This is a genomic window from Streptomyces sp. CNS606 (assembly GCF_000426325.1).
Genome location: NZ_KE384521.1, coordinates 172,134 through 227,707, shown reverse-complemented (window position 1 = coordinate 227,707; position 55,574 = coordinate 172,134). Strand labels below are relative to the sequence as shown.

Annotated in this window: 55 protein-coding genes and 2 pseudogenes (1 of these 57 only partly in view); 28 read left to right on the top strand and 29 right to left on the bottom strand. The window is 73.4% G+C overall.

All coding sequences use genetic code 11. The features are described from left to right. The 4 genes and pseudogenes from K304_RS30590 to K304_RS0121695 all read right to left on the bottom strand — a co-directional run. Positions 1 to 243, bottom strand: a pseudogene (locus K304_RS30590) (branched-chain amino acid ABC transporter permease); its annotated part reaches 1,671 nt to the left of the window's first position; the annotation flags it as partial. A gap of 2 nt (positions 244 to 245) precedes the next feature. After that, positions 246 to 1,478 (bottom strand): ABC transporter substrate-binding protein, encoded by a 1,233-nt coding sequence (locus tag K304_RS0121705; protein WP_027765427.1) that lies wholly within the window; start codon positions 1,476 to 1,478, stop codon positions 246 to 248. A gap of 34 nt (positions 1,479 to 1,512) precedes the next feature. After that, entirely contained in the window at positions 1,513 to 1,923 is a 411-nt protein-coding gene (locus K304_RS0121700; RefSeq protein ID WP_027765426.1) for a roadblock/LC7 domain-containing protein, read from the bottom strand. Between the two features lie 23 nt (positions 1,924 to 1,946). After that, positions 1,947 to 4,295, bottom strand: coding sequence for a sensor histidine kinase (locus K304_RS0121695; RefSeq protein WP_027765425.1), 2,349 nt, complete (start codon positions 4,293 to 4,295; stop codon positions 1,947 to 1,949). A 491-nt stretch (positions 4,296 to 4,786) separates the two neighbouring features. On the opposite strand from K304_RS0121695, the gene K304_RS0121690 reads away from it, so the two are divergent. The 3 genes from K304_RS0121690 to K304_RS0121680 all read left to right on the top strand — a co-directional run bounded on the left by K304_RS0121690 (position 4,787) and on the right by K304_RS0121680 (position 7,206). Continuing rightward, positions 4,787 to 5,053: a DUF1876 domain-containing protein gene (locus K304_RS0121690; protein WP_027765424.1), complete on the top strand. Its 267-nt coding sequence runs from the start codon at positions 4,787 to 4,789 to the stop codon at positions 5,051 to 5,053. A gap of 168 nt (positions 5,054 to 5,221) precedes the next feature. After that, entirely contained in the window at positions 5,222 to 5,896 is a 675-nt protein-coding gene (locus K304_RS0121685) for a GntR family transcriptional regulator (protein ID WP_037791673.1), read from the top strand. Between the two features lie 71 nt (positions 5,897 to 5,967). Then, on the top strand, positions 5,968 to 7,206 hold the full coding sequence (locus tag K304_RS0121680; RefSeq protein WP_078529651.1) for an MFS transporter: 1,239 nt from the start codon (positions 5,968 to 5,970) through the stop codon (positions 7,204 to 7,206). A 108-nt stretch (positions 7,207 to 7,314) separates the two neighbouring features. On the opposite strand, the gene K304_RS0121675 is transcribed toward K304_RS0121680, so the two are convergent. Beyond that, positions 7,315 to 8,142: a maleylpyruvate isomerase family mycothiol-dependent enzyme gene (locus K304_RS0121675; protein ID WP_027765421.1), complete on the bottom strand. Its 828-nt coding sequence runs from the start codon at positions 8,140 to 8,142 to the stop codon at positions 7,315 to 7,317. Between the two features lie 91 nt (positions 8,143 to 8,233). On the opposite strand from K304_RS0121675, the gene K304_RS0121670 reads away from it, so the two are divergent. After that, a complete protein-coding gene (locus K304_RS0121670; protein ID WP_051308703.1) occupies positions 8,234 to 9,070 on the top strand; it encodes a carbon-nitrogen family hydrolase in 837 nt (278 codons plus the stop codon). A 15-nt stretch (positions 9,071 to 9,085) separates the two neighbouring features. Here K304_RS0121670 and K304_RS0121665 read toward each other — a convergent pair whose 3' ends face one another. The 6 genes and pseudogenes from K304_RS0121665 to K304_RS30585 all read right to left on the bottom strand — a co-directional run. After that, positions 9,086 to 9,586, bottom strand: coding sequence for an LURP-one-related/scramblase family protein (locus tag K304_RS0121665; RefSeq protein ID WP_027765419.1), 501 nt, complete (start codon positions 9,584 to 9,586; stop codon positions 9,086 to 9,088). Between the two features lie 499 nt (positions 9,587 to 10,085). After that, the gene (locus K304_RS0121660) at positions 10,086 to 10,601 is read right to left on the bottom strand and encodes a hypothetical protein (RefSeq protein ID WP_158687406.1); all 516 of its coding nucleotides are present in this window, start codon (positions 10,599 to 10,601) and stop codon (positions 10,086 to 10,088) included. 68 nt (positions 10,602 to 10,669) lie between these two features. After that, positions 10,670 to 11,956: a DUF7224 domain-containing protein gene (locus K304_RS0121655; RefSeq protein ID WP_158687405.1), complete on the bottom strand. Its 1,287-nt coding sequence runs from the start codon at positions 11,954 to 11,956 to the stop codon at positions 10,670 to 10,672. Positions 11,957 to 12,009: 53 nt separating this feature from the next. Beyond that, entirely contained in the window at positions 12,010 to 12,768 is a 759-nt protein-coding gene (locus tag K304_RS0121650) for an ATP-binding cassette domain-containing protein (RefSeq protein ID WP_027765416.1), read from the bottom strand. A gap of 106 nt (positions 12,769 to 12,874) precedes the next feature. After that, positions 12,875 to 13,306, bottom strand: coding sequence for a hypothetical protein (locus tag K304_RS33500; protein ID WP_158687404.1), 432 nt, complete (start codon positions 13,304 to 13,306; stop codon positions 12,875 to 12,877). Positions 13,307 to 13,440: 134 nt separating this feature from the next. Further along, a pseudogene (locus tag K304_RS30585) lies at positions 13,441 to 13,728 on the bottom strand (transposase family protein); the annotation flags it as partial. A gap of 103 nt (positions 13,729 to 13,831) precedes the next feature. On the opposite strand from K304_RS30585, the gene K304_RS0121635 reads away from it, so the two are divergent. Further along, entirely contained in the window at positions 13,832 to 15,688 is a 1,857-nt protein-coding gene (locus K304_RS0121635; protein ID WP_027765414.1) for an NHL domain-containing thioredoxin family protein, read from the top strand. Positions 15,689 to 15,691: 3 nt separating this feature from the next. Here K304_RS0121635 and K304_RS0121630 read toward each other — a convergent pair whose 3' ends face one another. The 3 genes from K304_RS0121630 to K304_RS0121620 all read right to left on the bottom strand — a co-directional run bounded on the left by K304_RS0121630 (position 15,692) and on the right by K304_RS0121620 (position 19,303). Then, complete coding sequence (locus tag K304_RS0121630) at positions 15,692 to 15,919, bottom strand: membrane protein (RefSeq protein WP_027765413.1); 228 nt, start codon at positions 15,917 to 15,919, stop codon at positions 15,692 to 15,694. Between the two features lie 134 nt (positions 15,920 to 16,053). Further along, entirely contained in the window at positions 16,054 to 17,364 is a 1,311-nt protein-coding gene (locus K304_RS0121625; RefSeq protein WP_027765412.1) for a M18 family aminopeptidase, read from the bottom strand. 112 nt (positions 17,365 to 17,476) lie between these two features. Then, positions 17,477 to 19,303, bottom strand: coding sequence for an acyl-CoA dehydrogenase (locus K304_RS0121620; protein WP_027765411.1), 1,827 nt, complete (start codon positions 19,301 to 19,303; stop codon positions 17,477 to 17,479). Between the two features lie 193 nt (positions 19,304 to 19,496). On the opposite strand from K304_RS0121620, the gene K304_RS0121615 reads away from it, so the two are divergent. Next, positions 19,497 to 20,036 (top strand): SseB family protein, encoded by a 540-nt coding sequence (locus K304_RS0121615; protein ID WP_027765410.1) that lies wholly within the window; start codon positions 19,497 to 19,499, stop codon positions 20,034 to 20,036. 146 nt (positions 20,037 to 20,182) lie between these two features. Then, positions 20,183 to 21,142, top strand: a complete 960-nt coding sequence (locus K304_RS0121610; RefSeq protein ID WP_027765409.1) for a pirin family protein — start codon at positions 20,183 to 20,185, stop codon at positions 21,140 to 21,142. 29 nt (positions 21,143 to 21,171) lie between these two features. Here the strand turns inward: K304_RS0121610 and K304_RS0121605 are convergent, their stop codons facing one another. Beyond that, the gene (locus K304_RS0121605; RefSeq protein WP_027765408.1) at positions 21,172 to 23,391 is read right to left on the bottom strand and encodes a SpoIIE family protein phosphatase; all 2,220 of its coding nucleotides are present in this window, start codon (positions 23,389 to 23,391) and stop codon (positions 21,172 to 21,174) included. Positions 23,392 to 23,552: 161 nt separating this feature from the next. On the opposite strand from K304_RS0121605, the gene aspS reads away from it, so the two are divergent. Then, complete coding sequence (gene aspS, locus K304_RS0121600; protein WP_027765407.1) at positions 23,553 to 25,331, top strand: aspartate--tRNA ligase; 1,779 nt, start codon at positions 23,553 to 23,555, stop codon at positions 25,329 to 25,331. 226 nt (positions 25,332 to 25,557) lie between these two features. After that, the gene (locus K304_RS0121595) at positions 25,558 to 26,733 is read left to right on the top strand and encodes a hypothetical protein (protein ID WP_486591767.1); all 1,176 of its coding nucleotides are present in this window, start codon (positions 25,558 to 25,560) and stop codon (positions 26,731 to 26,733) included. A 157-nt stretch (positions 26,734 to 26,890) separates the two neighbouring features. Here the strand turns inward: K304_RS0121595 and metG are convergent, their stop codons facing one another. Then, a complete protein-coding gene (gene metG, locus K304_RS0121590) occupies positions 26,891 to 28,492 on the bottom strand; it encodes a methionine--tRNA ligase (RefSeq protein WP_027765405.1) in 1,602 nt (533 codons plus the stop codon). A gap of 42 nt (positions 28,493 to 28,534) precedes the next feature. Beyond that, entirely contained in the window at positions 28,535 to 30,604 is a 2,070-nt protein-coding gene (locus tag K304_RS30580) for an elongation factor G (RefSeq protein ID WP_051308702.1), read from the bottom strand. Positions 30,605 to 30,797: 193 nt separating this feature from the next. Here K304_RS30580 and K304_RS0121580 point away from each other — a divergent pair, with 193 nt between their 5' ends. After that, a complete protein-coding gene (locus K304_RS0121580) occupies positions 30,798 to 31,016 on the top strand; it encodes an EF-hand domain-containing protein (RefSeq protein ID WP_027765404.1) in 219 nt (72 codons plus the stop codon). 132 nt (positions 31,017 to 31,148) lie between these two features. Here the strand turns inward: K304_RS0121580 and K304_RS0121575 are convergent, their stop codons facing one another. From K304_RS0121575 to K304_RS30570, 3 genes are read right to left on the bottom strand one after another with little or no spacing between them, the layout of a single operon-like run. After that, positions 31,149 to 31,523: a hypothetical protein gene (locus K304_RS0121575; RefSeq protein ID WP_027765403.1), complete on the bottom strand. Its 375-nt coding sequence runs from the start codon at positions 31,521 to 31,523 to the stop codon at positions 31,149 to 31,151. Next, a complete protein-coding gene (locus tag K304_RS30575; protein WP_051308701.1) occupies positions 31,520 to 32,206 on the bottom strand; it encodes a hypothetical protein in 687 nt (228 codons plus the stop codon). Before K304_RS30575 ends, K304_RS0121575 begins: the two co-directional genes overlap by 4 nt. Continuing rightward, on the bottom strand, positions 32,197 to 32,871 hold the full coding sequence (locus tag K304_RS30570; RefSeq protein WP_078529503.1) for an RNA polymerase sigma factor: 675 nt from the start codon (positions 32,869 to 32,871) through the stop codon (positions 32,197 to 32,199). Before K304_RS30570 ends, K304_RS30575 begins: the two co-directional genes overlap by 10 nt. Positions 32,872 to 33,119: 248 nt before the next feature. On the opposite strand from K304_RS30570, the gene K304_RS0121560 reads away from it, so the two are divergent. The 4 genes from K304_RS0121560 (at position 33,120) to K304_RS31855 (ending at position 35,699) form a co-directional block, all read left to right on the top strand. Continuing rightward, positions 33,120 to 33,662, top strand: a complete 543-nt coding sequence (locus tag K304_RS0121560; protein ID WP_027765402.1) for an Asp23/Gls24 family envelope stress response protein — start codon at positions 33,120 to 33,122, stop codon at positions 33,660 to 33,662. Between the two features lie 152 nt (positions 33,663 to 33,814). Beyond that, on the top strand, positions 33,815 to 33,997 hold the full coding sequence (locus K304_RS0121555; protein ID WP_027765401.1) for a hypothetical protein: 183 nt from the start codon (positions 33,815 to 33,817) through the stop codon (positions 33,995 to 33,997). Continuing rightward, positions 33,994 to 35,097, top strand: coding sequence for a DUF6286 domain-containing protein (locus K304_RS30565; protein WP_051308700.1), 1,104 nt, complete (start codon positions 33,994 to 33,996; stop codon positions 35,095 to 35,097). Before K304_RS0121555 ends, K304_RS30565 begins: the two co-directional genes overlap by 4 nt. Further along, a complete protein-coding gene (locus tag K304_RS31855; protein ID WP_158687403.1) occupies positions 35,094 to 35,699 on the top strand; it encodes a hypothetical protein in 606 nt (201 codons plus the stop codon). Before K304_RS30565 ends, K304_RS31855 begins: the two co-directional genes overlap by 4 nt. A 123-nt stretch (positions 35,700 to 35,822) precedes the next feature. On the opposite strand, the gene K304_RS30555 is transcribed toward K304_RS31855, so the two are convergent. Further along, positions 35,823 to 36,287 (bottom strand): ATP-binding protein, encoded by a 465-nt coding sequence (locus K304_RS30555; RefSeq protein ID WP_051308796.1) that lies wholly within the window; start codon positions 36,285 to 36,287, stop codon positions 35,823 to 35,825. A gap of 242 nt (positions 36,288 to 36,529) precedes the next feature. Here K304_RS30555 and K304_RS0121535 point away from each other — a divergent pair, with 242 nt between their 5' ends. After that, a complete protein-coding gene (locus K304_RS0121535) occupies positions 36,530 to 36,865 on the top strand; it encodes a YnfA family protein (protein ID WP_027765400.1) in 336 nt (111 codons plus the stop codon). A gap of 2 nt (positions 36,866 to 36,867) precedes the next feature. Here the strand turns inward: K304_RS0121535 and K304_RS0121530 are convergent, their stop codons facing one another. From K304_RS0121530 to K304_RS0121520, 3 genes are read right to left on the bottom strand one after another with little or no spacing between them, the layout of a single operon-like run. After that, on the bottom strand, positions 36,868 to 37,776 hold the full coding sequence (locus tag K304_RS0121530) for a 5-oxoprolinase subunit C family protein (protein WP_078529501.1): 909 nt from the start codon (positions 37,774 to 37,776) through the stop codon (positions 36,868 to 36,870). Further along, on the bottom strand, positions 37,773 to 38,501 hold the full coding sequence (locus K304_RS30550) for a 5-oxoprolinase subunit B family protein (protein ID WP_051308698.1): 729 nt from the start codon (positions 38,499 to 38,501) through the stop codon (positions 37,773 to 37,775). The genes K304_RS0121530 and K304_RS30550 overlap by 4 nt, the downstream gene beginning before the upstream one ends. Further along, positions 38,498 to 39,310 carry a 5-oxoprolinase subunit PxpA gene (locus tag K304_RS0121520; RefSeq protein WP_027765398.1) on the bottom strand — a complete coding sequence of 271 codons (813 nt, stop codon included), beginning with the start codon at positions 39,308 to 39,310 and terminating at the stop codon, positions 38,498 to 38,500. The genes K304_RS30550 and K304_RS0121520 overlap by 4 nt, the downstream gene beginning before the upstream one ends. An 80-nt stretch (positions 39,311 to 39,390) precedes the next feature. Between K304_RS0121520 and K304_RS0121515 the strand changes: the two genes are divergently transcribed. The 10 genes from K304_RS0121515 (at position 39,391) to K304_RS30540 (ending at position 48,956) form a co-directional block, all read left to right on the top strand. After that, a complete protein-coding gene (locus K304_RS0121515) occupies positions 39,391 to 40,116 on the top strand; it encodes a GntR family transcriptional regulator (protein WP_051308696.1) in 726 nt (241 codons plus the stop codon). Positions 40,117 to 40,316: 200 nt separating this feature from the next. Next, on the top strand, positions 40,317 to 41,054 hold the full coding sequence (locus tag K304_RS0121510; RefSeq protein WP_027765396.1) for a DUF969 domain-containing protein: 738 nt from the start codon (positions 40,317 to 40,319) through the stop codon (positions 41,052 to 41,054). Further along, positions 41,051 to 42,019, top strand: a complete 969-nt coding sequence (locus K304_RS0121505) for a DUF979 domain-containing protein (RefSeq protein ID WP_027765395.1) — start codon at positions 41,051 to 41,053, stop codon at positions 42,017 to 42,019. Before K304_RS0121510 ends, K304_RS0121505 begins: the two co-directional genes overlap by 4 nt. A 61-nt stretch (positions 42,020 to 42,080) precedes the next feature. Continuing rightward, positions 42,081 to 42,743, top strand: a complete 663-nt coding sequence (gene pcp, locus K304_RS0121500; protein ID WP_027765394.1) for a pyroglutamyl-peptidase I — start codon at positions 42,081 to 42,083, stop codon at positions 42,741 to 42,743. Between the two features lie 173 nt (positions 42,744 to 42,916). Beyond that, entirely contained in the window at positions 42,917 to 44,002 is a 1,086-nt protein-coding gene (locus K304_RS0121495; protein ID WP_027765393.1) for an S-(hydroxymethyl)mycothiol dehydrogenase, read from the top strand. After that, positions 43,999 to 44,631: an MBL fold metallo-hydrolase gene (locus K304_RS0121490; RefSeq protein ID WP_037791453.1), complete on the top strand. Its 633-nt coding sequence runs from the start codon at positions 43,999 to 44,001 to the stop codon at positions 44,629 to 44,631. The genes K304_RS0121495 and K304_RS0121490 overlap by 4 nt, the downstream gene beginning before the upstream one ends. A 160-nt stretch (positions 44,632 to 44,791) precedes the next feature. Continuing rightward, positions 44,792 to 46,072 (top strand): DUF6745 domain-containing protein, encoded by a 1,281-nt coding sequence (locus K304_RS33495; protein WP_158687402.1) that lies wholly within the window; start codon positions 44,792 to 44,794, stop codon positions 46,070 to 46,072. 38 nt (positions 46,073 to 46,110) lie between these two features. Then, on the top strand, positions 46,111 to 46,584 hold the full coding sequence (locus K304_RS0121480) for a hypothetical protein (RefSeq protein ID WP_027765391.1): 474 nt from the start codon (positions 46,111 to 46,113) through the stop codon (positions 46,582 to 46,584). 37 nt (positions 46,585 to 46,621) lie between these two features. Beyond that, positions 46,622 to 47,356, top strand: coding sequence for an ATP-binding cassette domain-containing protein (locus tag K304_RS0121475; RefSeq protein ID WP_027765390.1), 735 nt, complete (start codon positions 46,622 to 46,624; stop codon positions 47,354 to 47,356). Continuing rightward, entirely contained in the window at positions 47,337 to 48,956 is a 1,620-nt protein-coding gene (locus K304_RS30540; RefSeq protein WP_051308695.1) for a DUF6297 family protein, read from the top strand. Before K304_RS0121475 ends, K304_RS30540 begins: the two co-directional genes overlap by 20 nt. 50 nt (positions 48,957 to 49,006) lie before the next feature. Here K304_RS30540 and K304_RS30535 read toward each other — a convergent pair whose 3' ends face one another. Next, positions 49,007 to 50,257, bottom strand: a complete 1,251-nt coding sequence (locus K304_RS30535) for a calcium-binding protein (RefSeq protein ID WP_158687401.1) — start codon at positions 50,255 to 50,257, stop codon at positions 49,007 to 49,009. A gap of 236 nt (positions 50,258 to 50,493) precedes the next feature. Here K304_RS30535 and K304_RS0121460 point away from each other — a divergent pair, with 236 nt between their 5' ends. Next, on the top strand, positions 50,494 to 51,021 hold the full coding sequence (locus K304_RS0121460; RefSeq protein WP_158687400.1) for a hypothetical protein: 528 nt from the start codon (positions 50,494 to 50,496) through the stop codon (positions 51,019 to 51,021). 22 nt (positions 51,022 to 51,043) lie between these two features. On the opposite strand, the gene sigK is transcribed toward K304_RS0121460, so the two are convergent. Beyond that, on the bottom strand, positions 51,044 to 51,643 hold the full coding sequence (gene sigK / locus K304_RS0121455) for an ECF RNA polymerase sigma factor SigK (protein ID WP_078529499.1): 600 nt from the start codon (positions 51,641 to 51,643) through the stop codon (positions 51,044 to 51,046). A 299-nt stretch (positions 51,644 to 51,942) separates the two neighbouring features. Here sigK and K304_RS0121450 point away from each other — a divergent pair, with 299 nt between their 5' ends. Beyond that, positions 51,943 to 52,173: a hypothetical protein gene (locus K304_RS0121450; RefSeq protein WP_158687399.1), complete on the top strand. Its 231-nt coding sequence runs from the start codon at positions 51,943 to 51,945 to the stop codon at positions 52,171 to 52,173. A 109-nt stretch (positions 52,174 to 52,282) separates the two neighbouring features. Here the strand turns inward: K304_RS0121450 and K304_RS0121445 are convergent, their stop codons facing one another. Together K304_RS0121445 and K304_RS0121440 are read right to left on the bottom strand one after the other, a co-directional pair. Next, on the bottom strand, positions 52,283 to 52,576 hold the full coding sequence (locus K304_RS0121445) for a hypothetical protein (protein WP_027765386.1): 294 nt from the start codon (positions 52,574 to 52,576) through the stop codon (positions 52,283 to 52,285). A gap of 95 nt (positions 52,577 to 52,671) precedes the next feature. Next, the gene (locus K304_RS0121440; RefSeq protein WP_037791450.1) at positions 52,672 to 53,664 is read right to left on the bottom strand and encodes an esterase family protein; all 993 of its coding nucleotides are present in this window, start codon (positions 53,662 to 53,664) and stop codon (positions 52,672 to 52,674) included. A gap of 292 nt (positions 53,665 to 53,956) precedes the next feature. On the opposite strand from K304_RS0121440, the gene K304_RS0121435 reads away from it, so the two are divergent. Then, complete coding sequence (locus K304_RS0121435) at positions 53,957 to 54,943, top strand: helix-turn-helix domain-containing protein (RefSeq protein ID WP_027765384.1); 987 nt, start codon at positions 53,957 to 53,959, stop codon at positions 54,941 to 54,943. 40 nt (positions 54,944 to 54,983) lie between these two features. On the opposite strand, the gene K304_RS0121430 is transcribed toward K304_RS0121435, so the two are convergent. Then, entirely contained in the window at positions 54,984 to 55,430 is a 447-nt protein-coding gene (locus tag K304_RS0121430; protein WP_027765383.1) for an SRPBCC family protein, read from the bottom strand. Between the last annotated feature and the right edge of the window lie 144 nt (positions 55,431 to 55,574).

Below are 55,574 nucleotides of genomic sequence, written 5' to 3'. Positions count from 1 at the left end.
CAGCGCCCCCGCGGCGCAGGCGATCGCGGTGCCGGCCGCGAGTCCCGCGGCGAGGCCCGCCCAACTCCCGTCGCTCAGCGCCGCGCCCGCGTACGCGCCGATGGCGTAGAGCCAGCCGTGCGCGAGGTTGAGCACGCCCGCGGTGCCGAACGCGAGACTCAGGCCGGCCGCGACCACGAACAGCAGCAGGCCGTAGGCGACGCCGTCGAACGCCGGTACCAGGTGGGCGTCGAGCACTCCCAACGTCAGCTGCCCAGCGTGGCCAGGTCCTGGACCACCACGTTGGCGAGCTGGTCGCCGTCCTTGCGGACCTGGCGCAGGTACCAGGTCTGCACCGGGGCGTGGCTCTTCTCGCCGAACTGCCAGGTGCCCCGGGGGCTTTCGATCTGCCCCAGGTTCCCGATCGCCTTGTTGATGTTCTCCGGGGTCACCTCGTCGCCGTCCTTGGTCAGCTGGGTGATCGCCTTGTCCAGCACCGACGCGGCGTCGTAGGAGGCCATGGCGTAGGTGGTGGGCGCGGCGTCGTGGTCGGCCATCCAGTCGGCGACGAAGGTGCGGTTGGCCTCGTTGTCGAGGTCGGCGGCGTAGTTGAGCACGGAGTGGATGCCGTCGGCGGCGTCGCCCTCGGCGGGCAGCGTGCTGCCCTCGGTCAGGAAGCCGGCGGCGTAGAGCGGCAGGTCGGCGATGTCCGACTGGGCGTACTGCTTGACGAAGTCGACGGCCGCCTTGCCCGCGTAGAAGCAGTACACGGCCTCGGCGTCGGACTGCGCGATGTCGGCGAAGTACGGCATGAAGTTCGTCGTCTTCGGGAACGGCGTCCAGGTCGTCTCGCCGTCCGGGTTGACGAGTTCGCCGCCGGCCTCGTCGTAGGCGTCGGTGAAGCCGCGCAGTTCGTCGTGGCCGCCCTGGTAGTCCGGGCCGATGGCGTAGACCGGGCCGTCGACCTCGTCGGCTATGTAGCCCGCGATGGCCTCGCCCGGCTGGTCGGACAGGAAGCTGGTGTGCCAGACGTGGTCGAGGTTCTCGATCCCGGGCCGGGCGTTGGAGCCGATGAACGGGATCTTGTTCCGTTCGACGAGGGGCAGCACGGCGTTCACGGATCCGCCGCCCACCACGCCCGTGAGCACGTCGACGCCGTCCTTCTCGATCATCTTGGTGGCGGCCGGCAGCGCGGTGGGCGGGCCGTCCCCCTCGTCGGCGACGACGAGGTCGACCTTCTGCCCGCCGAGTTCGCCGTCGTGGGTGTCCAGGTAGAGCTCGAAGCCGTCCCGCATGTCGGTGCCGACGGACTTGTACGTGCCGGACAGGGCGACGAGCAGCCCCACCTTCAGGGTGCCGTCGCCGGAACCGCCGTCGCCGCTGCATCCGGTGACGGCGGCCAGGGCGAGGACGAGGGACGCCGCCCCGGCTCTGCGGGAGGCCGTCCCGGCTCTGCGGGAGGAGGTGTTCCTGCGGGTGGTGCGGAGTGCGAGACGCATGGGAGTCCTTCGTGGAGGAATAAGGGGTGTGCGGTCACGACGGGCGTGGTGCGCTCACCTCCCGCTGCGCCGGAGTCAGCGCGTCGCCGACCTGGTTGATCAGCTCGGCCATCAGGTAGCTGACCTCCCCGATGTCGGCGTCGCGCGTGGTGGTGACCAGGAGCGAGGCGCCGCTGGAGACGGCCATGGAGAAGAGGTAGCCGCCCTCCATCGCGGTGAGGCTGTGCTCCACGGGGTCGGTGCCGGTGAGCTGCGCGGCGCCGGACAGCAGGCTGACCAGGCCGGAGCCGACGGCCGCCAGCCGGTCCGCGTCGTCCTTCTCCAGGCCGGTGTACGCGAGTGCCAGGCCGTCCACGGAGACCGCTATGGCCCGCGTGACCTCGGGGATTCTGCGGGCGAAGTCGCTGAGCAGCCAGCTCAGGTCGGCGGGGGACACGGCGTTCATGTGCGTGGGGTCTCCGTAACGGGTCAGGTGGGTCGGTGGGGCCGTCGGTGGGTCCGGGGTGCCGTCGTGTCGTCGCCGCGGCGGCCGGTCGTGCTCCGGTCGATGCCCTGGGCGTACGCCGTGAGGACGTCGGCGATCTGCCGGGAGTCGCGCCGGCGGGGTGCGGGCCTGCCGCCCGCGGGCGGGGCGGCGGCCGCGGTGCGCTCGGGGGAGGCGTCCGCCCCGGCGTGGTCCTGGTGCCGTCGCGGTCTGCGCACCGGCAGGCCGGCGGCGCTGACGCCGGCGACCGTGTCGGCGGGCCGGCGCGGGGCGGGAGCCGTGTGCGGCGAGGGGGCGGACGCGGGGCCGGGCCTGGCGCCGTGCGCGGGCGGGGCCGAGGGGCGATCGTGCCGGGGCGCGGGTTCCTCGCCCTGCGGGTTGCCCAGTGTTCCCCGGCCGCGGGGGGCCGGGCGGGCGGTGGGGGCGAAGACCTCGTCGCTCCCGTTCGGGGGCCCGGTCGTGACCACGGCGGCGGGCAGGGTGACCTCGGCGATGGTGCCGGAACCCGAGGAGTCCCGGAGTTCGACGACGATGCCGTGTCGTGCCGCCAGTTTGGCCACGACGTGCAGCCCCATGGAACGGACGCCGCCCACGTCGGTCCTCGGGTTGGCGAGTTCGGCGTTCAGCACGGCGCGGCGTTCGGCCGGGATGCCGACGCCCTCGTCGACGACGGCCACCACGGCCCGGTCGTACATCCGCCACACCGCGACCCCGACCTCGGTGTCCGGGGGCGAGAACCGGGTGGCGTTGTCCAGGAGTTCGGCGAGCAGGTGGGCCAGGTCGTGCACCACGCGGGCGGCGATGTGGATGTCGTCGACGGCGCCCACCGAGACCCGGTGGAACCGTTCGGTCTGCTGCGCGGCGGCCACGATCACGCTGGAGCACGGCACGTCGGAGGCGCGCACACGGCCCTGGCCGTGGCCCGCCAGCACCAGCAGGCTGTTGGTGTTGCGTTCCATCCGGACGGCCAGGTGGTCCAGCGCGAACAGCACCTTCATCCGCTCCGGATCGGATTCGTCGCGCTGCACGGCGTCCAGCTCCGAGACCATCACGCTGGTCAACTGGCCGCCGCGGCGGGCGACTCCGACGAGGGTCTCGGCGAATCGTTCGTGCGAGCGGGTGCGCTGCGCCGCGAGGCGGATGGTCTCGTAGTGCACCGCGTTGAAGGCTTCGCCCAGCTCCGCGATCTCGTCGCCGCCGTCGGCGGGCAGCGGGCTGCCGTTGCGTTCGGCGACCTTCTCCGGGGTCGTGCCGGTGAGGGCGCCGGGCAGGGAGAGCTCCCGCATGGTCTCCGGCAGGCCGTGGTGGGCGACTTCGTGGGCGGCGTTGCGCAGGTCCCGCAGGCGGCGGATCATGACGCGGCCCAGCCGCAGGGCGAAGACCACGGCACCCACCAGCGCCGCGACCACGAGCAGCGCCTCGCCCACGGCCCACCCGGTGAGTCGGTTCCGCTCCGAGGCCACCGAGTCCAGGAGGGCGTCGTCGACCCGGCTCTCCACCGACCGCAGCAGTTCCAGGCGTTCCGACGTCGCCCTGCTCCACTCCTGGCCGGAGACGGTGAGCTCCTCCCCGGTCCCGCTGCGTGCCGCCTGGTCCTCGAGCCGGCGCGCGGCGACGGCGCGGGAGCCGGAGAGCCGGCGTTCCAGGAGGGTGCGCCACTCGGCCGGGCCGAGCGTGTACATGCTGCGGACCGCGTCGTCGTAGTCGAGCCGGGTGGCGTCGAAGGTCCGTTTCGACGCCGGGGTGAAACCACCTCCGGAGAGCGCGCGCAAGACCGTCACCTGCTGCTGCCCCAGGCTCTCGCCGGCGCGCGACAGCGAGGCGACGGCGTGGATCCGGTCGGCGATGTCCGTCCGGACTCCCTCCGCCTGCGCGATGCCGTCCCGGTAGGAGACGAGGTCGGCGATGAGGATGCGGTAGCGGAAGACCAGGGCCGACAGGGAGCTGCTGCCGGAGCGGGCCTGGGCCCTCAGCGACGGCAGGTCGCTGAGGGCACCGGCGACGCGGTCCAGCGCGCCCCGGGCCTTCTCGGGCAGGGTGTCGAGCGCGGCGCGACGGGCGGAGAAGCGCGCCGCACTGTCGTCCGTGGCCTCGGCGCGCTTGCGGAACGAGGCTGCTCCCGAGCCGTCGGCGACCAGGACGGTCGCCGCCGACCGTTCCCGCTGGAGGTCGTGGGCGAGGTCGCTCGCCGCCTGCGCCGCGCGGACCATGTCCGTCAGCCGGTGCGCGTCGACCGCCTGGCTGGTGGCGGGGGCGAGCGCCAGTCCGGAGAACGTGACGGTGACGGCCAGCGGGACGCTGACCAGCAGGACGAGGCGTTGGCTGATTCTCACGTCGGGCCCTCTTCCGCAGGGCCGGAGTGATCACGTATGTGTGTCACGCAGCTACCTAGGTCTGGCGGTGAACCGGTGGGGGGTGGGGTGGTGCGGGGCGGCGCGGTCGTCGTCCGGAAGCGGCGGTGCCGGCCTGCTGTCGTCCGGCCGCGCCGCCGGGCACCGCCGGGGGTGGCCGGAGAGCTGGGAGGAGGCAGGGAATCGCCGTCGTCGGAGCTCCTTCTCGGCGCGCGTGATGGGGGCAGGCCGAACACGGCCGACGTGCCCGGCGGAGTGCCGCGCATCCGTACCGACCGGATGTGCAATCGTTATCGCACATCAAATCCCCCGTCTGCAAGACGAGTTGGAGTGTTCGCGGAATACTGGGAATTCACCCGGGGGATTCTGTGCGTTCGGTTGCGGCCGGGCGTGCGGGAGCGGCTCGCGCGAGGGACCATGGAAGCGACGGGCCGAGTCCCGGAACCGTCCGGAGGGTCCCGCGGAGGTGTGTCATGGGTGCGAACTGGAACGTCGAACTGGCACTCGCCGAGGACGGCCGGGACACGCGCTGCCACGCGCGGCTGAGCGGGCGCAACGGCGTGGCCATGGTCGGCGAGGGCGTCGCGCACGCCAACCCCGCCGACGAGAACGTGCCGGCGATCGGCGACGAACTCGCCGCGGCCCGTGCGCTGTCCGACCTCTCCCACCAGCTGCTGAACGCGGCCGCGCGGGACATCGAGTCCCGCACGCACCAGCCCGTCCAGGGCCTGCGCGCCTGACCGCCCGGCCCGGCCCTCTCGGCTCACCGGCCGCCCCCGGTGGGCCTTGCGTCACGCCGCGGGGGTGAATGGGCCTGTGCTCGTCCCGACGGGCCCGGTCCTCCGTGCGCACGTCCCGCCATGCGGACGGCCCGGTACACGCATCCCTGTTGTATCTAAGATGTGCACATGTCCGCCTCCAGCCCGCCCCGCACCGCCGCGACACCCCGGCAGCCCGCCGCCGAGCGGGTCTACGACCACGTCAAACGTGCCGTCCTGGAGCGTCGCTACGAAGGTGGCATGCTGCTCACCGAGGGCGAGCTGGCCGACGCGGTCGGCGTCTCCCGCACCCCCGTCCGCGAGGCCCTGCTGCGCCTGGAGGTCGAAGGGCTGCTCAAGCTCTACCCGAAGAAGGGCGCCCTGGTCCTGCCGGTCTCCGCGCAGGAGATCACCGACGTCGTCGAGACCCGTCTGCTGGTCGAGGAGCACGCCGTCCGCAAGGCGGCCACCGCCACCCCGGCCGGCCTCGTCGCGCGGCTGGAGGAACTGCTCGCCCGCCAGCACGAGCAGGCCGGCGCCGGGCGGCTCGCCGACGTCGCCGTGAGCGACCGCTGCTTCCACGCGGAGATCGTCCGCGCCACCGGCAACGCGATTCTGGTCCGCCTCTACGACCAGCTTCGCGACCGGCAGCTGCGCATGGGCGTCGCCGTCATGCACGCCCACCCCGACCGCATCGCGAAGAACATCACCGAACACACCGAGATCCTCGAAGCCGTCCGCGCCGGCGACGCGGACGCCGCCGCCGAGGCCGTGCACCGGCACGTGAGCTGGGTCCGCAACCTGGTCCACGGAGACGTCCGGTGAGCCGCTCCGTCCCGCAGCCGCGCGCCGCGCGGCCCGCGCCCGAGCCGCCCGGCGGCCGGCTCGCCGTCGCCATGTGGAGCGTCGGCGTCGCCGTCTACTTCGTCGCCGTCACCTTCCGCACCAGCCTCGGCGTCGCCGCCCTCGACGCCGCCGAACGGTTCGAGGTCAGCGCCTCCGCGCTGTCCACGTTCTCGCTCCTCCAGCTGATGGTCTACGCGGGCATGCAGATACCCGTCGGCCTGCTCGTGGACCGCTGGGGCACCCGCCGCGTGCTGATGCTCGGCGCCGCCCTCTTCACCGCCGGCCAGCTCGGCTTCGCGCTCGCCGAGACCTACCCCGTCGCCCTCGCCTGCCGCGCCCTGCTCGGCTGCGGCGACGCGCTGACGTTCATCAGCGTGCTGCGTCTGGGCACCCGCTGGTTCCCGCCCCGCCGCAGCCCGTTCGTCGGCCAGCTCGCCGGACTCGTCGGCCAGACCGGCAACCTGGTCACCACGCTCGTGCTGGCCCGCGTGCTGAGCGCCTACGGCTGGACCGCCACGTTCGCCGGCAGCGCGGTCGCCGGCGTCGTCGTGCTGGTGCTGGTGCTGCTCCTCCTGCGGGACCACCCCGAAGGCCACGCCCCGGAACCCGTGCCGCACGTCGGTCTCGCCTACGTGCGCCGCCAGACGGCCGCCACCTGGCGCGAACCCGGCACCCGGCTGGGCATGTGGGTGCACTTCACCACGCAGTTCCCCGCCATGGTGTTCCTCCTGCTGTGGGGGATGCCGTTCCTCATCCAGGACCAGGGCCTCGACCGCGCCCACGCCGGGGCGCTGCTCACCCTGGTCGTCTGCAGCAACCTGGTCGTCGGCCTGGCCTACGGCCAGCTCCTCGCACGCCACCACGCCGCCCGCACCCCGCTCGCGCTCGGCACGGTCGCCGCCACCGCCCTGCTCTGGGCCGCCGTACTGCTCTGGTCCGGGCCCGCGCCCGGCTGGCTGCTGATCACGCTGTGCGTCGTGCTCGGCGCCTGCGGGCCCGCGTCCATGATCGGCTTCGACTTCGCGCGGCCCGCCAACCCGCCCGAGCGGCAGGGCACCGCCTCGGGGATCGTCAACATCGGCGGCTTCACCGCCTCCATGACCACCCTGCTGACCGTCGGCGTGCTCCTCGACCTCACCGGGGACGACTTCCGCATCGCCCTGTCCGGGATCTTCGTGCTCCAGGCCTTCGGTCTCAGCCAGATCCTGCGCCTGCGCGGCCGTGCCCACCGCAGGGAACGCGAACGCGTCGTCGCCAGCCGCGTCGAAACCGTCCACGTGCCGGTATGACCCGCCGGGGCGTGCCGGGCCGGGGGCTCTTCGCGGGCCCGGCCTCCCCCACGAGCGCCGTACGGGGCCCGCGGGGAGCCCGTACGGCGGCGGGGCGCGGGCCGGGACCTACGGGGTGACGGTGAAGTGGCGCAGGATGCGCCGCGCCAGCTCGGCGTCGCCCTCGATCTTCACGTCCTCGGCGACCTTCTCCGGCCGGGTGCGCCCGCAGGCGAGCCGTACGTAGGTCTCCCAGTCCAGCGACAGCGTCACCGTCGGGCCCAGTGAGACGCTGCCGTCGACCGTGGCCCGGCCCTCGTCGTCGACCCGCACCGTGCGCATGAACTCCACCGGCCCCGACACGTCGAACACCACCGCCGAACCGGCCGGCGCGCCCGCCGCCTTCACCACGCCCGGCAGTCCGGCGACCAGCACGTCACGGGAGACGTGCGCCGCAGCCGAATCCAGGTCGCCCGGCGTGCGCAGCGCCCGCCGGATGTCCTGCTCGTGCACCCACACGTCGAAGGCCCGTATCCGCAACAGCCGTTCGAGGGTGATCGGGTCCTCGCCCGGCAGCACGTGCCGCACCTCCTCGTCCGGCTGCCGCTTCTCGTTGCGCAGCTGCCGGGAGCGGCGGATGACGGTGTACTCCAGCTCGCTGGTCATCTCCGGCGCCGTGTGGTGCCGGCGGATGTCGACCTGCACCTCCATGTGACGGCTCGTCTCGTCCCGCACGTGGTACAGGTCGCGGGGCAGGGAGTGGATCGGGCGAGGGTCGCCGAGCAGTTCGCACTCGATGCCGATGATGTGGGAGACGACGTCACGGACCGACCACCCGGGGCAGTCGGTCCGGCGGTTCCACTCGCCCTCGGCAAGCGGCTGCACCAGTGCGGATATCGCTTCGATGGACTGCGTCCAGGCGTCGACGTAGGGCTGCAGGCTTGGGTGGTCGGTCACGAGGCCCCTCGGGCGGTACGGATGCGTTCGCGGTACGGGTGCTCTCAAGTTACGCTGCGCTCGGGCACCCCGGCAGTGCTTTTGGATGACGATGCTATGCCCTTCCGCCCCTTCCGAAAGAGACGGTGGTACCGTGCACGGCTCCTCGCTCCGCGCCGCGCTGATCCAGCTCCGCGTCGACCCGGACGAACCGGTCGCCGACCGCCGGGAGCGCGCCGCCCGCATGGTGCGTGAGCAGTCCGCCGCCGATCTGGTCGTCCTTCCGGAGGGCTGGCCCGTCGGGGCCTTCTCCTTCGACCGCTTCGAGGACGAGGCCGAGCCCGCCGCCGACGGGCCCACCGCCGCCGCGATGAGCGCCGCCGCCCGTGACGCGGACGTCTGGCTGCACGCCGGCTCCGTGGTCGAACGGGCCCCCGGCGGCGAACTGTTCAACACCTCGCTGGTCTTCGCCCCCGACGGCTCCCTCGCCGCGACGTACCGGAAGATCCACCGCTTCGGCTTCGACCGCGGCGAGGCCACCCTGATGGCCGCCGGCACCGAAACGGTCACCGTCGACCACCCGGCCGCCGTGATCGGCCTCGCCACCTGCTACGACCTGCGGTTCCCCGAGCAGTTCCGCACCCTGGTCGACGCCGGTTCCCGCGTCTTCGTCGTCCCCGCCGGCTGGCCCAGGGCCAGGGCCGGACACTGGAGCCTGCTGGCCCGCGCCCGCGCCGTGGAGAACCAGGCGTACGTCCTCGCCTGCGGCACCTCCGGCAGCCACGCCGGCGTGCCCATGGCCGGCCGCAGCGCGATCATCGACCCCTGGGGCGACGTGCTCGCCGAGGCCGAGGACGCCGAGGAGCAGGTGCTCACCGCGACCCTCGACCTCGCCGAGGTCGCCCGCATCCGCGACACCTTCCCGGCCCTCAAGGACCGCGTCCTCTGAGCCCGGCCCGTCGCCTCACTCCAGCGTGCCGTCGTCCTCGGACTCCATCAGGCGGTCCACGCACACCGCGATGGCGATGAGCATCACCGGGTCCGCGTCCGGCTGCTCCACGTCGACGGCGTAGGCGTCGCGGACCCGGAACCACTTGCGGGACACCCGGGCCAGCCGTCGCCCGTCGTGCTCGATGTCGTACTCCTTGCCGACGAGGTCGCCGCGGATCTCCAGCTCCTCGCCCGTGGCCAGCTCCGCGCGGTAGACCTTGCGCATCGGCGTGAAGCGCTTCTCCCGCACGGTCACCATGACCTCGCCGTCCCGCTCCACGCGCATCGTGTCGCGCAGGCTGACCGCCTTCTTCCGCACCACCGCGAGGACGTTCCCCGCACGGTCCTTCAGCTCGAAGGTCTCCCGCAGGCGCAGCGCCTTGCCGTCGACGAGGAAGGCGCGCTCGCCGTCCTCGTCCTCCACCCAGAAGTCCTCGCCGATCCCGAACACGCGTTCCCTGACCAGATACCTCATGTCCGGCGTGTACCCCGTACGTGCGAGGAGCGACCGGCGGACCGGTGCGATACGGCCGAATGGCACCCTTGTCCGTACGGACCACGACGGCTCCGCGCCCGCTCCCGCCGCCGCCTGCCGGGCCCGCGTACGTGCCCGCTGCCCGTCCTGCCCCTGGACCCAGGCCGGCACCGGCAGCAGCGGCCGTCCTCACCCTGCACCCGACCTGCCCAAACCAAGGTGGGAAGGAGCTCAGTCGCACGATACGGCGAAGGAGTTGAACTCGGTGGGCGGAGGGCGCGTACAACAACGACGACAGGGCCTCCCGGCATCGCTCGGTCGGATCTCCGAGCTACCGAGAGGCCCTGCCTTCATGCGCACACAGCCGGAAGATCACCCGACCAGGAACCCTGTTCGACCGCACGTTCCACATCCGGTTGAGAAACGGCTTCTTACACCACCTCGGCGGACGTGACCCTCAGTGACGGCCAGTATCCTCGGGCTTCCGCCCAAGGCCATGTCAACCCGGCATCTGTCGGCGGTACGACATCGCGATCAGACCGGCAGTGAAGCTGACCGCCGCTACGACTGCCGCCACAACGCTGGTGGACTCCATCAGGAGAACCGCCCACGGGTACGGCCTCTGGTCTCCCGCCAGGCCGGTGACGATGCTGAACATCACGAACATGGTCGCCGCCGCGCCACCGGCGAACGGGCCGTACCAGATGTTCACGAGGAGAGCGAGGCCCAGCACCATGACGGTGTTGCGTCCGCCCGCCACCGCTGTCGGCATGTCCAGGAACTCCCCGAGTGTGAACCCCAGTCCCGCCGCGCTCACCCCCAGAAGCAGGAGAGCCAGCCGGTCGACGACGGCGACCGCTCGCGCCGCTGTGGTTTCGGTGGCGATGAGGCGCCGACTCATGCAGTACATCGTCGGGATGCACAGGATGAGCGGGACGAAGTTCATCAGCTTGACCGAGAAGGTGCCCCGCGCAGCGATCTGGGGAACCTTCGCCACGTCGTCACGAACGAGCACAAGGAGGAGCGTCCAGGCGCACAGGGCCACAGGCAGCAGCCAGATTCTTCGTGCACGCGCCCAGAGGGTCACCGGTCCACGCCCGGTGCCATGTCCGCCGGATCCTCCAACCGCGGCCCCAGCGCTCGGCCCCGCTCGCTCTCGGCCTTGGCCCCCGCCCTGGCCTTCTCGTGGACCTGCACGTCGCAGGACTCGAGGTACCGCAACTGCTGCTCGTACCAGGCGTACTGCTTCGCATGGGAGAGGCTGCGCACCCAGCGTGCCCGGTACACACCGCCGGGTCCGTAGCTGCGGGCGGCCTCGGCCTCCGACATCCCAACCGTCAGGCCGATCCAGGCGGAAGCGGCTCCGCGCCCCGGATAGACGTAGTCATCAGGAAGTTCCGGGCAGTGGTGGAGCCCTGTCGGAACCAAGGCGCTGACGTAGACGGTCCGGCTGCGGTGGCGGGTCACCGGCTTCTGGAGGAAGATTCGCCAGGTGTCGCGTGCCAGCGGTAGATCCTCCGAGACGAAGGCCAGCTTCCGGGGTGGGGTGAACCCGACCTCTCGCATGCGGGGCAGCGCGTGTTGAGCGGAGCGGTGCAACGCGGGAATGTCGTCGGCGAACTCGCCGGGCACACAGATCACCGGGGCAGTCCGCGCACACGTCGTTGCCCACGTGCGGGGAACTGTGGGGTCGGCGTAGCGCGGGGCGTCACTCACGAGAGGATACGACGCTCCGAAGCCCGCGAGGACGCAGCAGGCCATGGCGGCGGCGCGCAGCGCCGGACGTGAGAGCAGGCTGAGCGTGACAAGACCGAGCAGCAGCCCGAGAGCCAGGATCGCCGGTGCCATGAGGTAGGCGCGGTCCACGACATCCGTGTAGGTCGGAATGCTCATGTCGAATCCGGACATCGCCCGCAGCCATGGGATACCCAGCGTATAGGCGACGAAGACCCACAGCGCCGTGATCACCACCGCAAGGGGGCGGGCGATAACGGGCGGAAGGGAGAGTCCGAGGAAGAAGCCGACGGCTACTGCACTGAAGGGGATCGCAAGACTTCGGACCATGGGAACGGTGTCATGGAGCCCTGGCGCGGGGCCTCCCAGATAGCTGATCGCCAACAGGAAGGACGCCACCCAGCTGATGATCACCAGGGCCAGGGTGGGGGCCATCGCATCGAGAAATACTCGCAGCAGGTGGCGGCTGGATGGGGCGGCTGTGATCCGAGCCTGGCGGAGCCTCCCTGCGTCCCATGCGGCCACCAAGGCGATTCCCAGCGCGGCGACCCTCAGGGCCACCGAGACCACGACGAGGGAACCCTCACCGGTGAACGGCGTGGGCTGGTAGGCGGTGAAGTATATCGCCAGAGCCACCGTCGGGGCTCCGAACCCGATGACGGCCGAGTGTCGAGCGAAGGGGAATCGGTTCACCATGAGATCGCCCCATCGATCTCGGTGAAGGCCTGATAAGCGGAGGTGGCTCGCTGCTCATCGGATGTCGCCGTCGCGCTCGCGTGGGAAAGGAAGTCCACCACCGTTCCCGAGAAGCGCACCTGACCGCCCAACAGAACCACGACCGAGTCGTACGAGTTGGCGATGTCCGAGGTGTCATGGGTGGAGAGAACGATGTGCACCTCCTTCGACAGGTCGGCGAGAATCTGGTGGAAGACCTGCCGCTGCCGGGGATCCATGCCTGCTGTCGGCTCATCGAGGAGAAGGACCTCTGCGGCATGCACGAGGGCCTGCGCTACTGCGACGCGTCGCTGCTGTCCCCCGGAGAGTTCCTGGACCCTGTCGTCCGCCCGATCGGCCAACTCCACGCGGTCCAGGGCCTGGAGGGCCTCACGCCAGGCCTCGCGCCGGGGCATCCCCTTGAGCCAACCGGAATACGCGACCTGATCCCGGGCCGTGAGCCCTGGCACCTGCTCCACCTGCTGAGGCATCCATGCCACACGCCTACGGAACGCGGGCAGCGCGCGACGCCGGCCGGTGCTCAGGTCGCCATAGGTGACGGAACCGGAATCCGGGCGCAGCGCAGATGCGCACAAGCCCAACAGGGTGCTCTTTCCCGCTCCATTCGGCCCCAGGAGCACGGTCCGCCCGGGGGGCAGCGTAAAGCTGAGATCACGCAGCACCGGGCGTCTACGCCGATAGGAGAAGGAACACTCGGACATCGAAATGGCCATGCAACACCTTGGTATTCGAGCGTGGGGGTGCCTCTCTGTTTCACCAAGAGGCAGGTGGAGACCTGCGTTTCAGGTCTCCACCCAGGAATTCAGAATCCAGTGCCCTCTAGAACGACATACGGGTCTCTACGACGTCGATCACCGGGCCGACTTGCGAACTGCCATCGATCTTGGTGAGTCTGAAGTAGTAGTCGTGGCCATCGATTCCTGCACCCCACTCGCCGGACGACGTTCCACCGTTGAAGCATGCCGTGTACTTCTTTTTGTCGTATCCGGTGTCGGGTCCGATGACAGCACGACGCAGCTGAACAGTCACACTTGTGCCCGACCACGTATCGCATCCGGTGAAGTCCACCTTGTTCGGTCCGGTACCTCCGTCATCCGTCAGTGGATGCGAGGTGAAACCGGCGACTCCATCATCTATGTACGAGAACTTCACGACAGCCCAAGCGGGGCTCGCGAGGGCCAACGGGAGGGTCGAGATGGAAGCAGCCAAACCGATCCGCTTCCAGGTATTACGGGTTCCGAACTTACGCACGGTTGTACCTCTCGTTTGGAATCTCGGGCATGCGTGTGCAGCACGAGGTGAATTGAGTGAAGGTCGCATTGGCGTGTATCCCCTGCGCGGGACTTGACTGTACATCAACAGCGGCTACGGGGCGTTTGCCAACCTCAGTTTGCGCAGGTCAGGTCCAGGGTGAGGACGGCCCGGACGAGGCTGGTGATGCGGGTGGTGGAGCATCGCAGCTTGCGGAGGAGGCGCCAGTTCTTGAGGGTGGCCATGGCCTGCTCGACGAGTGCGCGGATCTTCGCGTGTGAGCGGTCCACGGCTTGCTGACCTGCGGACAGCGTCGCCCAGCGGCTCTTCTAGGGCACGCGTATGGTGCCACCGGCACCTCGGTACGCCTTGTCGGCCCAGCACGGCACGTCGACCCCGTTCAGTGCGTCGATGATGACGTGGGTGCTGAGCAGCGCACAGAAGCCATCGTGCAGCTTCGCAGTGAGGGGCGTCTTCGCACGGTTGCCGGGCCAAGGGTCGTTCGCGGTCTGAGAGGCTGGACGCATGAGCCGACGACCACGCGTGCGCGCCCCTGAGCTGCAAGGACGGGGATGGATCAACACCGGCGGCAAGTCCCTGTCTCTTGCGGACTTGCGTGGTAAGTGCTGTGTCCTGGACTTCTGGACGTTCTGCTGCATCAACTGCCTGCACGTGCTGGACGAGCTGCGGGAGCTGGAGGAGCGGCACGCCGACACCCTGGTGATCGTCGGCGTCCACTCGCCGAAGTTCGTGCACGAGGCCGAGTACCAGGCCGTCGTGGACGCCGTCGAGCGGTACGGGGTGCACCACCCCGTGCTGGACGACCCGGAGCTCGCCACCTGGAAGCAGTACGCCGTGCGCGCCTGGCCGACGCTGGTCGTCATCGACCCCGAGGGGTACGTCGTCGCCCAGCACGCGGGCGAGGGGCACGCGCACGCGCTGGAGACGCTGGTGAGCGAGCTGGAGGCGGAACACGCCGCGAAGGGCACCCTGCGCCGGGGCGAGGGCCCGTACGTGCCGCCGGAGCCCGAGCCCACCGACCTACGCTTCCCCGGCAAGGCGGTACGGCTGCCCGGCAGCGGGCACTTCCTCGTCTCCGACACGACCCGCCACCAGCTCGTCGAGCTGGACGCCGACGGCGAGACCGTCGTCCGTCGGATCGGCAGCGGCGAGCGGGGTCTGGCCGACGGGCCGGCGGAGACGGCACGGTTCAGCGAGCCGCAGGGCCTCCTCGTCCTCCCCTCGGCCGGCGGGGACGGACCGGACGGCCTGCTCCTCGTCGCCGACACGGTCAACCACGCGCTGCGCACCTACGACCCCGCCACGGGCGAGGTCGCGACGGTCGCCGGGACCGGGAAGCAGTGGTGGCAGGGCTCCCCGACCGACGGCGCCGCCCGCGAGGTGGCGCTCTCCTCGCCGTGGGACCTGGCCTGGTTCGAGGACCGGGTGTGGATCGCGATGGCGGGTGTCCACCAGTTGTGGACGTACGACCCGGCGGAGGGCACCGTCGCGGTGGCCGCCGGCACCACCAACGAGGGCCTGGTCGACGGCCCGGCCCGGGAGGCGTGGTTCGCGCAGCCCTCCGGCCTGTCCGCCGCCGGCGGACGCCTCTGGGTCGCGGACTCCGAGACCTCCGCCGTGCGCTGGTTGACCCGCGACGAGGACGGCGACCTGGTCGTCCGTACGGCCGTCGGCACCGGCCTGTTCGACTTCGGGCACCGCGACGGCGACGCCGGACAGGCCCTGCTCCAGCACCCGTTGGGCGTCACCGCGCTCGCGGACGGTTCGGTGGCGGTGGCCGACACCTACAACCACGCGCTGCGCCGCTACGACCCCGCGACGGGCGCGGTCACCACCCTGGCCACCGATCTGCGCGAGCCGTCCGGCGCCGTCCTGGCGGACGACGACATCGTCGTCGTGGAGTCCGCGCGCCACCGGCTCACGCGGCTCCGGCTGCCGGAGGAGGCCGTACGGGTCGACGCCGTGGCCCACCGCACGCAGCGCACGGCGACCGAGGTGGCACCGGGGAAGCTGCGGCTCGACGTGGTCTTCCAGGCCCCCGCCGGGCAGAAGCTGGACGAGCGCTACGGCCCCTCGACACGCCTCCAGGTCGGCGCGACGCCGCCGGAACTCCTCGCCGGGGGCGGGGGAACGGACACCGCGCTGACCCGCGAACTGCTGCTCGCGGACGGCGTCGTCGAGGGCGTGCTGCACGTCTCCGCGACGGCCGCGTCCTGCGACGACGACCCGGCGAACCCCTACCCCGCCTGCCACGTGCACCAGCAGGACTGGGGCGTCCCGGTCCGCGTCACGGACGCGGGGACGTCCCGCCTCCCGCTGGTGCTGGCCGGCCTGGACCCGCAGGGCGGGGCCGGGGCGTGAACGTCACTCCCAGTGGTGCCGGTTGTCCTCCACCGACACGGGTGCCGCCGGCGAGGGCGGCTGCGTCTTGCGGCGCTTGAAGATGCTCACGTAGACCGAGAGGCCGAGCAGGCCGACGGCCATGAGGACGATGCCGACGACGTCCACGTTGACGCCCTGGAGGTCCCAGTCGACGGCCAGGGTCAGGATGGCGCCCACTGCCAGCATGACGATGCACACGACGATGCCCATGAGTGCTCCTCCGTTCTGCAGTCGGTGCCGAGGTGTCCCCTCGGGTACCCGCCTCGGTGACATGCAATCAACACGGGTCGCCCGCCGCGCGGTTCGGCCCCGCGCGCACGCCCTGGCGCTGCGCCCGCAGGCGTCTACTCCGCGAGGAACGCGGCGACCGCCGAGGCGAGCAGGTGCGGGTCCTCGGACCCGCACAGCTCGCGCGCGCTGTGCATGGACAGGATCGCCACGCCGATGTCGACCGTCGCGATCCCGTGCCGCGCCGCCGTGATCGGACCGATCGTCGTCCCGCACGGCATCGCGTTGTTGGACACGAACGTCTGCCACGGCACCCCGGCCCGTTCGCACGCGGCGGCGAACACCGCGCGGCCGGTGCCGTCCGTGGCGTACCGCTGGTTGACGTTGACCTTCAGGATGGGCCCGCCGTTGGGCATCGGGTGGTGCCCCGGCTCGTGCCGCTCCACGTAGTTGGGGTGCACGGCGTGGCCGGTGTCGGAGGAGAGGCACACCGTGCCCGCGTAGGCGCGTGCCCGGTCCTCGTACGTGCCGCCGCGCGCGAAGACCGAACGCTCCAGCACGCTGCCGAGCAGCGGCCCGTCGGCGCCGGTGTCGGACTGGCTGCCGTTCTCCTCGTGGTCGAACGCCGCGAGCACCGGGATGTGCTGCAGGCCGCCCTCGGCGGCGACCGCGGCGAGCGCCGCCGCGCCCGCGTGCACGGACAGCAGGTTGTCCATCCGGGGACCGGCGAGGAGTTCGCGGTCGGCCCCGAGGTAGGCGGGGGCCTCGACGCTGTGCACCATCAGGTCCCAGCCGGTGACGTCCGCGGCGGTCAGGCCGGCCTCGTCGGCGAGGAAGGCCATGAGGTCGCCCTCCCGGGGCGTCCCCAGGCCCCAGACCGGGGTCATGTGGCGCTGCTTGTCGAGCTTGAGGCCCTCGTTGACCTGCCGGTCGAGGTGGATGGCGAGCTGCGGGACGCGCAGCAGGGGCCGGTCGACGTTCACCAGGCGGGTGGAGCCGTCGCGCAGGGTCAGCCGGCCGGCGATGCCCAGGTCGCGGTCGAGCCAGGTGTTGAGCAGCGTGCCGCCGTAGATCTCGACGGCGACCTGGCGCCAGCCGTTCGCGCCGGTGTCGGGCAGCGGCTTGACCCGCAGGTTGGGGGAGTCGGTGTGCGCGCCCACGATGCGGTACGGGGTGGCCGGGCTCGCGCCCTCCGGCACGTACCAGGCGATGATCGCGCCGCCGCGCAGCACGTAGCGGCCGCCCGCCTCGCCGTCCCAGGCGGCGGTCTCCTCGACCTGGCGGAAGCCGGCCTTCTCCAGCATCCGCGCCGCGGAGGCCACGGCGTGGTACGGGGTGGGCGACTGCGCGAGGAAGGCCGTCAGGTCGTCGGTGTGGCCGCTGTCGAAGCGGCGGTTCGGGTGGCTGGTGCGGGGCGCGTTGCTCATGCCGCTCAGCATACGAACGCCGAGGCGTCCCGCTCCCCCCGACCGGGAGCGGGACGCCTCGGCGACGCGGTTCCTCAGCGGCGGACGGCCCGGAGGCCGCCTCGCCGGGGACTCAGAACGCCGACTCGTCGAGGTCCATGACCGACAGGTCGACGGACTCGGCGAGCGAGCGCTGCACGGCCAGGCCGGGCAGCACGTTGGCGGCGAAGAACTTCGCCGCGGCGATCTTGCCCTGGTAGAACGGCCGGTCCTTGGCCGAGGCGTCGGTCAGCTTGTCCTGTGCGACGGCCGCACCGCGCAGCAGCAGGTAGCCGATGACGACGTCGCCGGAGGCCAGCAGGAAGCGGGTGGTGTTCAGCCCGACCTTGTAGATCTCCTTGACGTCCTTCTCGGTGGCGGCCAGGTCGGTCAGCATGGTGCCGACGATGGCCTCCAGGTCGACGGCGGCCCGGGACAGCTGGTCGCGGGCGTCGGCCAGCTCCTCGCCCCCGGCGGCCTCGGCGAGGAACTTCTTGATCTCCTCCGACAGTGCAGTGAGCGCCTGGCCCTGGTCGCGGACGATCTTGCGGAAGAAGAAGTCCTGGCCCTGGATCGCCGTGGTGCCCTCGTACAGGGTGTCGATCTTGGCGTCCCGGATGTACTGCTCGACCGGATACTCCTGGAGGTACCCGGAGCCGCCCAGGGTCTGCAGCGACTGGGCGAGCTGCTCGTAGGACTTCTCCGAGCCGTAGCCCTTCACGATGGGCAGCAGCAGGTCGTTGAGCCGGTGCGCGGCGCCCGCGTCCTCGCCCGCGTGCTCCTTGAGGATGATCTCGTCCTGCACGGAGGCGGTGTAGAGGACGAGGGCGCGCATGCCCTCGGCGTACGCCTTCTGCGTCATGAGCGAGCGGCGCACGTCGGGGTGGTGCGTGATGGTGACGCGCGGCGCGGTCTTGTCGGTGAACTGGGCGAGGTCGGCGCCCTGCACCCGCTCCTTCGCGTACTCCAGGGCGTTCAGGTAGCCGGTGGAGAGGGTGGCGATGGCCTTCGTGCCGACCATCATCCGCGCGAACTCGATGATCTTGAACATCTGGCGGATGCCGTCGTGCTTCTCGCCCAGCAGCCAGCCCTTGGCGGGCTGGTTGGCGCCGAAGGTCATCTCGCAGGTGTTGGACACCTTGAGACCCATCTTGTGCTCGACGTTGGTGGCGTAGACGCCGTTGCGCTCGCCGAGCTCGCCGGTGTCCCAGTCGAAGTCGTACTTCGGCACGACGAACAGGCTCAGGCCCTTGGTGCCGGGGCCGTGGCCCTCGGGGCGGGCCAGGACGAGGTGCACGATGTTCTCGGACATGTCGTGCTCACCGGAGGTGATGAAGCGCTTCACGCCGGTGATGTGCCAGGTGCCGTCGTCCTGCTGCACGGCCTTGGCGCGGCCGGCGCCGACGTCCGATCCGGCGTCCGGCTCGGTGAGCACCATGGTGGCGCCCCACTGCCTGTCGGCCATCAGCTGGGCGATCTTGTGCTGCTCCTCGGTGCCCTCCTCCTGCACCACGCCCGCGAACGCCGGGCCGGAGGCGTACATCCAGACGGCCGGGTTCGCGCCGAGGATGGTCTCGGCGAAGCCCCAGAGCAGCGAGCGCGGTGCGGTGGTGCCGCCGATCTCCTCGGGGACGCCCAGGCGCCACCACTCCGCGTCCATGAACGCCTGGTAGCTCTTCCTGAACGACGCCGGGACCGGCGCGGTGTTGGTGTCCGGGTCGAAGACGGGCGGGTTGCGGTCGCCCTCCTCGTAGGAGGCGGCGAGTTCGTTCTCGGACAGCCGCGCGATCTCGGCGAGCACGCTCTTGGCGGTCTCGACGTCCATGTCGGCGAACGGTCCGGTGCCGTACACCGAGTCGCGGCCGAGGACCTCGAAGAGGTTGAACTCGATGTCGCGGAGATTCGACTTGTAGTGCCCCATGGCGACGGCTCCGTAAGAAGTCTCGTTCGTACCGATCAGTAGTCTCGATGATGCTACCCATGGGTAATTTAAGGCAACCCCCGGAGTCCCACTGTGACCCGTTCCTCCCTCGCCGGGCGGTTCCGGGACCCGCCGTGGCCGGGAATCTCCCGCGCGCGCACGCCGGGTGGACCGACTCGTTACCCTTTCGGGCATGTACGGCTACGACCAGACCGCGTCCGCGGGCCACGGACACCCGCACGGTGGGCAGCAGTACGGGTACCAGGGTCACCAGCAGACCCATCAGTCCTCCCATGCCCACCAGGCGCATCAGGGCTACGCGGAACCGGAACCGCCGCCGCCCTACGGTCAGCAGCCGCTCTACCCCGAGCCGTCCCCGCCCTCGCTGGGCGAGGCGGTGCGGGCCTTCACCACGGGGTCGATGTCCGCCGAGGAGTTCCAGTCGATCCTCTCCACCTCCAAGGTCTACTGCCCGCGCGGCGAGACCCCGGGCTTCCTGGCGCTGCACAACACCCAGCAGCCGGTCATCCCGATGTTCACCACGCTCAAGGAGCTGCGCCGGTACGCCGGCAAGGAGTCGCGGTACTTCGTGATCACTGGCGCCGAGGTGCTCGACCTGCTCCCCTCCGGCTACGGCTTCGTCCTCGACATGGAGGGCGAGCACCGGGTGGTCTTCGACGCCAAGGCGGTCGAGGAGATGGTCGACTACGCGATGCGCCACATGTACGGCTGACCCGCATGTACGGCCGGCCGGCATGTACGGCCGGCCCGCGTCGCGCACCGCCCACCGGCCCTTCCGGGGCCTGCGGGAATACGGAAGCCGTGGCGAGTGCTTTAATCTTCAACTATATTGGCCGTGAGCCGGAGGAGGCACCCGTCATGCCCGCGATCACCGTAGAGAACCCGCTCACGCTGCCCCGGGTGACCGCCCCGGCGGCCGAGGACGCGGCACGGCGCGCCGTCCTGGCCGTGAGCACCGCCCCCACCGGGTTCGAGGGCGAGGGTTTCCCCGTCCGCCGCGCCTTCGCGGGCCTCGACTACCGGCACCTCGACCCGTTCATCATGATGGACCAGATGGGCGAGGTGGACTACGCGCCCGGTGAGCCGAAGGGCACCCCCTGGCATCCCCACCGCGGCTTCGAGACCGTCACGTACCTCATCGACGGAACGTTTGTGCACCAGGACTCAGAGGGCGGCGGCGGCACGATAGACGGCGGCGACACCCAGTGGATGACCGCCGGATCGGGCCTGCTGCACATCGAGGCCCCGCCGGAGGAGCTGGTGATGACCGGCGGTCTCTTCCACGGCATCCAGCTCTGGGTCAACCTGCCCGCCCGGGACAAGATGACCACCCCGCGCTACCAGGACATCGGCGGCGGCAACGTCAAGCTGCTGACCAGCCCCGACGGCGGCGCGCTGCTCCGGCTCATCGCGGGCGAGCTGGACGGCCACACCGGCCCCGGCGTCACGCACACGCCGATCACCCTCGTGCACGCGACCGTCTCGCCCGGCGCCGAGGTCACCCTGCCGTGGCGCCGCGACTACAACGCCCTCGCCTACGTGCTGGCCGGCCGCGGCTCGGTGGGCGCCGACCGGCGCCCGCTGCACCTGGGGCAGACGGCCGTCTTCGGCGCCGGCGACGCGCTCACGCTGCGCGCCGACACCTCCCAGGACGCCCACACCCCCTCGCTGGAGGTGATCCTCCTCGGCGGGCAGCCGCTGCGGGAGCCGATGGCGCACTACGGACCGTTCGTCATGAACAGCCACGCGGAGCTGGCCCAGGCCTTCGACGACTTCCGGGCCGGCCGCCTCGGCCGCGTCCCGGCCGCACGCGACTGACCTCGCCCGCGCGGTGCGGCCCCGGCGGGTCAGCCGTGGACGGTGCCCGCCTCGCGGAGCTCGAACCAGGTGCACTTGCCGTCGCCGCGCGGCTCCACGCCCCACGCGTCGGCCAGTGTGTCCAGCAGCAGCAGGCCGCGTCCGGAGGAGGCCAGCTCGCCGGGGCTGCGGCGGTGCGGCAGCTCGTCGCTGGAGTCGGTGACGTCGACCCGCAGCAGCCGCGTCCCGGGGTCCCCGCTGATCTCGGCCACCATCAGCGCGTCGCCGTCGGTGTGCACCAGGACGTTCGTGAGCATCTCGGAGAGCATCAGCACGGCGCCGTCCGCCTGGTCGCCGTCCTTCCAGTCGTGCAGCAGCCCGCCGAGCTGGTGCCGTGCGTCGGCGATGCGCGCGGGCTCGGCCTGCGCGACGGTCAGGACGCTGCGCCGGGCCGGCGGCGCGGCGACCGTCCCCCCGGGCCCGAGCGGGTCCCCCTCGCGGCACAGCAGCACGAGCGCGATGTCGTCGTCGCGCCGGTCCGCCAGCGGCCCCGTGGTGTGGTGCGAGGGCGGCCCGTGCACCGCGTTCACCACGGCGTCGGCCAGCCCTTCGAGGCCCTGCTCGGGCAGCGGGTGCCCGGCGACGACCTGCCGCAGCCGTTCCCAGCCGCTCTCGATGTCGTGGCCGCCGGTCTCGATGAGCCCGTCCGTGCACAGCAGCATCGTCTCGCCGGGCTGGAGGACGAGGCGGGTGGTGGGGTAGTCCGGGTCGGCCGTGATGCCGAGCGGGATGCCGCTGGCGGTCTGCCGTACCAGCATCGCCGAGTCGGGGAGCCGGATCGCCGGGTCGAGGTGGCCGGCGCGGGCCACGTCGACGGTGCCGGTGCGGGGGTCGATCTCCAGGTAGAGACAGGTGGCGAAGCGTTCGTCCGCCACCGTTCCCGGTGTCCCGGCGGAGGCCCGGTTCAGCCCGCTCAGGAAGCGCGAGGCGCGGGAGAGCACCCCGTCCGGGTGGTGGCCCTCGGCGGCGTACGCCCGCAGCGCGATCCGCAGCTGCGCCATGATCCCCGCGGCCCGCACGTCGTGGCCCTGCACGTCGCCGACGACCACCGCCGTCCGCCCGGACGGCAGGCTGATCACGTCGTACCAGTCGCCACCCACCTGGAGGCCGCCGCCGGTGGGCACGTAGCGCGCCGCGAGCCGGAGGCCCTCCACCGCCGGACGGTCGGTGGGACGCATCATGCGCTGGAGGTCGTCGGCGAGCTCGCGTTCGCTGTCCTGCACGTACGCCCGCGACAGCGCCTGCGCGAGCATCCGGGCGACGGTGCTGAGCACCGACCGCTCGTCGGGGGTGAAGGCGACCGGCTCGGCGAAGCCGGCCATCCACGCGCCGATCGTCCGCCCGCCGACGATCAGCGGCAGGAACGCCCACGACGCACGGCCGAACGGCTCGGCGAGCGGCCAGGTGGTGGGGAAGCGGCTGCGGTAGGCGTCCGGACTGGGCAGGTAGATGGCCCGGCCGGTGCGCACCACCTCGGCGGCGGGGTAGTCGGTGTCCAGGGGCATGTCCAGGAAGGGCCCCTCGTCGCCGGGCGACTGCCCGTGGTGGCCGATCACCGAGAGCCGGTCGCCCTCCACGCCGAAGACGCCCAGTCCGTCGGGGGTGAAGCCGGGCATGGACAGGGCGGCCGCGACGCGCAGCACCTCGCTGGTCGAACGGGCCTCGGCCAGTGCCCGTCCGGCGTCCAGCAGGAACGCCTCCCGGGAACGTTTCCACTCCCCGACGACCTCGAGCGCCCGGCCGTCGATCTCCCCGTCCGGCTCGGACGGCGCGTCGGAGCCCTCCGGCACCGGAGCGACCTCGCTGATGGTGCCGATCACCTGGAGCGCCCCGGGAATCCCGGCCTCGCCCGGCGGGATGACGCCGGGCCGCCCGGCCGGCTGGTCCGCGGTCTGGACGCCGACGGGCCGCAGCCGCACGCGTACGGACCGCAGCACGGTCCCGGCGGGGCAGACGACGCGCAGGACGCCCTCCGCCAGCCGCCCCTCGGTGAGGGCGAGCGTCGCCATCCCCTGGAGGCGGACGAAGTCGACGGCGTGCACCCGCCCCCGCACGGCCGCCGCGCCGAGGGTGACGGTGCCGCTGCTGGAGGGCGGGGAGGGGAGACCGAGGAGCCGCGCGGCCCGTGCGTCCAGGGTGACGGTCTGGGAGCCGCCCTCCCACCGCCAGACGCCGGTGCCCACGGCCGTGAGTACGTCCTCCGTGCGCATTGCCCTACTTTATGCAGATCCGTGAAAAGCGTGCGAGTGAGCCACTCGGGGCGCGGTAACCTGAGAGGCGTTTCCCTCAGCCAGAAATCCCGGCGGGAACCCCTGCGACGAGCGTGCGTGCACCGGCGTACGCCACCACGCCCCGACGACTTGGATGAATGATGCATCGGTACCGGTCCCACACCTGCGGCGAGCTCCGTGCCACGGACGTCGGCTCCGACGTCCGCCTCAGCGGCTGGCTGCACAATCGGCGGAACCTGGGCGGCATCCTCTTCATCGACCTGCGCGACCACCACGGCATCGTGCAGCTCGTCGTCCGGCCCGAGCGGACCGACGTCGTCGAGCGGCTGAGCTCGCTGTCCAAGGAGAGCGTCATCCGCGTGGACGGCGGCGTCGCCGCCCGCGGCCAGGAGAACGTCAACCCCGAGCTGCCGACCGGTGAGATCGAGGTCGAGGTCACCGAGGTGGAGGTGCTCGGCGCGGCCGAGCAGATCCCGTTCACCATCAACGCCGACGACGGCGTCAACGAGGAGCGGCGCCTGGAGTACCGCTTCCTCGACCTGCGCCGCGAGCGCATGCACCGCAACATCATGCTGCGCTCGGCCGTGATCTCCTCGATCCGCCGCCGGATGACCGACCTGGGCTTCAACGAGATGGCGACGCCCATCCTGTCCGCCACCTCGCCCGAGGGCGCCCGCGACTTCCTGGTGCCCTCCCGGCTGCACGCCGGCCGGTTCTACGCGCTGCCGCAGGCACCGCAGCAGTTCAAGCAGCTGCTGATGATCGCGGGCTTCGACAAGTACTTCCAGATCGCGCCCTGCTTCCGCGACGAGGACGCCCGGGCCGACCGTTCGCCGGGCGAGTTCTACCAGCTCGACGTGGAGATGTCCTACGTCGAGCAGGAGGACGTCTTCCGGGTCATCGAGAAGGTGATGACCGACGTCTTCGAGGAGTTCGGCGACGGCCGGCACGTCACCTCGCCGTTCCCGCGCATCCCGTTCCGGGAGGCGATGCTCAAGTACGGCTCGGACAAGCCGGATCTGCGCACCTCCCTCGAACTGGTCGACGTCAGCCACGTCTTCGCCGGCAGCGGCTTCAAGGCCTTCGCCGACAAGCACGTCCGCGCCCTGGCCGTGCCGGACACCGCCGACCAGACCCGCAGGTTCTTCGACCAGATGGGCGAGTTCGCGCAGGAGCACGGCGCAAAGGGCCTGGCCTGGGTGCGGGTCGGCGACGACTCGACGCTCACCGGCCCGATCGCCAAGTTCCTCACCGAGGACGACACCGCCGCCCTGCTCTCCGCCGTCGACGGCAAGCCCGGCACGGCGGTCTTCTTCGGCGCCGGGGAGTTCGACGAGGTCTCCAAGATCATGGGCGCGGTCCGCGTCGAGGCCGCCCGCCGCACCGGCAACTTCACAGAGAACGCCTTCCGGTTCTGCTGGATCGTGGACTTCCCGATGTTCGAGAAGAACGAGGACACCGGCGAGATCGAGTTCTCCCACAACCCGTTCTCGATGCCGCAGGGCGGCCTGGAGGCGCTGCGCACCCAGGACCCGCTGGATGTGCTGGCCTGGCAGTACGACATCGTCTGCAACGGAGTCGAGCTGTCCTCCGGCGCGATCCGGAACCACGAACCCGAGGTGATGTTCGAGGCGTTCGGCATCGCGGGCTACTCCAAGGACGACGTCGAGCGCGAGTTCGGCGGCATGCTGCGGGCGTTCCGCTTCGGCGCCCCGCCGCACGGCGGCATCGCCCCCGGCATCGACCGCATCGTCATGCTGCTGGCCGACGAGCCGAACATCCGCGAGACCATCGCCTTCCCGCTCAACGGCAACGCGCAGGACCTCCTGATGGGCGCGCCGAGCGAGGTCGAGGAGGCCCGCCTGAAGGAGCTGCACCTCTCGGTGCGCAAGCCCCCGCAGGCCCGCCCCGCGGAGTAGTTCCGCGCCCGCCGGGTCTCTCCCCGGCCGCGCTCCCAGGGCCGTGCCCCGCTCGTGCGGGGCACGGCCCTGAGGCGTTCCCGGTGCTGCCGTACGGCGGTGCGCGGGTACGCCGAGCCGGCCGGCCGGTACGGTGTGCGCGCCGGAGGGCCGGGGCATGCATGGGGACGACGTCCCCCAGCCCCGCCCGCCCACCGGGGCCCTGCTCACGAGGAGCTGGTCCCGCATGCCCACCCGTCGTCCACACCGGAAGGGGCGCGTCCTGATCTCCCTGGCCCTCGCCTGCGCCGCCGCCCTCTCCCTCGCCCCCGGCGCCGCCGGCACGCCCCGCCGCGCACCCGTCGACGCGACCGCGGCAGCCGGTGGCGACGCCGGCGTCCCGCCCGGGGTGACGGCCGGCATCGCCGTCTTCGACCGTGAGACCGGCACGTTCACCGAACGCCACAACGCCGACCTGCGCTTTCGTTCCGCCTCCGTCGTGAAGATCATGCTGGCGCTGGACTATCTCTGGGACCGGGGGCCCGACTACGACGTCCCCGAAGCGGAGCGGTCCCGCCTGGAGGGCATGCTGCGCAGCAGCCACGACGGCGCCGCCAGCCACTACTGGTCCACGCGCGGGGGCAGCGCGATCATCGACCGCATGGTGCCGCGCCTGGGCCTGACCGGCACCGCCCCGCCGCCCGCCTCGCACCCCGGCTACTGGGGCTACACGGCGATCACGGCCGCGGACACCGTGCGGGTGTACCGCCACCTGCTGGACGAGGCCCCCGCGCCGGTGCGGGACCTCGTCCTGGGGCACCTGCGGGCGGCCACCCGCTGCGCGGCCGACGGCTACGACCAGTACTTCGGCGTCGCGTCCGCCTTCGAGAGGCCCTGGTCGCTGAAGCAGGGCTGGTCCGGGTTCGACTCCGGCGGCTGCACGGCGGCCGAGCGGGAGGCCGAACGCGCCCGCGAGCGCGAGGCGTCGCACGCGAGCGGCATCGACCTGGTCAGCGAGGCGCTGCACAGCACGGGCACCGTCGGCGCCGACGACCGCACGGTCGTCGCCGTGCTCACGCTGCACGAGGACGGCACGCCGTACGGCACCGCGTACGCGCGGCTGACCCGGCTGGTCGACTCCCTCGACGTCCCGGGGGCCGTGCGTCCGGCCGGTGCGTGGTTCCCCACCTGGGGCTCGGACGTACGGGTCCGCGCGGCGGCGACCACGGACTCGGCGGTGGTCACCACGCTGCCCGCGGGCGTGGAGGTGCTGGTCGGCTGCCAGCGCCGCGGCGAACGGATCGACGTGCCGCCGCACTCCAGCGACTGGTGGGCCTACCTGCCGCAGTACGACGGCCATCTGACGAACGTCTTCGTCGACGTGCCGGAGGAGAAGCTGCCGGGCGTCCCCGACTGCGCGTAGCCGCACGGCTGGTGCGTCACGTCGCGGCTGTCGACCTGCGGTCGACAGCGAGTGGCCCGGCCACGAGAAGCGGCTGGGCCGCACCACCGCGGGGGTGGTACGGGCCCAGCCGTCGTACGGGCGGCGCGTCCGCCGTCGTGTGCCCTCAGCCGGCGCCTCAGTCCTCCAGGCGGGGGAAGAGCACCGCGCCCTTGGTGACCGTGGAGCCCGCGGGGAGCAGGTCCCAGCGGCCGGCGTCCTGCACGCGCTGGTCGGCGAGGGCGCCCAGCGACGCCTCGGCGCCGAGCGAGTCCCACAGCTTCTGCGAGGTCTCCGGCATCACCGGGTTCAGCAGCACCGCGCACGCGCGCAGCGACTCGGCGGCGGTGTAGAGGATCGTCGCCAGCCGGGCCTGGGCCTCGGCGGAGTCGTCCTTGGCGACCTTCCACGGCGCCTGCTCGGTCAGGTAGCCGTTGACCTGCTTGACGAAGTCGAAGACGGCCGCGATGCCGCCCGCGAAGTCCAGCTCGTCGCCGATCCGCCGGTCGGCCTCCGCGACGGCCGTCTCCAGGCCCTCGCGGATCGCCTGCTCGTCCGCACCCGCCGAGGTCGCCTCCGGCAGCGCGCCGCCGAAGTACTTGCCGACCATGGCCGCGACCCGCGAGGCGAGGTTGCCGTAGTCGTTGGCGAGTTCGCTGGTGTAGCGGGCGGAGAAGTCCTCCCAGGAGAACGACCCGTCGTGGCCGAAGGAGATCGCGCGCAGGAAGTACCAGCGGTAGGCGTCGACGCCGAAGTGCTCGGTGAGCTGCTGCGGGGAGATGCCGGTCAGGTTGGACTTGGACATCTTCTCGCCGCCGACCATCAGCCAGCCGTTGGCGGCGATCCTGTGCGGCAGCGGCAGACCGTTCGCCATCAGCATGGCCGGCCAGATCACCGCGTGGAAGCGGAGGATGTCCTTGCCGACCAGGTGCACGTTCGCCGGGAAGGTGCCCTCGAACTTCTCCTGGTCGGAGCCGTAGCCCACCGCCGTCGCGTAGTTGAGGAGGGCGTCGATCCACACGTAGATGACGTGCTTGTCGTCCCACGGCACCTTGACGCCCCAGTCGAAGGTCGACCGGGAGATGGACAGGTCCTCCAGCCCCTGCCGCACGAAGTTCACGACCTCGTTGCGCGCGGACTCGGGCTGGATGAAGCCCGGGTTCTGCTCGTAGTGCTCCAGCAGCTTCGGGCCGTACTCGGAGAGCTTGAAGAAGTAGTTCTCCTCCTTCAGCATCTCCACCGGCTTCTTGTGGATGGGGCAGAGCTTCTGGCCTTCGAACTCTCCCTCCCCGTCCAGCAGTTCACCGTAGGACTTGTACTCCTCGCAGCCGACGCAGTACGGGCCCTCGTAGCCGCCCTGGTAGATCTCGCCCTTGTCGTACAGGTCCTGGACGAACTCCCGCACGCGGTCGGTGTGCCGCTTCTCGGTGGTGCGGATGAAATCGTCGTGCGCGATCTCCAGGTGCTCCCAGAGGGGCTTCCACGCCTCCTCGACGAGCTTGTCGCACCAGTCCTGCGGACTGACGCCGTTCGCCTCTGCGGTGCGCATGATCTTCTGACCGTGCTCGTCCGTGCCGGTGAGGTACCACACCTTCTCGCCCCGCTGGCGGTGCCAGCGGGTGAGCACGTCGCCTGCGACGGTCGTGTAGGCGTGGCCCAGGTGCGGAGCGTCGTTCACGTAGTAGATGGGGGTGGTGACGTAGTACGCCTTCCCCTGTTGCTCAGTTCCAGTGGCCGCCATGCGCGAAATCCTAACGGCCCATCGCCGTCCCCCTCGCACCGTTCACCCTCCGTGACCGGCGGTGGACCCGGGGCCCGGCCCGTGAGCGCCCGCCGTCCCCGTGCCGGTCCGGCGCACGACCCGCAGCAGGTACTGCTTGCGGTCCAGGGGATCGTGGTCCGTGCGCGGCCGGGCCGGAGGTGCGCCGCGCACCGGCTCGTACCGGGCGAAGGACGACTCCAGCACGCCCTCGCCGCGACTGAGGGTCGGCAGCCGCCGCTGCAGCGTGTCCACCCGCGCCGCCGGCACGTCCCCCTCCAGCACCGCCGTCCCGTCCCCGGTGCGGGTCGAGCGCGGCACGCCGCCGAGGCGGGCCAGCAGCGACAGCACCGCCCCCGCCGTGTCCGCGGGCGCCTCCAGCCGGAACCCGTGCACGGGCTCGCACACCCGCGTCCCGGCCCGCCGCAGCGCGTCCATCAGCACCAGCGGCGTGAGGTTGCGGAAGTCGCCCGCGGTGCTCGACATGGACTTGTCGAAGACCGCGTGCGCGTGGCTCTGCCGCGGCCAGTAGCCCGAGTGCGTCATGGTGACCGTGCAGTCCGGCACGCGCCAGCCGTACAGGCCCTGGCCGAGGGTCTCCCGCACGGTCTCCTCGACCGCGGCGAAGAACGCGTACGGCATGGACCCGAGTTCGACGCCCAGCCGGAAGCGCACCCCCGCGCCCACCGGCGCCGGTTCGACGCGCAGCCCGACCGTGGCGAGGAACGGGTTGGGGCCGGTGTCGATGATCTCGTGCGCCGCGCCGCATCCGGCGACCCGCTCCACGCACAATGTGGTGGTGCGGCGGAAGGTCACCGCGATGCCGTGCTCGTCGGCGAGGGTCGCCTCCAGTACCTCCTTCTGCACCTCGCCGTAGAGCGAGACGTGCGTCTGACCGGTACGCGGGTCGTGCCGCAGGCCGATCAGCGGATCCTGCTCGGCGAGCTGCGTCAGCGCGACGTGCAGCGCCCGCCGGTCCCCCGGGCGGACGGGCGCGACGACCGTCTCCAGGGTGGGAGGGGCGAAGTGGCGTTCGGCGGTGCCGGGAGGCGGAACGCCCAGCGCGTCGCCGATCCGTACGCCCTCCAGGCCGCGCACACGGCCGATGTGCCCGGCGGCGACCGCGTCCCGGGGGACCGCCTCGCCCTCCTCGAAGACCTCGACGCCGGTGACCTTGCCCTCCGGCAGCTCCTCGGTGCCGTCCGCGGCGGCACCGAACGGCACCCGGTCGCGCACCCGCAGCGTGCCGGCGGCCATCCGCACGTACGCGAGGCGTTCGCCGCCCGGGCCGCGCCCGACCTTGAACACCGAGCCGGAGACCGGCCCCTCCGCCTCACCCCGCGCGGCGGGCAGCAGGGTGCGGACGCCCTCGGTCAGGGCGCCGACACCGGCGCCGGTCACGGCCGAGCCGAAGAACACCGGGTGCACCAGCGCCCGCCCGGTCTGGTCGGCCAGCGCACCGCGCAGCCGGTCGTGCGGCAGCCGTCCGTCGGCGGCCACGTACTCCGCCAGCAGCGTCTCGTCGTGGCGGGTGAGTACGTCGGCCAGCCGCTCGCCGAACGCCGCGTCCGACGGGCCGTACGGGAGGAACCCGGCGTCCGCGCTGCCGGCCGAGGGCACCGCGCCCATCGGCACGGCAGTGCGCACCAGCCGCCGGGCGATGCCGTCGAGGGTGCCGTCCGGGGAGGCACCGCGCCGGTCGGTCTTGTTGACGAACAGCAGCGTGGGCAGGCGCAGCCGTCGCAGGGTGCGCATCAGCACCCGGGTCTGCGCCTGCACCCCCTCGACGGCGGAGACCACCAGTACGGCGCCGTCGAGCACGTGCAGCACCCGCTCCACCTCGGCGATGAAGTCGGGGTGGCCAGGGGTGTCGATCAGGTTGACGGTCAGGTCGTCGGCGAGCCGGAAGGAGACGACGGCGGAGCGGATGGTGATGCCGCGCTGCCGTTCCAGCGCGAGGAAGTCGGTGCGGGTGCTGCCGTCGTCGACGCGGCCGACCGTCTCGACGACCCCGGCGGCGTGCAGCAGCCGCTCGGTCAGGCTGGTCTTACCGGCGTCGACATGGGCGAGGATTCCGAGGTTGAGCGTGGGCACGTGGCGTCATGTCCTTGGTGAGGGCGGAGTGGGCCTGCTGGAGGGACATGGACGCTCGCCGCACGGTGGTCTCCTTCTGCTCGACGGGTGGCACGTGCCGTGTGCGGTGGAGTAGAGCAGGACGCGGGAGGGGCGGCAACGGGATTTCTGTAGGGTGAGCGCGTCATCGATACCGAGCGGGGAGGGTGAAGGAATGGCCGACGCAGCCGAGGTGCGCAAGGCGTTCGACAAGTTCGATCACGACGGCGACGGGTTCATCACCGCCAAGGAGTTCCACCGGGCCATGGCGGACCTGGGGGACGTGCACTACACCGAGTCCATGGCGCAGGCCGTGATCAACCAGAAGGACGGCAACGCCGACGGCAAGCTGTCCTTCGACGAGTTCCTGGAGATCCACACCGGCGCCCGCTGACGCGGCCGACGACCTCACCCGGACGAGGGGCCGGCAGGCGGAACGCTCCGCCGTCGGCCCCTCGTCCGTGCGGAACGCGTCTCAACCCCGGGCGTGGGAACGGGCACGTGCGACCCGGGTGGGCCGGCCGCGTCAGGCGATGTCGGTGACGGTCACCGCCACGGTGACGTCCGCGTCCGCCGCCGCAAGCTCGCCGCGTACGGCGTCGGCGACCGCCGTACGCACCGCGCGGGTCACGTCCAGCGCCCGGTGGCCGTCCAGGACGGCGAGGTGGAGCTCCAGCCGCCACGCTGATTTCTGCGTGCCCTGCGTGCCCTGCCGCCGTGCCCGGACGCCTCCGGTGCGCGGGGCGTCCGCCGCCGGGGCGGTCGTCCGCTTCAGGTAGGGCAGCGCCGTGCCGCGCACCAGCTCGGCCAGCCCGGGGCGGAGGAACGCCACCCCCGGCGCCTCCTCGGCCGCCCGTGCCGCGGCGCGTGTCACCCGGTCCGTCACGTCCTGGTCGCTCACCGCTCGCCCTCCCCGTCGGCCAGCCCGCGCAGGTCGGCGGCGGCGCGTTCCCAGTCCCCGTCCACCAGGACGTCCACCACGGCGACGTCGACCGCCGCCACCTCCAGCCCGACGACGTCCCGGGCCGCCGCCACGATCCGCTCCCGCACCGCGTCCGCCAGCTCCGGGAAACCGCGGCTCAGGTCGGCCGCGACCTCCACCCGCACCCGTACCACCGGCTCTGCGGGCTCCGGGACGATCCGGCAGCTGCCCGCACGCACGCCCCGCAGGCCGTCCACGGCCGTGCGGAACGCGCGCGCGGCCGCCGCCTCGACGATCCACGCCTCCTCGTCGGGCTCCCCCAACGGCAGGCTGCGGCCCGGGCGAAGCTCCCGCCGCACGATGTCCATCACGCGCCCCGTGACCGCGTCGGCGGTCCGTGCGCCGTCGGCACGGCCGTCCGCCCGCCGCTCCTCCTCGTCCGCGGTGCGGGCGGTGCGCACGAAGTCGTCCAGCATCCGCAGCCCGTGCAGCGCCGCCGTGCAGTGCGGGCAGGCCGCGTAGTGCGGGTCGCCCGTCGCCCGGTCCTCGTCCCAGGCGTCCCACACCTCCTGGAGCGTGCGGCCGCAGGGAAGCAGCTCGGTGCCCTCCGCCGGTCCGGCGTCCGGGTCCGGGTTCGACCCGGAGTCGGCGCTCAACGCCATGCGCTCATCGCCTCCGTCAGGTAGCGCCGCACGCGGAAGATCCGTCCCCGTACGGCCTGGTGGCTGATGCCCACAGCCTTCGCGATCTCCTCGTAGCTCAGGCCGTGCAGCTCCCGCAACACCCAGCACGCGCGCTGCTCGGGCGTCAGGTCCGCCAGCACCCGGGACAGCGAGCGCAGTGCGGCCTGCGTCTCGGCGGCCCGGGACGGCGAGGACTGGTGGTCGGGCGCGACCGGCTCCGGCACGGAGTCCAGGTCGGCGGTCGGCCTGCGGGACCGCAGCTGGTTCAGGCAGCGGTTGGTGACGATGCGGTACATCCAGGTGAGGAACGCCGCGTCGCCGCGGAACTCCGGCAGCCGGCGCCAGGCGCTGACGAACGCGTCCTGCACGGCGTCCTCCGCGTCGCTGCGGCTGCCGAGCAGCCGGTGCGCAAGGGAGAGCAGGACCGGGGTGTGCCGCCGCACCAGCGTCTCGAAGGCCTGCTCGTCGCCCTCGCCCGCACGGGCCGCGAGGAGCGCGTCCTCGGACGGTGCCGCCGCGACGCCCGCCCCGCGGGCGTCCGCCGTACGGCCGGTCCCGCCGCGACGGGGAACGCCGCTGTCGGCCGTACGAGCCGCCGCGCGCTCCGCGCGCGCCGTCCCCTGCGGTTCGGCTCCCTCGGCCACGCACCCGCTCCTTCCACAGCCGTCCCCTTCGTTGGACCCGCCGGCGGCGTCGTCCTCACGTCCCCGGCGGCGTTTTCTCCCGACCGGCCTTCTCCCGGCCCATCTCCCGGCCTTTCCCCGGAGCCCGCGTGACGTTTCCGGCCCCGGCGGTGTCCAACTCATTGTCAGCGAGCCCGGATCGGGGGCAGCGCCCGTGCGGCCCGGCGATCGGGTGACAGCTGAACCCGTAACGGCGAAGGAGAGTTCCCATGACGACGAAAACGCATCCCGGGGCCACCGCGGCCGGCGACGACACCCAGGCGCACGGCGGTGAGCGCGGCCGCGTCCCGGCCGCCGCCGGCTCCCCGGGCGGTTCCACGACCACCGTCGGCGCGGGCGCCGTCGGCCCGGACGAGCCTGCGGGGACCCGCGGCCGCACCTCCGTCGCGGACGTCGTGGTCGTCAAGATCGCCGGGATGGCCGCGCGCGAGGTTCCGGGCGTGTACGACATGGGCGGCGGCCTGTCCCGCACCCTCGGCGCGGTACGCGACCGCGTTCCGGGTGGCCGGCCCAACGTGGCCCGCGGCGTGAAGGTCGAGGTCGGTGAGCGGCAGACCGCACTGGACCTGGACCTGGTCGTCGAGTACGGCGTGCCCATCCGCGACGTCGCCCGCGACGTGCGGGAGAACGTCATCACCGCCGTCGAGCGGATGACCGGACTCGAGGTCGTCGAGGTCAACATCGCGATCGGCGACGTCCACCTGCCCGACGAGGAGGACGAGGAGACACCGGCCGAGTCGCGCGTGGCGTGATCCGGCACGCCCGCCCGACAGACCCGCGTGCGCGCGGGGCGCCCGGGCGGGGGTCCGGGGCCTGGGCGGGCGCCCGTGACGCACGCGGGTCGATGACGCCAGAGCAGCCGACGACGGCAGTGCAGCCGATTGACGGCAGAGAAGGGGAGAGCATGAGCAGGGCATCCTTGGGCCTGCTGGTGGGCATGGCGCTCGGGTTCGCCGGCTGGTTCGGCGGATTCGGCGCGTTCCTGCTGGTGGCCGCGCTGGGAGCGGTGGGGTTCCTCGCCGGACGGGCCATCGAGGGCCGGCTGGACTTCGGTGATGTCCTCGACCTCCGGAGCAGGCGACGGTGAGCGCCCCGGCAGCCGCCGGGGCCGTCGCCCCGCCCGCGGAGCGGGGCGCCGTCACCGTCGCCGACCGGGCCGTCCGCCGGATCGCCGGCCGCGCCGCCGGTGAGGCCGTCGGCCCCGGCGGCTCGGCACGCGCCGCCTCGGCGCACGTGCACGGCGGCCGGGCGCGCGTCGCGGTGGAGGTCGCCCTCCCCTTCCCGGTGGACGCCGCAGCCGTCACCGGCCGCGTGCAGCGCCACGTCCTCGACCGCACCCGGGAGCTGACCGGTCTCACGGTGTCCCGTGCCGATGTACTCGTCGACCGCCTGACGCCCGCCTCCGGCTCGCGCCTGGAGCCGCGGGTCACCTCCTTCCAGGCGGTCGGCGCCCCGCGCCCGGCCGGCCCGGCGCGGCAGCATGCGCCCGGTCGGCCGTGGTCGCCGCGCGGCGCACCCGCTGCGCTGCTCGCCGCAGCGACAGCGGGCGGCTGCCTTCTCGGCCTGTACCTCGCTGCCGTCGGCGCGCTCGGTGTCCCGGCCTCACCGGTCTCCGACCTGGCCGGGCGTCTCGCCGAGCGCGGCGCCGAGGCCCGCGTCTTTGACGCCGCCGCGTTCTCGGGAGCCGTCACCCTCGCCGTGCTCGGGCTCTGGCTGCTGCTGCTCGCCCTCACCCCGGGCGCACGGCGGCGGCTGCGGCTCGTGTCCCCCGACGGCGAGGTGCGGGCGGTGCTGGACCGCCCGTCCGTGGCCCTCCTGCTGCGGGACACGGCCATGGGGGTGCCCGGAATCGCCTCCGCACGCGTCCGTACCGGGCGCAGGCGGGCACGGGTGCGTGCCACCGTCGCCTTCGGCGACCCGGCGGACACCCGCGCGGCCCTCACCGACGCGCTCACGGCACGCCGCGACGCCCTGGGCCTCGCCCGTCCACCCCGGCTGCGGGTGCGCGTCACCCCGTCCCGCTCCTGGCATCCCCCGCACACCGACGGCGACGCGTCCCGGCCGCCCGTCGACGACAGGACCGAAGCGGTGGACGCCGGAACGGCGGACGCTGGTGAGACCCGCGCCCCCGCGCCCGCGGGCGAGGGCGGCAGAGACGTCGACGGCGAAGGGGAGGCCGCGCCATGAGCGGGATGGAGGCCGACCGGACCCGCGGGACGGTGAACCGTGTGCTGCTGGCCGTGACGGGAGCCCTCGCCACGGTCGCGGGCGCGTGGGTCGCGGTCGTCGGCCTGGAGGAGCGCGGCACGGCGCCTCCGTTCCCGCCGCCCGACCTGCACGGCGCCGTCGACGCCGTCGCCCCGGCCCTCGCCCCCTTGCGGGACCCTGCCTGGTGGGCGGTGGCGGCCCTCGTCGCGACACTCGCGGTGGCGCTCGTGGCGGCGCTGTGGTGGCTGTGGGGCCAGGCCGGACCGGGCAGCCCGCGCGCCCTCCCCCTGCCCGGCGACGGAACCGCCACCCGTACCCGGGCGCTCGCCGCGGCCGTCGCAGAGGAGGCCGAGGCGGTGCCCGGAGTGGTCCGCGCCCGCGTACGCCTGGCACGCGGGCGGCGCGGCCGGGTCCGCGCCCGGATTCTCCTCATCCTCGCCCCACACGCCGAGCCCGACCGGGTCCTGCACGGCCTCACCGGGGGAGCCGTCCACGGCCTCCGTACGAGCAGCGGCGCCGCCCACCTCGACTGCGCGGTCCGCCTCCGCCTCCCCTCCCACCGCACCCGCCGCATGCGATGACCGGCGGGATCGGTGGGTGGTCGGGGCGGTGGGTGAGTTCACGTGGCCATGCGGACTCACCAACCGCCCCGACCACCATGGCGACACGTGCTCGCCCCGTCCTCCGCACCGGGCGGTGACCGGCTACGCGGTGCCGGTGCCGGTGCCGGTGCCGGTGACTGTGCCAGTGCCACTGCCGGTGCTGAGGACTGCGCGGACGGTCTTGCCGCCCCGGGGGTGGTCGGTGACGTCCAGCCGTCGTGTCAGGCGGCTGACCAGCGCGATGCCGCGGCCGCTCTCGCCGTCCGGGCCGGTGGCCCGCAGCACGGGGTGACCGGTGCCGTCGTCGTGCACCTCGATGGTGAGCGAGCGCGGGGCCGTGCTCAGGCGGAGCCGGCACCGGCTGTGGCCGTGCCGGGTGGCGTTGGTGACGAGTTCGGACACCACCAGGGTGGCCTCGTCCATGTGCAGGGCGGCCTCCGGGGGCGTACGCGATCCGTTGAGGAATCCGGCGGTGAGGCGTCGGGCCCAGCGGGCGGAGGTGTCCTCCCGAGGCAGTGTGTACTCGACGCGTGCGCTGCGCCTCGTGGGGCGCGTGCTCGCGCGCATGTTCTTCACTCCCCCTCCGTGAGGGTCACGTGCGGTGGCGGTCCGGCGACGTCGCCGGCCCCGGGCCTTCGCATGCACACGACTGATGCCCGCTGACGCGTCGCCCAATCGTCCCGCACCGCACGTCGTGGGGCCGTACACGGGAACTTCACGACTTCTGACGAAACATCCGCTACGCCCGCTTCCGCGGACGGGACGGGCCACCGGCCCGACCCGGTACGGCGGTACGGGAGGATCGGGGCATGACCGTGACACGTTCCGTCGCCCTGTTCCTCCTCGCCGCGCTGCTGGAGATCGGCGGCGCCTGGCTGGTCTGGCAGGGCGTGCGGGAGCACCGCGGGCTGGCCTGGATCGGCGCGGGCGTCGTCGCGCTCGGGCTGTACGGTTTCGTCGCCACGCTCCAGCCGGACGCCCACTTCGGCCGCATCCTCGCGGCGTACGGCGGCGTGTTCGTCGCCGGGTCGCTGGCCTGGGGCATGGTGCTGGACGGCTACCGGCCCGACCGCTACGACGTGCTCGGCGCGCTGATCTGCCTCGCGGGAGTGGCCGTCATCATGTACGCCCCGCGCGGCGGATGACGTCAGCGGGCCCGGCCCGCCGCGGTGAAGCGCACGGGCGTCCCGGGGGCGGCCTGGGCAGCCGCTGCGAGGGCTTCCTCGGGGACGACGCCGACGACCGGGTAGCCGCCGGTCACCGGATGGTCGGCGAGGAACACCACCGGACGCCCCTCCGGCGGCACCTGGACGGCGCCCAGCACCATGCCTTCGCTGGGGAGTTCGCCGTCGCGGGCGCGTTCCAGGCGCGGTCCGTCCAGACGCAGGCCGATGCGGTTGCCGTCCGCGGTGACGCGGTAGACCGAGCCGGTCAGAGTGCCCAGCGCCTCGGCGGTGAACCAGTCGTCGCGCGGTCCGGGGATCAGCGGCAGCACGAGTTCCGCCGGGGGCGCCTGCCAGGGTGCGGCGTCCGGCACGGCGGGCGGTGGCTCGCCGGGTGCGCCGGGGCCCAGGGGGGTGAGGGGGAGGCGGTCGCCGTCGGCGAGCGGGTCCGGTCCGAGGCCGGAGAGCAGGTCGGTGGCCCGGCTGCCCAGCACGGGTTCGGCGGCCACCCCGCCGGCGAACGCCACGTAGGAGCGCACCCCGCGGGCGGCGGGCCCGACGTCCAGCAGCGCGCCGGCCGGCAGCCGCAGCGGCGTGCCCCAGGGCGCGGGGCGGCCGTCGACGGTGACGGGGCAGGGGGCGCCGGTCACCACGACGCGGGCGGGGGTGTGCGCACGCAGCGCGCAGCCGCTGAGCGTGGTCTCCAGGGTGGCGGCGTCGGCGGGGTTGCCGAGCAGGCGGTTGGCGAGCCGGTGCGCGGGCTCGTCCAGCGCGCCGGAACGGGGCACGCCCAGGTGGGCGTGGCCGGGGCGGCCGAGGTCCTGCACAGTGGTGAGCGCGCCCGCCCGCACGACCTCCACCTCCCGTGCCGTACCGGGCTCCGAGCCGGTCACGAGGGGGCCTCAGCCGTGTCGTCGCCGGGCCCCTGGCCCGCCCCGTCCACCGGCTCGTCCACGGGGTTCTCCACGGGCTCGAAGCGGACGCGGGTGCCGGGTTCGAGGAGGGCGGCCGGGCTGCGGCCGGTGTCCCACAGCACGGTGTCCACGGCTGTGCCGACGAGCTGCCAGCCGCCGGGCGAGGAGCGCGGGTAGATCCCGGTGTACGGCCCGGCCAGCCCGACCGCCCCGGCGGGCACCCGGGTGCGCGGCTCGGCGCGGCGCGGCACGTGGTGCTCCTCGTCGAGGCCGGTGAGGTAGCCGAAGCCGGGGGCGAACCCGCAGAAGGCGACCCGGTACTCGGCCGCGGCGTGGACGCGGACGGCCTCCTCCACGCTCACGCCCCACAGGGCGGCGACGTCCGCGAGGTCGGGGCCGTCGTAACGCACCGGGATGCGGACCGCCGGCCGGTCCTCGCGGTGCAGGGGCGGGACCTGCCAGTGCGGCAGGTCGGCGGCGAGCCGCGCGGGGTCGGCGAGCCCGTCGAGGAGGACGGTGCGGGCGCCGGGCACGATCTCCCGCACCGGCGGCAGGCGGTCGTCGGCGCGGCGCCGCAGCAGTTCGGCGTGCAGCGCCTCGGCGGCCTCGCCGGTGGGCAGTTCGACCAGCAGTCCGTGCCGGCCCACGGCCCGTACGACGGGCGGCCCGTGGGGCGGGGCCGACGGGGTCGCGGCGCCGGTCATGCGAAGGCCCGGACGGTGACGCCGGCGTCGGCGAGGGCCTCCCGGACGCGCCGGGCGAGGCGGGCGGCGCCCGGGGTGTCGCCGTGCACGCACAGCGAGTCGGCGCGCAGCCGCAGCAGGGTGCCGTCCGCGGCGGTCAGTTCGCCGTCCCGGGCGAGCGCGACGGCGCGGCGCACGACCTGTTCGGGGTCGTGGACCAGGGCGTCCGGCTCGGTGCGCGGCACCAGGGTGCCGTCGGGGCGGTAGCCGCGGTCGGCGAAGGCCTCGGCGACGACGGGCAGCCCGGCCTCCGACGCCGCGGCGTGCAGAGCGGAGCCGGGCAGGCCGAGGACGGGCAGGCCGCGTGCCGGGGGCCCGGCCGTGGCCGAGGTCGGGGCCGAGCAGGCCAGCCGTACGCCCTCGATCACGGCGGCGGCCTGCTCGGTGTCGCGGACGCACCGGTTGTAGAGGGCGCCGTGCGGCTTGACGTAGGCGACGCGGGTGCCGGCGGCCCGGGCGAACAGGTCGAGGGCGCCGATCTGGTACGCCACCTCGGCGGCGAGCTCCGGGGCGGGCACGTCCATGGCGCGGCGGCCGAATCCGGCGAGGTCGCGGTAGGAGACCTGGGCGCCGACGGTCACGCCGCGCGCGGCCGCCGACTCGCACACCCGGCGCATGGTGAGCGGGTCCCCGGCGTGGAAGCCGCAGGCGACGTTCGCGCTGGTCACACAGGTGAGCAGTGCGTCGTCGTCGGTGAGCTCCCAGCGACCGAAGCCCTCGCCGAGGTCCGCGTTGAGGTCGATGGTCATCGTCCTGTTCGTCCCGTCCATCGCCGCCAAGCTAAGCGATTGTTCAACGATCCGGCAAGGGGTGTGTTGTCACGTTCCGCGTTCTGGGTTTGACTGGGTGCATGACCGCCGAATCCCGCGTGGCGTCCGATGCCGACCTGGATCTGTCGGAACTCGCCGCCGATCGCGCCCTGCTGGGGCGCACCAGCACCGCGGAGCGGGTTGCGGCCATCCTGCGCGAGCGTATCGCCCAGGGGCTCTTCCGGCCGGGCGTCCGGCTCTCCGAGGAGCGGATCGGCGGTGCGCTCGGCGTCTCCCGGAACACGCTGCGTGAGGCGTTCCGTCTGCTCACGCACGAGCGGCTGCTCGTGCACCGGCTGAACCGCGGCACCTTCGTGCGCGTGCTCGAGGCGGCGGACATCGTCGACATCTACCGGGTGCGCCGGCTCGTGGAGTGCGCCGCGGTGCGCGGACTGGAGGAGCCCCCGTTCCCGCTGGAAGGGCTGCGAGCCGCGCTGCGCGAGGGCGAGGAGTCCGCCGAGCGGGGGGACTGGGCGGGCTGCGCCACCGCCAACATCCACTTCCACCAGGCCGTCGCGGGGCTCGCGCAGAGCGTGCGCACCGACGACCTGATGCGCGGCGTGCTGGCCGAACTCCGCCTGGCGTTCCACGTGATGGGCGACCCGCGGCGCTTCCACGAGCCGTATCTGACGCGCAACCGCGAACTCCTCGGGGTGTTGGAGAAGGGGGACGCCGCGGCTGCGGAGCGCATGCTCGGCTTCTACCTGGAGGACTCCCGGCGGCAGTTGATCGAGGCGTACGCCGAGTCGGCCGTCCCCGGAGTCTGAGTCCCTCCGCCTTCGCGAGCTCCCTCGTCCCCGGCGCCGTCTCCACGGTCCCCTCTTCGGCCCCTCTTTCTTTGCCGACCCTTCACTTCAGAGGTGTCGTCCCTCCTCTTGTCGGATCGTTGAACGATCCTCTAGCCTTCCCGGAATTCGCTTCACGCGACCGCTGAGGCGTGTCCCGAGTCAGGAAGGGCCGACGGCGCATGATCGTTCTGCTCGGCGTCCTCGTGGTGATCCTCGGGTTCGCCACGCGACGCAACCCCCTGCTGGTGGTCGGGGTGGCGGGGATCGTCACCGGGCTGCTGGGCGGGCTCTCCCCACTCGGCATCCTCGACGCCTTCGGCGAGGGGTTCGCCTCCAGCCGCGCGGTGACGATCTTCGCAGTCACCCTGCCCGTCATCGGCCTGCTGGAGCGCTACGGCCTCCAGCAGCAGGCCCGCACCCTCATCGGGAAACTCGCCCGGCTCACCACCGGCCGCTTCCTGACCCTCTACCTGTTCGTCCGGCAGCTCACCGCCGCCGTCGGCCTCCAGACCATCGGCGGCCCCGCGCAGAGCGTGCGGCCGATGATCGCCCCGATGGCCGAGGCGGCGGCCGAGCGGCGCAACGGCGGCCGCCCGCTGCCCGCACGCGTGCGGGAGAAGGTCCGTTCGCACGCCGCCGCGTCCGACACCGTCGGCCTCTTCTTCGGCGAGGACTGCTTCCTCGCCATCGGCTCGATCCTGCTCATCACCGGTTTCGTGAACAGCGCCTACGGCACCCACCTGGAGCCGTTGTCGCTGGCGCTGTGGGCCATTCCCACCGCCGTCTGCGCCTTCTTCGTGCACGGCTTCCGGCTGCTGCGCCTCGACGGCCGGCTCGACGCCGAACTGGCTGCCGCCGGCACCGCCGTTCCCGGCCCCCGGGCGGAGACCTCCGGAGACGAGGAGAACGCCAAGTGATCAAGTCCGAGTGGTTCTACTGGCTGGTGGGCGCCGCGTTCCTGGGCATGGCCGTGCAGATGGCGTTCGACCGCACCAACCCCAAGCGCCTGGGCACAGCGGCCTTCTGGGGGCTCATCGGGATCGCCTTCGTCTACAGCACCTGGGTCGAGGACGGCTCCGCGCCCGCCGCGCCGCTGGGCGTCGCGGTCCTCGTCATGATCGTTCTGGGCGGCCTGGGCTTCACCGGGCGCGGGGTGCCCGACACCACCGACGTCAAGCAGCGCGTCGCCCTCGCCGCCCGCTTCCGGAACAGGCTGTTCGTCCCCGCGCTCACCATCCCGCTCGTCGCCGTCCTCTGCGCCGTGCTCGTCCCGGAGTGGAGCATCGGCGGCACCCCGGTCCTGGAGGAGAACAGCGAGACCATCCTCGGCCTCGGCATCGGCGCGATCGTCGCCCTCGGGGTGGGCATGTGGATCCTGCGCGAACGCCGCCCCTCCGTCCCCGTGCACGCCGGCCGCGGTCTGCTGGAGGCCATGGGCTGGGCGTTGCTGCTGCCGCAGCTGCTGGCCGTCCTCGGCTCGATCTTCTCCACGGCGGGCGTCGGCGACCAGGTCCGCCGCATCACCGAAGCGGTGCTGCCGGACGGGCAGTTGCTGGCGGCCGTCGCGCTGTACTGCGTCGGCATGGCCGCGTTCACCGTCATCATGGGCAACGCCTTCGCCGCGTTCCCGGTCATGACCGCCGCCGTCGGCTGGCCGGTGCTCATCGAGCAGATGAACGGCAACCCGGCCGCCGTGCTCGCCGTCGGCATGCTGGCCGGCTTCTGCGGCACGCTCGTCACCCCGATGGCCGCCAACTTCAACCTCGTCCCGGCCGCGCTGCTCGAACTCGAGGACCAGTACGGGCCGATCAAGGCACAGGCGCCGACGGCCGCCGTGATGCTCTGCTGCAACATCGCGATCATCTACCTCTTCGCCTTCTGACCAGCCGCCCGACCTCCGCCACGACCCGCCCGCCACCGCCGTCACCCAGGAAGGTTCGCGCATGAGCACCCCGGACGGACCGGCACGCGTCCTCGTCACCGGCTTCGAACCGTTCGGTGGCGAGCGCACCAACCCCTCCTGGGAGGCGGTGCGTCTCCTCGACGCCGCACCGCCTCCCGGCACGCGGCTCGTCACCGCACGGCTGAGCTGCGTGTTCGGCACGGCCCTGGCCGAACTCCGCGAGGCGATCGTCCGCAGCGACCCGGACCTGGTGCTGTGCGTGGGCCAGGCCGGCGGCCGCCCCGACCTGACCGTCGAGCGCGTCGCCGTCAACGTCGACGACGCGCGCATCCCCGACAACGCGGGTCGGCAGCCCCTCGACGAACCCGTGGTGGCCGGCGGGCCCGCCGCCTACTTCGCCTCGCTGCCCGTCAAGGCGTGCGTCGCCGCCGCCCGCGCGGCGGGCGTCCCGGCGTCCGTCTCCCAGACCGCCGGCACCTTCGTGTGCAACCACGTCTTCTACGGGCTGTCCCACCTCGTCGCCACCGAACGCCCCGCCCTGCGCGGCGGCTTCGTCCACGTCCCGTTCGCCCCGCACCAGGTGCTCGCCGCGGGTGCGCCCTCGATGGCGCCCCGCGACATGGCCACCGGCCTCGCGGCGATCCTCACCGCCGCGCTCGGCACCACCACGGACCTCCGCACCGTCGAAGGGGCGACGCACTGAGCACCACACCGGGCCGCCCCCCGTCCGGCCGTCCGCACCCGGCCACCTTCGCCGTTCCCGCCCCCGGCCGCTGAGATGGCCGTGTGTCTCCCGCGTCGGGAGGGGTGAGTGCGGGGAGGATGGGCACGCGCACCCGTGGGACGACACCAGCGGCGAACGACAGGAGCAGCCGGATGCAACAGGTACGTGCCGTCGTGGCGAGGGAGAAGGACGCACCCGTCACCGTGGAGACGATCACCGTCCCCGACCCCGGCCCCGGCGAGGCCCTGGTACGGGTGCAGGCCTGCGGTGTCTGCCACACCGACCTGCACTACCGGCAGGGCGGCATCAACGACGACTTCCCCTTCCTCCTCGGCCACGAGGCGGCCGGCGTGGTCGAGGCCGTCGGCGACGGCGTCGAGGGTCTCGCACCCGGCGACTTCGTCGTCCTCAACTGGCGGGCGGTGTGCGGGCAGTGCCGCGCCTGCCTGCGCGGACAGCCCTGGTACTGCTTCGACACCCACAACGCCGCGCAGCCGATGACCCTCGCCGACGGCACACCCCTGAGCCCCGCGCTCGGCATCGGCGCCTTCGCGGAGAAGACCCTCGTGCACGCCGGCCAGTGCACCAAGGTCGACCCCGACGCCTCCCCGGCCGCCGTCGGCCTCCTCGGCTGCGGCGTCATGGCGGGCATCGGCGCCGCCCTCAACACCGGCCGGGTCGGCCGCGGCATGAACGTCGCCGTCATCGGCTGCGGCGGAGTCGGCAGCGCCGCCGTCGCCGGCTCCCGCCTGGCAGGCGCCTCCCGCGTCATCGCCGTCGACGTCGACGACCGCAAGCTGGAGTGGGCGAAGGGCCTCGGCGCCACGCACACCGTCAACGGTGCGCAGACCGACCCCGTCGAGGCGATCCGCGAACTCACCGGCGGCTTCGGCGCCGACGTCGTCATCGAGGCCGTCGGCCGCCCCGAGACCTACCGGCAGGCCTTCTACGCCCGCGACCTCGCCGGCACCGTCGTCCTCGTCGGCGTGCCCACCCCCGACATGTCCTTCCCCGACATCCCGCTGCTGGACGTCTTCGGACGCGGCGGCTCGCTCAAGTCCAGCTGGTACGGCGACTGCCTGCCGTCGCGCGACTTCCCGCTGCTGGTCGACCTCTACCGGCAGGGCCGCCTCGACCTCGACGCGTTCGTCTCCGAACGCATCGCCCTGGACGACGTCGAGGCCGCCTTCGACCGCATGCACCGCGGCGACGTCCTCCGCTCGGTGGTGATCCTGTGACCACCCCGCCCTCCCCCTCCGCCTCGCTGCGCGTCGATCACGCCGTCACCTCCGGCACGTTCAGCCTCGACGGCGAGACCCACGACGTCGACAACAACGTGTGGATCGTCGGCGACGACCGCGAGTGCGTCGTCATCGACGCCCCGCACGACACCGACCGCATCCTGCAGGCCGTCGCCGGGCGGCACGTCAAGGCGATCCTGTGCACCCACGCCCACGACGACCACGTCCGCGTCGCGCCCCGGCTGCGCGCCGCCACCGGGGCGCCGGTCCTCCTGCACCCCGACGACCGTCCGCTGTGGGAACTCACCCACCCCGACGACCACTGGGACGCCGACCTCGCCGACGGGCAGCGCCTCGACGTCGCCGGCGCCGAACTGCTCGTCCTGCACACCCCGGGCCACGCCCCCGGCGCCGTCTGCTTCCACGCCCCCGCACTGGGCGCCGTCTTCACCGGCGACACCCTCTTCCAGGGCGGGCCCGGCGCCACCGGCCGCTCCTACAGCGACCACGACGTCATCGTCGCCTCCATCCGCGCCCGCCTCCTCACCCTCCCTCCCGACACCACCGTCCACACCGGCCACGGCCCCGACACCACCATCGCCGCCGAGACCGCCGCCCTCGGCTGACACACCCACCGGGCCGGCCGGAGGGCGGACGGCGCCGGGGACGGAGGCGTGGACGGCGCCGGGGAGGCGTGGGCGGCGCCGAAATCCCGTTGCCGGCAGCGGCGCAGGGTGTCACCATCCCTCCCATGACCCACGGAAAGGCGGACACCGCCACCCTCCGGTGAGCGCCGGGCCGCGCCGGCGCGGGGAGTTCTCCCGCAGCCCTGCCACCCGTCACGATCCCGGCACCCCCCGCCGACGCCTCGCCACCGCTCGCGCACTACGCGACGAGTGGCTCGCGCTCGGCCTGTCCACCGCTCCCGCCGACCGGACGACGGCGGAGGCGGCCGTCACCGGGCTGTACCGGCTCGTCGGGGCACCGGCCCCGGACTTCCACTGGACACCGTCGCCCGCGGCGGGCCTGCGTGCCGTCCTCGAACGTCCCGACGTCTTCCCCGCCCCGCCCCTGCGCCGCCCCGTGATACCGCGGCGCGGCCACGACTGGCCCGTCGCCGCCCGTCTGGCCGGCCTGACCGCGGAGTTCCGCCGGGGCCGCGACCCGTGGGACGCCCCACGCGCCTGGTGGCACTACGCCGAGCGGGACGCCGAACGCGCGCGGACGCTGCCGCCCGAGGAGGCCCTGGACGCGGGCGTTCCGCTCGCCACGGTCCTGCGTGCGGCGGTGTACGAGCCGCTGGACGCCACCCTGCGCGACGCCTGCCGCACCCCGCTGCGCTCCGGCCTGTTCGCCGACGACGCCGTGCCGGGAGTCGCGGCGTCCGAAGCCGCCTCGCGGCTGACCTGGTTCGGCCAGCACGACGCGCACTGGGTCGCCCGGCGCGACATCGGCGCCCGCCTCGCCGGACGCGTCGGCAGGGACCACCAGCTCGACCTGTGGGCGGCCCTGGCCCGCTCCGTCGGCTGGTGGTGGCCCGGCGACGGCGCGTGCGTCATGGCCGGCCGCCCGGTCGAGGTGCACACCGAACCCGCGCCGGGCGCCCGCCACGGCGCACTGCGCCTGCACCACGACGACGCCCCGGCCGTCCGCTACGCCGACGGCACCGGCGTCCACGTCGTGCACGGCGCCCCGGTGCCCAGGTGGGTCCTCACCGACCCGACGGTCGAACGCATCCACCGCGAGCGGAACATCGAGGTGCGGCGTACCGCCATCGAGCGCCTCGGCTGGGACGCCTACATCGACCAGGCCGGTCTCCGCCGCGTCGCCTCCGCCGACGACCCCGGCAACCCGGGCTCCCGCCTCCACCTCTACGACGCGCCACGCGCCCTGTGGGGGCGCCCCGTCCGGCTGCTGCTCGCCGTCAACGGCTCCGTCGAACCCGACGGGCGCCGCCGCCGCTACGGGCTGAGCGTGCCCGCGTACTTCGACGACCCGCTGGCCGCCGCCGGCTGGTCCTACGGCCTCACCGCCGAGCAGTACGCCCTGCTCGCCCGCCGCACCTGACCGCCCTCCCGCCCCCGACACACCACAGGTGATGCCCCATGACCCCGCAGACAGCCCCGCACACAGCCCTTCCTACGCTCGCCGACCTCACCGCCCGCACCGGTCTCGACGTCCTCGACCACCTGGAACGCCAGGTCACCGTCCCCGTCGTCGGCGGGCTCCAGGCACAGGGCGACCTCGTCGTCGTCCCGCATGCGATGCTGCCGTTCGTCACCGAGGCCGGATGGGACCGCTGGCGCGACGTCCCCGCCTCCGGCGTGGAACTGCTGCGCAGCGCGGGAGGAGGCAACCCGCACACCCTGACCGCCGACCCCGGCGCCTGCCGCTGGACCTCGGGAGTCCGCGACACCCAGGGACTCGCCCTCGCACTGATCGAGAACACCTCCACCGCCTACCTCCTCCACCCCGAGCACGGTGCCAACGGCATCGCCCCCGGCCGCTGGGTCGTGCGCCGCCAACGCGAACGGACCCACCACACCGGCCGGCCCGCCAACCGCCTGGTCGCCGACTGAACACCCCGTCCGCCGCGTGCCGGTAGCCTCGGCACGTGTGACCCGAGGACCCCACACACCGGACGAACCGCTGCTGCGGATGCGGGACGTCGGCCACCGGTACGGCGAGCACGAGGTGCTGCGGGACGTCGGTCTCGACGTGCGTCCCGGCGAGTGCGTCGCCCTGCTCGGCGACAACGGGTCCGGCAAGTCGACCCTGCTCCGGCTGGCCTGCGGTCGCGAGCAACCCACCTCCGGCGAGGTCCGGTTCGCCGGACGAGCCGTGACCGAGGACGACCCGTCGGTCCGCCGTGACGTCGCCACCGTGATGGACGCCGGAGCGTTCTACCCCGACCTGACCGTCCGGGAGCACCTGATGCTGGTCGCTCTCGCCCACGGCGGAGGCCGCGCGGCCGAGGCCGACGTGGAGCGGGTGCTCGCGGCGCACGGACTGGCCACGCTCCACGACCGGCTTCCGTCGTCGCTCTCCTCCGGGCAGGTCCAGTGCCTCCTGCTGGCCGCCGCGTTCGTCCGGCCGCACCGGCTGCTCGTCCTCGACGAGCCCGAACAGCGGCTGGACGCCGGCGCCCGCGCACGCCTGACGGGCCGCCTCGCCGCCCACACGGCGGCGGGTGCGGCCGTACTGCTGGCGACGCACCACCGGCCGCTCGCGGAGGCCCTCGCCGAGCGCACCGTCGTCCTCGCCGACGGAACCGCGCCCGGGGATCGCACCGCTCCCGAGGTCCGCCCCGACGCCGACGCGGAGAGCGCCGGTGCACGCGGCGACCGCTGAGGAGAGGCCGCTCGGCGCCGGTGGCCGATCCGTCGAGGCGACGGCCTACCTGCGACGGCTGCGTGCCCCGGCGCGGGCCCGCCGCCGCCGCGACACGCTGCTCCTCGTCTACGGGTGTGCGCTCGTGGCCGCGGTCTGGATCGTGCCGTACCTGGTGCGCGTGGCGCAGGAGGCGCAGACGGGACGGCTTCGGGCGGCGGCGGACGACGTGCTGCCCGGGCTGCTCCCGGTCTCCGCCGCCGCCGTCTGCCTGCTCGTCGTGGTCCTCGCAGCCGCGAACGCCCGGTGGCGCGGGCCGGTACGCCTCGACCCGCCGACCGTCGACTGGCTGCTGGCCGCGCCCGTGCCGCGCGCGGCGCTGCTCCGCCCCCGCTTCCGTGCCGCCGCCGCGCGCGCCGCGACGCTCGGCGCGGTGACCGGCGGCGTGGCCGGCTTCGCGCTGACCGCCCTCACGCCGGGCGGCGGGCCCGCTCTCGTCGCGGCGGGGGCCCTGGCGGGGCTGCTCACCGCCGCGTCCGGGGTGGCGGCCGGGCTGATGGTGGAGCGCTACGACGATGTGCCCGCCGTCACGCGCGGGCTGCGTCGCGCGGTCCGCGGGGCCGTGACGGCCACCTGCGCGGCGGTCGCACTCGCCGCGGCGCACGGGCTGCCGGCCGGCGTGGTGCTCTGGTCCGGACCGTGGGGCTGGGCCGTGCAGCCGTTGGCTGCGGCAGCGGGCACGCCGGGCACGTGGTGGTGGCCGGCGGGCACCGGAGCCGCGGTGGGCGCGACCGCGCTCCTGCTGGCGCGGGCCGACCGTGCGGCGGCCCGCGTTCCCGCCCGTGCGCTGCGCCGCCGGGCGACCGCCGGGGTCCGGGTGGCCGCGTCGCTCGCCACGCTCGACCTCCGGCAGGCTCGCGCGACGGTGACCGCCACGGCCGGGCTCCGTACCACCGCCGCACGCCCCCGGTTCCGGATTCCCCCGCCCCGGACCGCCGTCCTGGTGGTGCCCTGGCGCGACCTCACCGGCCTGCTGCGCGCACCCCGGCACCCGGTGGCGGCGGCCCTGTGGTCCGGCGTCGCGCTCGCCGCGAGCTGCGCCGCACCGACCCCGGCGGTCGCCGCGTGCACCCTCGGCGCCGGCTACCTCGCCGCCGCCCGCCTCGCCGAACCGGCACGGGTGGAGCACGACGACCCGCGTCGCCGGGCCAACCTGCCGCATCCTGCCGGCCGGCTCGCGCTCGCCCACGCCGTGGTCCCCGCCGCCGCCCTGCTCACCCTTCTCGGGCTGGGCAACGCCACCCTTGCCGCGGCGGGAGCCTGGACTCCGCTCGCCGCGCAACTCCTCCTCGCCGTCCCGGCGCTGGTCGGTGCGGTGCTGGTGAGTGCCTGCCGCGGCCCCGTGCCGACGCGTCTGCTGCTGGGCACCGAGACGCCGTTCGGCAACACCGGCCCGATGCAGGCCGCGCTGTGGTACGTCCGCGGGCCGCTCGTCGCCCTGGCGCTGCTCGTTCCCGCATGCGCGGCCGCGCCCGGCCTCGTCCCCACCCTGTGGACGGCGTTCGCGGGCCTCCCGCTGCTCGGCTACGCACAGCGGTCCGCCCGCCGGGCGGGAGCCTGACGGGCGGACCGGGGTGTGGTGCGTGGACCGGGGCGTGGTGCCGGGTGCGCCTACCCCGTGGAGGGGCTGGCGCCGTGCAGGCGGGCGCGATGGGCTGCCTGCGCGGCGCCGACCTCGTCGTCGAGGGTGGCCGCTTCACGCAGCGGGCGCAGCGCGTCCTCGCAGTAGGTGGCGAAGTCCGTCGCCGTCGACGCCGTACGGCCGCAGTCGTCGGAGTCCGCTCCGCCGTCCAGCAGGTTGGCGCCCGGTCCGGCGTCGAGCCGGTCGTTGCCGGCGCCGCCGTACAGGCGGTCCGCGCCGCCTGCCGTCCCGACCGCGCGCACGGCCGCGTTGTCGGCGTTGTCACCGAACAGCGCGTCGTCGCCGGCCCGGCCGAACACCGTGTCGCTGCCCGCGGTCGCCGCCGTGCCGTCGCCCACGGCGCTGTCGCCGACCAGCATCATCTCCGCCGCGCTGCCACCGATCAGCATGTCGTCGCCGGAGCCGACGGCGGTGCCGTCGGGCGTGAGGTGGTCGCCGATGGCGAACATGCCGCCGTCCTCGCCGAGGTCCACCACGTCGTGGCCGCCGTGGCCCGTCGCGGAGCCGACGAAGGCCACGCTGTCGCCGAACGCCGCCCCCGCGGCGCCCTTGCCCTCCCGCAGCACGTCGCTGCCGGCGCCGTACGCGTCGCCGTCCTCCGCGACGGAGTCGCCGACCAGGACGTCGTCCCCGGCGTCGCCCTCCAGGGTGTCCGCGCCGCCGCCGTTCGCCTGCGCGCCCTTGGCGTCGCCGACCAGGACGTCCGGGCCGGGACCGCCGGAGAGCCAGTCGGCTCCCGCGCCGGAGGCCCGGCCGTGCGGGGCGTACCCGTCACCGATGACGTCGTCCGGCCCGGCCCCGCCGTAGAGGCGGTCCGCGCCACCGCCGCTCGCCGCGGCGCCGAGGCTGAGCGAGTCGCCGACGACGGTGTCGGGCCCGGCGCCGCCGTGCACGATGTCGTTCCCCGGCCCGCCGACGACCACGTCCACGCCGCTCAGGCCGCAGATGACGTCGTCGCCACCGAGACCGTCGATCGTGTCGTGCCCTCGGGTGCCGATGATCACGTCGTCGTCGGGTGTCCCGGTCGTGCCGGTCACCGTGGCCGTACGGCCGAAGCACAGCTCCGGCGCCGTCTGCGCGGTGCCGGTGCCCGCGCCCCCGAACGTCAGCAGGCTCGCCGCGGTCAGCACGCCGGCCGCGAACGCGGCCCGGCGCCTCCCGCCCCTGCGCGCGTCCCGTGCGCGGGACGGCGCATCGGTCCCGAATCCCGTTGCAGCCATCGGCATCGCCCTCACCCTTCGGTGCGCCCGCCCTTCTGGCGGTCGTACGTCGGGCCGAGTCATTGCCGTCCCGCACGCGCGGTTCGCGACGGGAGGGGCGCCCCCATCCGAACGGCCCACCCCCGTCACACCGATGGCCCGGGGCGCGGGCCCGGTCCCCGCCGGGTGCCGTTGCGGCCATCGGCGTGACGGGGGTGCCGCACGGCCACGCGAGCGGCGGCGGGAGAATGCGGGACGTGAACGACACCGTCGCCGTCGCGCTGATCACCTCGGTCTCCACGCTGACCGCCGCCGGGCTGACCGGAGTCGTGTCGGCTCGGGTGACGGGCCGCCAGCTCCGGCACCAGCGGGAACTGGCCCGTGAGGAGCGCGCCGAGCAGCGCGCCGCCGCACACCGTGCCCTGTGCCGCGAGGCGTGCGAACGGTTCCTCGCCGAGGCCGACCGCGCCTACCGCACGCTCGACGCCGCCTGGACCGCGGCACCCGGCGCCGCCCCCGACGCGGAGGCGGGCTTCGCCGCCCGCCGGGCGGTGGACGAGGCGTTCGTCCGCCTCCAGGTCGCCGGGCCCGACGCCGTGGCCGCGCAGGGCGCCGAGGTGGTCGCCGCCATCGGCGAGGAGTTCCGCCGTGTCGCGCGCAGGGAACCGTCCGGGCGCGCCGACGCGCTCCGCTCCCGTGCCGCCGTCACCGACGCCTTCGCCCGTACGGCCCGCCACGTGCTGGCGCCCGCACCCGGGCACGCGTCGCCGGCCCCGGAGGGCTGACCTTCCTGGCCAGAAGTGCCGGTCAGGCCGTGCGGAGGCAGTCCCGCAGCCGGTACAGGCCGTCGCGCATGCGCGACTTGACCGTGCCCAGGGCCAGGCCGAGGCGTTCCGCGACCTCCGGGTAGGTGAAACCGCCGTAGTAGGCCAGCGTCAGGGATTCGTGCTGGCGGGGCGTCAGCGTCTCCAGGCAGTGCCGCACCCGCGTGTGCTCCTCGCGGCGCTCCACCTCCTCGGCGACCTCGTCGTACGGCACCGCGTAGGCCAGCAGCCCGGCCCGGTGCTCCCGTTCGGCGGCGGCTCGTACCGTCCGCAGGCGGTCCACGGCGCGCCGGTGCGCCAGCGTCAGCACCCACGTCAGCGCGCTGCCCTGCCGGGCGTCGAACCGCGCCGCCGTGCGCCAGACCTCGACCAGGGTGTCCTGGCAGACGTCCTCCGCCTGGGCGGCGTCCCTCAGCACCCGGCGGGCCAGCCCGAACACGGGTGCGGCGACGGAGCCGTAGAGGCCGGTGAAGGCGTCCCGGTCCCCGTCGGCGACGCGGACGAGGAGCGCGTCCAGCTCTGCGCCCAGCGGGGGTCTCGGTGGCGTGCCGGGTGTGGGGACGGCTTGGGTCGGCGCGGGCATGCCTGGCCTCCGGGGAGGTGCGGTACGGACGTACGGACGGTGCGCCCGCGGGCAGCCTACGGGTTCTCGCACGGTCGTGGCCCGTTCCCGGTGTCCCCGAACGGCGGACCGAAACCTGCGGGCCGAACCCGCGGTGGTCGCCGCCCGTGCGGGTGGTGTGCGGGCGGGTGCACCCGCCTCACCTGCGGCGATGGGCGGCACGTCCTGCGTGCCACTGAAAGGATGAAAGGGAAATACGTAGCGAAAGGTTGGCGTGCCCGGGCACGTGAGTTCCCTTCCCGGACAAGGATTCCCGCACGATGCGTACTGCCCTTCGCACCGCCGTGGCCGGCGCCCTGGCCGCACCGCTCCTCGTCGTCGCCGCGTCCGGCGCCGCCACCGCCGACGAGTCCCGCTACTGCAAGGAGAAGACCCGGGCGACCGCCCACGAAGCCATCACCAAGTCCGTCTGCAGCGAGGCCTACACCGACGGCACGCTCGGCTTCGAGGAGGACGGCATCCTCACCGACGTGGTCCAGCGGCTGCTCTGACGCGATGCGCACACGTGGGGCCGGACGCGCAACTTGCGCGTCCGGCCCCACACGCCTGCGCGGGCACCGCTCCCCGGTGCCGTTCCCCGGAGCGGCTCCCGAGGCACGTTCACCCGGAACGGAACGCCGCCTCCATGCGCTCCCGCCAGTCCCGGTCGGCGAAGCCGGTCGCCATCAGAGCGTCCCGGTAGTCGGCGTGTGCCAGGTCGACCAGCGCCACCAGCGTGTCCACGTCGCCCGCCGCCTTCAGGACGATCGCGGCCTGCACCCGCTGAGCCTCCAGCGGCCAGGCCTCGCCCCACTCCTCCAGCAGCGCGCACACCCGGGACGCCACCACCGGCTCGGGGAAGTCCCGCCGAATCCTCCCGGCGACCCGCTCGTCGATCTTCCCGCGCTCCGGCATTCCGCCCGCCTCCCCGCACTCCGCCACCCGGCTGGAGCACCAGGGTGCCAGGAGGCGGCGCCCGCCGCCGCCGTTCCCGCGTCCGCTCGCGCCGGTTACGCCTTGCGGAGCCGGGCGATGACGCCGTCGAGATCCCGGCGGAACATGTAGTCGCGGAAGATGTGGCCGCGAGGCTCCTCGTGCCACTCGTGCGGGATCCCGGCCTGCCCGAGCAGGCCGCGGAACTCGCGATGCCCGGCGAGGACCTGCGTCTCGTTGACCGTGTCGAACCAGTTGACGGGATCGGGGCTGGTCCCGGCGACGAGGAAGACCCGCTTGTTGCGGTAGCTCGGGATGCGCTCGACCGGGTTGTCCGCGCTCACCCGCGCCTCGTCCCACAGTGGGGCGCCGTAGACGGTGCCACCGGCCAGGTCCAGCGCGGCCGAGGACGCGTTGGCCCAGTGGGTGACGAGACCGAAGTCGCGGCGGATGCTGGCCGGACCGGAGTGGGAACTCACCGACGCGAAGTGCCCGTAGTACTTGGCCGCGTACTTCAGCGCGCCGAAGCCGCCCATCGAGAAGCCGGACACGGCACGGCCGTCGTACTCGGCGTAGGTGCGGAAGTTGGCGTCGATCCAGGGGAGCAGTTGCGCGATGTGGAAGGTCTCCCAGTTCCGCGGACCGACGTTGGACGTGACGGGGTTCGAGTACCAGCCGGCGTGCCCGCCGTCGGGCATCACGACGATGATCGGCTTCCCGGCGGTCAGCTGCCGGATGCCCCAGCGGTCGAACGTGATGAAGTCCTGGTCCACGCCGCCGCCGTGGAAGAGGTACAGGACCGGGTACCGGCGGCCGCTGGTGTGGTAGCCGTCGGGGAGCAGGACGTTGACGCCCGGGTCCCACCCGATGGCGTCCGTCGCGAACCGGTAGTACCACATGCGGGGGTCGGACTCGTTGTGGTCGACGATGCGCAGGCCGAAGCCGTCGCCGGCCGCCGCGGCCGGCGCAGCCGACGCGAGGACACCCGCGCCGCCCAGGGCCGCCGCTGCGGACAGCCCGCCGGCCGCCTTCAGAAGACCTCGACGCGTGGGACGGTGCTCGCTCACCATGACCTCCAAGGGGGGACGTGCCTCGGCAGCGGCGCTCCGCGCGCGCCGTGCCGTGGCGCCGTGTCAGGGCCCGTGAGCGTAGGCACGTGCCCCCGCGGCGGCGGCCCCCGATTTCCGCCACAGTCGAAAACCCCAGGAAACCGGCCGCTAGCGCGTGTTGCGAAAGTCGCGTCTGCGGGGCGGTGCCCAGCACGCACGCTCGCTGCGTAGCCGGGCCTCGGCGCAGCCCGCTGCGCTCTCGGCCCTCCGGGCGGACGACGCCACTTTCGCAACACGCCCTAGCCTCGGCCCCATGGCCGGCATGCTGCGCATCCACTTCAGCGACCGCGACTTCCGGCACGTGCAGCTCACGAAGTCCGCGGACCCCATGTGGGAGGTCGTGCTCGGGCTGCACGTGCTCACCACCCCCCTGTCCCGGCTCCCCGCGCGCCTGCGCCCGTGGCGCCGACGCGCCGACGAGCGGCTGCAGGGCGACGACCTGCGCGCCGCCTGCCGGCTGCTGCGCGACCTCGCCCCGGCGAACGCCCCCTACTTCCCGGACTTCCTCACCCCGTCCGAGTCCTCCGAGGGGCTGTCGGCGGCTCTGGAAGCCCTGCGCGCCACGCCCGGCCCGCGGCTCGTCCGCGAACTGCGCCTGGCCGCCCGGCACCGGCCGCTGCCCGGGTGGATACGCCGCCTGGCCTCAGGCGACCGGGCGCTCCTCGGCGGGGTCGCCGACGCCGCACGGCACTTCCACACCCGGCTGATCCTGCCGGACTGGAGCGAGGTCGAGGCCACCGTCGCCGCCGACCGCGAAGGGCACCTGGACGCGCTGGACGGCGGCCTCCCGGCGGTACTGGGCACGCTGGAACCGTTCGTGTGGCGGGACTCCGTCCTCACCGCGCCCTATCCGGTGGACCACGACCTGCGCCTCCACGGCCGCGGCGTCCGGCTCGTGCCGTCCTTCTTCTGCCACACCGCGCCCATCGCGATCGCCGACCCCAACCTGCCGCCGGTCGTGGTCTACCCGGTCCGCAGCCACCCGCCGGGGGCGGAGAACCCCTCAGGGGCACCGGCGGCGCTCGCCGCCCTCCTCGGCACCGCACGCTCCCGCGTGCTTCACGCCCTCACCGCCACCGACACCACCGGCGCCATCGCCGCCCGCCTCGGCATGCCGGCCTCCACCGCCAGCGGCCACCTCACGGTGCTGCGCGCGGCCGGCCTGGTCCACAGCCGACGCTCCGGCCCGCACGTGGTGCACCGCCTCACCGGCCGCGGCCGTCACCTGCTGGGCCGCTGACAACCCCCGCCCATCGACGTGCGTGGGGGCCGCCCCGCACTCAACGGGCCTCCTCCACCGCTGCCTTGATGCGCCGCCCGAAGTCCTCGGCCTCCTTCCTCGCCGCCTTGAGCGCGGGGCCGACGAGCAGCCTGCCCACCCCGTGTCCCGTCAGGGTGTTGAACAGCCGCACCCGCGTCCTGCCCTCGCCCAGCGGCTCCAGGTCGTAACCGCCCTCGCCGGTGACGAGGTTCTTCGACGTCTCCGTCCAGCGCATGCTGCGAGGCGCCTCGAACCCCGTGATCCGGAACTCCCGGCGGGTCTTCACCCCGGCGTCCTTCACCGTGCTCCGGTACACCGTCCCGACGCCCGTGGTGCCTTCGGTGGTCTTCTTCATCTCCAGCACCCGGGGACTGAACTTCGGGTCGTTCTCCCCGTCCGCGAGAAACGCGAACACCTCCTCGACCGGCCGGTCGACCTCCGTGACCACATCGAACTGTCCAGCCATCACATCTCCGGTGCACGTAGGGAAGACTCCGAGGGAACGACTCCCACTCTGCGAAGGCTAGCCGCGAGGACCGACAGAGCCTCGTGACGACACCGCGCACCGACACGTGCGCCGACGGCCGCCCGACCGGTGGGCCCCGTCGAG

Bases quoted from the DNA above. Each gene is read 5' to 3' on its own strand.
- K304_RS0121680 (WP_078529651.1), top strand. From the start codon at position 5,968: ATGTGGAGCGTCGGCGTCGCCGTCTACTTCGTCGCCGTCACCTTCCGC.
- metG (WP_027765405.1), bottom strand. From the start codon at position 28,492: ATGGCGGCCACTGGAACTGAGCAACAGGGGAAGGCGTACTACGTCACC.
- K304_RS0121685 (WP_037791673.1), top strand. From the start codon at position 5,222: ATGTCCGCCTCCAGCCCGCCCCGCACCGCCGCGACACCCCGGCAGCCC.
- K304_RS31855 (WP_158687403.1), top strand. From the start codon at position 35,094: ATGAGCGGGATGGAGGCCGACCGGACCCGCGGGACGGTGAACCGTGTG.
- K304_RS0121605 (WP_027765408.1), bottom strand. From the start codon at position 23,391: ATGCGCACGGAGGACGTACTCACGGCCGTGGGCACCGGCGTCTGGCGG.
- K304_RS0121445 (WP_027765386.1), bottom strand. From the start codon at position 52,576: ATGCCGGAGCGCGGGAAGATCGACGAGCGGGTCGCCGGGAGGATTCGG.
- K304_RS0121610 (WP_027765409.1), top strand. From the start codon at position 20,183: ATGCCCGCGATCACCGTAGAGAACCCGCTCACGCTGCCCCGGGTGACC.
- aspS (WP_027765407.1), top strand. From the start codon at position 23,553: ATGCATCGGTACCGGTCCCACACCTGCGGCGAGCTCCGTGCCACGGAC.
- K304_RS0121670 (WP_051308703.1), top strand. From the start codon at position 8,234: ATGCTATGCCCTTCCGCCCCTTCCGAAAGAGACGGTGGTACCGTGCAC.
- K304_RS0121435 (WP_027765384.1), top strand. From the start codon at position 53,957: ATGGCCGGCATGCTGCGCATCCACTTCAGCGACCGCGACTTCCGGCAC.
- K304_RS30555 (WP_051308796.1), bottom strand. From the start codon at position 36,287: ATGCGCGCGAGCACGCGCCCCACGAGGCGCAGCGCACGCGTCGAGTAC.
- K304_RS0121705 (WP_027765427.1), bottom strand. From the start codon at position 1,478: ATGCGTCTCGCACTCCGCACCACCCGCAGGAACACCTCCTCCCGCAGA.
- K304_RS0121665 (WP_027765419.1), bottom strand. From the start codon at position 9,586: ATGAGGTATCTGGTCAGGGAACGCGTGTTCGGGATCGGCGAGGACTTC.
- K304_RS0121495 (WP_027765393.1), top strand. From the start codon at position 42,917: ATGCAACAGGTACGTGCCGTCGTGGCGAGGGAGAAGGACGCACCCGTC.
- K304_RS0121480 (WP_027765391.1), top strand. From the start codon at position 46,111: ATGACCCCGCAGACAGCCCCGCACACAGCCCTTCCTACGCTCGCCGAC.
- K304_RS0121560 (WP_027765402.1), top strand. From the start codon at position 33,120: ATGACGACGAAAACGCATCCCGGGGCCACCGCGGCCGGCGACGACACC.
- K304_RS30535 (WP_158687401.1), bottom strand. From the start codon at position 50,257: ATGGCTGCAACGGGATTCGGGACCGATGCGCCGTCCCGCGCACGGGAC.
- K304_RS0121510 (WP_027765396.1), top strand. From the start codon at position 40,317: ATGATCGTTCTGCTCGGCGTCCTCGTGGTGATCCTCGGGTTCGCCACG.
- K304_RS0121620 (WP_027765411.1), bottom strand. From the start codon at position 19,303: ATGGGGCACTACAAGTCGAATCTCCGCGACATCGAGTTCAACCTCTTC.
- K304_RS0121555 (WP_027765401.1), top strand. From the start codon at position 33,815: ATGAGCAGGGCATCCTTGGGCCTGCTGGTGGGCATGGCGCTCGGGTTC.
- K304_RS0121650 (WP_027765416.1), bottom strand. From the start codon at position 12,768: ATGGCCATTTCGATGTCCGAGTGTTCCTTCTCCTATCGGCGTAGACGC.
- K304_RS0121440 (WP_037791450.1), bottom strand. From the start codon at position 53,664: ATGGTGAGCGAGCACCGTCCCACGCGTCGAGGTCTTCTGAAGGCGGCC.
- K304_RS0121515 (WP_051308696.1), top strand. From the start codon at position 39,391: ATGACCGCCGAATCCCGCGTGGCGTCCGATGCCGACCTGGATCTGTCG.
- K304_RS30550 (WP_051308698.1), bottom strand. From the start codon at position 38,501: ATGACCGGCGCCGCGACCCCGTCGGCCCCGCCCCACGGGCCGCCCGTC.
- K304_RS30575 (WP_051308701.1), bottom strand. From the start codon at position 32,206: ATGGCGTTGAGCGCCGACTCCGGGTCGAACCCGGACCCGGACGCCGGA.
- K304_RS0121625 (WP_027765412.1), bottom strand. From the start codon at position 17,364: ATGAGCAACGCGCCCCGCACCAGCCACCCGAACCGCCGCTTCGACAGC.
- K304_RS0121690 (WP_027765424.1), top strand. From the start codon at position 4,787: ATGGGTGCGAACTGGAACGTCGAACTGGCACTCGCCGAGGACGGCCGG.
- K304_RS0121535 (WP_027765400.1), top strand. From the start codon at position 36,530: ATGACCGTGACACGTTCCGTCGCCCTGTTCCTCCTCGCCGCGCTGCTG.
- K304_RS0121580 (WP_027765404.1), top strand. From the start codon at position 30,798: ATGGCCGACGCAGCCGAGGTGCGCAAGGCGTTCGACAAGTTCGATCAC.
- K304_RS0121630 (WP_027765413.1), bottom strand. From the start codon at position 15,919: ATGGGCATCGTCGTGTGCATCGTCATGCTGGCAGTGGGCGCCATCCTG.
- K304_RS0121700 (WP_027765426.1), bottom strand. From the start codon at position 1,923: ATGAACGCCGTGTCCCCCGCCGACCTGAGCTGGCTGCTCAGCGACTTC.
- K304_RS0121595 (WP_486591767.1), top strand. From the start codon at position 25,558: ATGCCCACCCGTCGTCCACACCGGAAGGGGCGCGTCCTGATCTCCCTG.
- pcp (WP_027765394.1), top strand. From the start codon at position 42,081: ATGAGCACCCCGGACGGACCGGCACGCGTCCTCGTCACCGGCTTCGAA.
- sigK (WP_078529499.1), bottom strand. From the start codon at position 51,643: ATGCCCGCGCCGACCCAAGCCGTCCCCACACCCGGCACGCCACCGAGA.
- K304_RS0121615 (WP_027765410.1), top strand. From the start codon at position 19,497: ATGTACGGCTACGACCAGACCGCGTCCGCGGGCCACGGACACCCGCAC.
- K304_RS0121635 (WP_027765414.1), top strand. From the start codon at position 13,832: ATGAGCCGACGACCACGCGTGCGCGCCCCTGAGCTGCAAGGACGGGGA.
- K304_RS0121450 (WP_158687399.1), top strand. From the start codon at position 51,943: ATGCGTACTGCCCTTCGCACCGCCGTGGCCGGCGCCCTGGCCGCACCG.
- K304_RS0121430 (WP_027765383.1), bottom strand. From the start codon at position 55,430: ATGGCTGGACAGTTCGATGTGGTCACGGAGGTCGACCGGCCGGTCGAG.
- K304_RS0121520 (WP_027765398.1), bottom strand. From the start codon at position 39,310: ATGGACGGGACGAACAGGACGATGACCATCGACCTCAACGCGGACCTC.